A 57424-nucleotide genomic window follows, 5' to 3' on the forward strand; every position below is an offset into this window, starting at 1 on the left:
GTATGATTATACCATGGATTGTTTATTTTGTCAAAATTTTATATTATATCAATTGGTACAAAGTATTGTCAATAAAAAAAAACCATGTTTAGGGTAATTTTTCCCCTATTACTTTCCATATTCTTAATATATCCTCTATTTTTAGGCTTTATCTATTGTCCAATAGCTTAGAAGGGCATGATAAATGCAAGTGGCTATTTTAGCCCCATAGTCCTCTTGGCTAGAAAAATACCCTATATCTAAGATTAAAGTACTATTTTTACTTTCTCTGGTTAAAAACAAATCTCCTTCTATGATTTCCTGTACGTCCAGACCATTGTCCTTGAATTCACTGATAATGTTTTGTCCCAATCGGTAGGCTTCTTCATCTCCTGGGTAAATATAGATTTGATTCACCGTTGACTTTATGGCAGGATTATCATTGCCGTGAATGCTGAGCATAAAATGGGGATGTAGTTTATTGTTGATGGCTAAGCGTTGTCCCAAGGAAACATATTTATCCTCTGTGCGGGTGAGAACTACTGTACTGCCCGCTTCCTTTAGGATTTTTTCTAGGTGAAGGGCAATTTTTAGATTCCTATCCTTTTCTTGAACATTCTGTTTGAAAATCCCCTTATCTTTTCCACCATGTCCTGGATCAATTAGGATTATCTTGCCCTGTAATGGCATATTTATACTCCATTGTGGAATTCTCTCAATCTGTATGCCGGTAAAATAATATTTGAGAATTTCTTCTGCCTTCATCCCATCTAGGGCCAGTTTTTGCGCTCCATACTGGCACAATCCCAGTCCATGTCCTTTTCCTTGAACATAAAATCTAAATTTTGTAGGTTGCCAACCAAATCTTGAGGAAGGTAAGCCTAATTTTTGTTGAATTTCTGTTCCTTTCATCCATTTATCCCCTATTTTAATATTGACAATTCTCCCCTCTTGGTCTCTTTCCACCTGATCAATGATATTGGATACGGTGGCTCCCTGTAAGGGAGTGGATTTGGGAAATCTTACATTTAAAAGTTTCTCCATTTCTTCTATGGAGATATCCACGGTAGTTTGCCAATGGGGTGATGTATGTTTGCAATGATCGCACAATACCTTACGAGTATAGCGGATAGTATTGCCTAGAAAGTTTTCGGCATTTTGGGTAGCTCCACCACAGGTATGATGGTAATAAGGATGAATAAAACTGCCTCCAAAAGTGATCACCCTATGGGCAGTATCTTTTATGGCAGTTTCCAAGGGCTCTTTTATGTCCTTTGGTATATCCTTTGTCTCTATACATCCCATACAATGGTTGGGATCATTACATATATCCGCCTGGGGATGCAATGCACAACCTCTTCCATCAAATCGCCTCATTTTTTTAAAAAGATAGGTACGTATCATGATGGCGTGGGCTTTCAAAACTTCTATATGAAAATGTTCTTTTATGTCAAAGGCAAGTATATTTAAGATTTGTTCCTCTAAATTAGTGGAACAAATCTTCTTTTTCTCTCGGTAATATACATCTATTTTTATTTTTTCTTGTCCCATAGTCTTCTCTCCTTTGTCCCTTAGGCATAGAAACTTTGTAGTATATTATATGCGCAGACAAAGGTACATGTGAAAAGAGTAAGAAAGCACCCCTGGTGTAGGAGCACTTTCTTACTCTTTTATTTATTGCACACTTGGAGCTGGTCTTCTAAACATTTCTGTTAGTTGATCTATAAACCCAGAAATAGGTCTTCCATTTTCAACATCTCTCGCTACATCTTTCAATCTGGTTACCGTATCGGAGTCCGCAGATACATAAACCCTATTAATGGTAGCTTCTTTATCTTTGATGATATCGCCAACTCTTTCCTTTAATTGGTCGGTTGCATTGTCTTGGATATTGGCATTTATGTCTATCCCTACATAAGCTGTATTCCCATTCACTACTACTGTAGCATCCCTTACTCCATCCACATCTTTAGCCACATCGGCTACTCGCCTTGCTCTGGCTGTATCATCCCCTGAAACATTGTTTTCTGTAGTATTGTTTCTTGGGGTGTTGTTGGGCACAGTAGTGTTATCTCTTGGTGTTACATTGTCTTGATTATTGGGAATCATATTGTCGGGGTTAGCATTTCTTTGATTATTAGGTGCATTTTGTACATTGTTGTCAGGGTTTACTCTCCTGGCAGGTGCACAACCTACAATCAAACTACCAACCAATAGGAAAATAATACTTAAAAGAACTACTCTCTTCATATCTTTTTCCTCCTTTATCTAGTCACTAGATTATATCTAACCCAGCTAGTATTAGTGTGCTAAAGGGAGGAAGAAGTTATCCTATAAGTTTTTTCCATTTTTTAAAATCTACCCACTGGAGGCATAGTAGGTCGGTGAGGCACAGTTACTGCTCCTGTTCTAGCATCAATATATAATAGCCAATAGCCTAAGGCTCCTTGTTCCCTTTTATTTCCTTTTAAAGGATGCCAATATAAAAATCCTGTACTACCTTGAAAGGGTTGTTCTTGGATATAAAATCTTCCTAATATGCCATAGACATAGTATTGAAGTTTTTTCTCCCCACGATAGTCAGCATAGGTAACGCCGAATATCCAAGGATTGGGCTCTTTGATATATTTTTCTCCAACATTTCGGTATTGCATATAGGGATACATCAATGGAACAAAAGATCCATTATAAAATAAGTAATATACCTCTAGCTCTCTTTCATGACCAATAACTCTCCACCAACGATGGTCTTCTAATTCTGGTTCGAAGGGCTGAAAGGGTTTGATAATTTTATCTAATTTATCTAAATTTTCATTGGTAAAATGATAGGGTGAAGCAATATTGATTTTTTTGTCATCATCGTGGTACAGAGTACTCTGGGGTGAATTCTGTTCAAAGTCTACCCAATACTCATCCTCTAGTTTTGCTTGAGAGGATGCTTTTTCCTCTCCCTTTACTGGCTCTTCTTTGATGGAAGTATCTTTTTCCTCCTCTTTTTTTTCTTCCCATTCTATAGTTTCTTGAGGCTTTTCTTTTTTGTCTTCTACTTCCTTTGCCTCTTCTAAAATTTCTTCATGATCTTCCTTTACTTGTTCTATGTCTTGTTCTGGTTCTATATTTTCTTCTTGTTTAGGTTCCCCTATTTCTTTGTTTTTTATTTCCTCAGTTAAATCCCATTCTGCTTTTAATCCTTCATTAAGCTCTGCCTTTATCCAATCACTTTGTTCTTCCTCCGGTATTTTTTCTTTTTCTGGTATTCTTATATCTTCTATTTCTTCTTTAACTTCTCTTACTTCTTTTTCTTCTGCTTTTATGGATTCTACTATTTGTCTCTCTTGTTTTTTACTATTGATAAATTTTTTAAATTCAAATTTTTCTTTTTGTAACCAGCCCACTAGAGGTACAGTTGCTCTTTGGGTGCTTTCTGCGTCCTTCACCAAAATTACTCCAAAATCTTGAAGAGATAACCCTGTCCCCATTATATTGGGTGCAGCAGCTTTATATTGCCCCTGTGCCTTTCCTGTATCCTCTACCCTTAAATAACCTAGACTTGCAGGTATTCCCTGAATTGTTAGAAGTTGAATTTCATACTCCATTGGTTTTACATTGTCTACAAATACCTTGAAGTTAACCTGTTGTTGTCTTCTTTCTATTTCAATATGTCCTTTAAGTGGCTGACTAGGTGTCATGGCATAGTTTTTGTCTTCTGATGTGAGAAATATAAATTTTCTTTCATAGGATGAAGCCATTTTTTTCCCTCCCTCTAATACAACAGCATGAATTTAATCTATTGGGCTTATTAAAATCAGCGAGTACAATAGATTAGTTTAGTCTTTTTTATTGAAGACACAATGTTTCCCTGTATTACAATATATTCCTTTCATAGGTTTTTATGTTTATTTGAAGTCTTTAGAGATAAGAAATCCAAATAAAGGAGGGTTAGGCTTAAATGATTGCATTATTGGAGATAAATGCGTCGTAGACTGCCCTTCTTTTCATGATAGGAACAGCCGGATTAGTTAAATTCTGACTTGCTACGTTTGGGGTAAGAGTTTGTAAAATTTGCTTTCAGCAGCGTCAAAAACTCGCTTTGCTCAAACACTTGACTTAAAACGCTTCCAGCTACATTAACAAACTCTAAACCCCTACACTACGTCAAGTCTCCATTTAACTAATCCAGCTGAACTGTAAATAGTGCGTTATAAAAAGGCTTGTCATCCTGAGCGTTAGCGAAGGATCTTAGACCCAAAAGACAAACATAAGATGCTTCGTTTCCCTCAGCATGACAGCCACTTTTTACGACGCACTATTTATGTGTCAGCTGGGGGAGTTAAATGGAGATTTTGCTTTGTGAAGAGACTTAGAGTTTGTTAATGAAGCTAGATAGGCGCTTTAAGTCAAGTGTCTGAGCGTAGCGAGTTTTTGACGGTACCTATATAGCGAATTTACAAACTCTTGGGCTCAAACATGGGCAAATCGGAATTTAACTCCCCCAGCTGTTCCTATTCATAATAAGCGGTATATTCTAGGACGTATTTTTCTTAAATCACGTAATAAAAGAGGATTTCCTTAGAAATCCTCTTTCATACTTTCTACAATAATTTTATTGTTGATTCTCTTTAAGGGATATATGCCAGATAGCAAAGCAATAATGGCTGCCCCTACACAGGCGATAACGACATTTTCCCAGGGTAGTTTATACTGAAATTCGCTAATACCGATGACCAGTCTAAATAGGATGTAGGATAGTCCTACTCCTAGGGTGCCTCCAATGAGTGTAGCGTACAATCCATAAAATAGACTTTCAAAGGCCACCATCCGTTTTATGCCCCCTTGGGTCATACCCACCGCCTTAATCATGGCAATTTCTTTGGTTCTGAGGATGATGTTGGTACTGATGGTGTTGATGATGTTGATGGCACTAATGAGCGCAATAAGGGTGACAAAGCCATAGAGGAAGATGCTCATAATAATCGTCATAGTTCTAGCTTCTTTGGCATGTTCTAGATAATCTGTAAAATTAAATCCTGGCATGGTGTTCCCTAGCTCATTTAAATAGGTGGTGACGTTTTCCCTATTGCCTTTCCCGCTTAATTCTATATTCATGTTCACATATTGATCCTGTTGCTCGCCTAGAGAAGCATCTTTAACAATCTGTTCAAATACTTCCTCTGTAGTAATGATCGCTAGACTTGCATTATAATTATACTCCCTATCCAAAATGCCCTTTTCCAATACCCCTACTACGGTAAGATCTTGATAGTCTACCTCTTCCCCCTCGGCGTTATAGGAGGCAAAGGGGATTTTATCTCCTACCTTTACATGGTATCCTTCCAACAAGACTTGAGCATTGGAATTTTCCTTATAGCTATAGGTATTGTTAATAACCAATACGCCCTTTTCCTTATTTAAAAGATCCTTATCTATACTTCCTTTGTTTAATACCCCCTTTAGTACCTCAAGGTTATCATCCCCAATGGTATATATGTCTACATTAGGTACTTTTGTACGGTCACCTTTTTTCTCGGTAAAATTATGGGGATTTATCTCCTTTATCTTTTTATTGATTTGATTATCTTCCAGTAATGCACTACCGGATAGAGTAATCATCTTATATACTCTTTTTACTTCCTCCATATTCTTTAACTTGCTATAGATTTCATCTTCATTTCCCTTCATATAGCCAGCTACTGAAAAATCTCCGGTTTCCTCTCCTCCTACAGCCCCAATCTTAAACATGAAATCTGAAAAGGTAGAGAAGGTGATAAATAAGGCTATGCTAATGACCATGGAAAATACCGTAATGATAAATCTCTTTCTATTTCTTCTAAGATTTTTATGGGCAATTTCCCCTTCTACTCCTAAAATCTTTCGAATGAAAGGGAAACTTCGAACATTTTTGAGGTTCTCCTTTTTTAAATCTCCTGTATTTCTCACCGCTTCTAGAGGGGAAACCTTCCCTGCCTTTCTGGCCGGACCTATAGCAGATAAAAACACAGTGATTAAGCCCACAAAGGTACTGATCAAAAATACAGTTGCTGAAATAGTAATTTCCATATCGTTAATCAAGCGAATATCAGATTTTAAAAGGCCAATGATATAAAATACAATTTTCATAGCCAGCACCCCTGAAAATAGCCCTATGGGAATGCCAATAGCACTTAATATACCCGCTTCCTTTAGTACAATACCCCTGATTTGTTTCGGAGTAGCCCCAACAGAGCGAAGGAGTCCAAATTGAGATACTCTTTCTAAGACAGAAATGTTAAAAGCATTGTAGATCACTGCTACTGTAGATATCACGATTAAAGATACCACAAAGATTAATATGCCGATTATGGACTTATTAAAGGTGTCCACTACACTTTCTGCATAGAGTCTAAGTACCCGATTATTATAATCAATATTTTCAGGGTTTGTCCCTACATCTTTCCCAATGGATTCTATCTTTTCCTGCACATTTTTGATATCAGGCACTTGGACATAGGCGTTGTATCCTCCCTCTCGGGGAGTATTTTGATCTATCCCTGTAATGCCTTTGGTCACAAGCTCTTTCGGCCATACATAATTTGGCTTGATGAACCCTACCACTGTATATTCTTTTTCTCCTGTTTTTTCAAAGGTTTCTTCCGGCTCTCCCTCTTGACTTTCACGAATAGAGCTTCTTTTTCCCAAGGTTAGGTTAATTTTATCTCCTATTTTTACTTCTTTGTCAAAATAATCGGCTATCCAGTATTCTATGGCGATTTCATCGGAATGTATGGGAAACCTACCTTCCTTTAGATTAAAGGGAAGCATTTTCAGCGCTTCATTGTCATAACCTTGGAGGTCAATATATCTATAGGGCATATTTACCCCATAGTCCTCCCTTTCTCCTTGAGTAGTTTCTTTGACCACTCCAGCCCCTATGGCCTTACTTATCCCTACTTTTTCCACTCCTACATGGCTTTTGACTTTATCTAAGGATTCTTTTTGGAGATGTTCAATCTTGGCATGATAAGAGCCATTATCCCTTATGGCCTCTTTAATCAAGGCCCCCCTAGCAGATACAATAATGGTCCCCAGGGCAGAGATCATGGCCACCGATAAAATGATCCCTAAAATGGTCAGAAGGGTTCTATTCCTTTGCCCCTTTAGGTATCTATAGGTGATTTGTTTATAGTTTTTCACTATTGATCACCTCATCTTTTACTAATAGGCCATCCTCTATGGTAATCACCCGATCAGCCTGGGAAGCAATATTTAAATCATGGGTAATGAGGACCAAGGTTTGATTGTATTTTTTTACCGAAATTTTAAGTAAGTCTATGATTTCCTTACTATTTTTACTATCTAAATTCCCTGTAGGTTCATCGGCCAATAGGATAGATGGGTTGTAAGCCAGAGCCCTTCCTATGGACACCCTTTGTTGTTGTCCTCCGGACAATTGATTGGGAAGGTGTTTTCTTCTTTCTTCTAAGCCTAAAATACTTACCAATTCCTCAAACTTTTCTTTTTCTATCTTTTTTCCATCCAATAGCATAGGCAATTGCATATTCTCTTCTGCGGTAAGTACAGGCACTAGATTATAAAATTGAAAGATAAAGCCTACCTTTCGTCTTCTAAATAAAGCTAACTCTCTTTCCGAGAGGCCATAGATATCTATACCATCTATAAAGACCTTCCCGCTGGTAGGTTTATCTACTCCCCCTAATAAATGTAACAAAGTAGATTTTCCCGAACCGCTGGCCCCTACTATGGCTACAAACTCTCCTTCATTTATTGTGAGATTTATATTTTTTAGTGCCTCTACTTTTGTATTGCTCTTGCCATAACTTTTGGCTAAACCCTCTATTCTTACAACTTCCATTTCAAAACCTCCCGTTTCTATTGTATATTCATTGTACAGCATGAATCTTACAATAGGATGAACAAAATTCTTACAATTTAGTAAGATAAAATCAATACATAGAGACGGTTCTTTCGTGTCGTCTTATTTCGTCAAGCAAAGTAAAAGATTATTTTAGATAAAAAAGGGGATAATAAGTTCCGAGTAGTGGATAATTATTACATTACTGATATCGACTATAAACCAACAAAAGGAGTGAAATCATGGATACTGCAGCATTAATTCTGGTAATTATAGGGGCCCTAAATTGGGGATTGGTAGCACTTTTCCAATTTGACTTAGTAGCTAATTTGTTTGGGGGCACGGATGCCTTTCTAAGTAGAATCGTCTACGGCTTAGTGGCATTAGCAGGATTATATTGTATTAAGTTTTTAGTAGGCAAGGAAAGAGTAAGAGACTAAATAAAAAATAGGGCCTTGGCCCTATTTTTAAAAGTGGAGCTGATACTCCCTTATGTCGGCTTAACATGTTTCTAGTGTCTCTTTCCTCCCTTCAAAAAGGTCATTGTCATTTCCGTTCCTAGGGCTTTTTGGCTTTTTACCGATAGGGTACCTTCCTGGGATTCTACAATAATTTTTGCTAGGTTAAGACCTATTCCAATGCTTTCGGGTTTTACTTCACTGTCCACCCGGTAAAATTTTTTAAAGATATGGGGGAAATGCTTGGGATCTATTCCTTCTCCATTGTCCTTTACTGTAATACTAGTAAATAAAGGGGTGTCCTCCAGGAGGATTTGTATTTTCTCTCCCCCATGCTCTATAGAGTTTTTCAAAATATTAATAAGGGCTTCTCCTGTCCAGTTTTTATCCCCATAAAAGTAAGACTGCCTATTTCCTACTATCTCCAAGCTTTGATGCTTGATTTGGGTAGATAGGGCGTTTATGGCGATGTCTACGACTTCTTTTAATAACACCTTTTCCCTTTTAAACTCAATAGCACCTGCCTCTATTCTAGCTATTTTTAACAGATTAATGATCAACCATTCCATTCTATATAGTTGACTCTGGGACTTTTCCAAAAATGTAATCTGGGTAGCATAGTCTATATTTTTATCTTCCAATAAAATATCATTCAGCATAATTAATGAAGAAAGGGGAGTTTTTAATTGGTGAGAAATATCTGACAAGCTATCTTTTAAAAAGACTTTTTCTTTTTGCAAAACATCTAAACTATGTTCCAGTCTATTGGTCATCTGGTTGAATTGGTGATAGAGGATATTAAAATCTCCTTCTCCCCCCTCATGCAGATAAACCGTAAAATCCCCCTCCACGACTTTCTCAGCCGCATTGGATATGTCTGTAACTTTTCCATATAGTTTTTTATACTCTCCTATAATAATCAGAGCTAGGGGAATAAAAAATAAAAGAATGAGAAATGCAATGCTCCATTGAAAACCAGGTATGATATTCGTCAGCAAGGGTTGGTCGTCCTTTGAGGTTTGCAGACGATAACCATATTCTTTTAAAACAGCTTGTCCTTTTTCTTTATTTTCTTGGGGAATTTCCTTGGTGATGTAGGGGATGATTTCCTCCTCTAAATCGGGATGGGCGTAAAGGATATTTCCCACTAAGGTCATGTCCCTTTCTATTATTCTTTGATTGATGTTATTCATAACCATTTGTATAACAAAAAAGCCCGTTAGGGCAAAGATAAGTTGAAGTATAATGAGTTTTAAAATAATGGATTTAAATTCTTGGTTTCTAAATATGCTATTCACTTTATTCCCCCCTTACATCCTCATCCCATTTGTAGCCTATGCCCCTTTGGGTTTTTATATATACAGGCTGGGAGGGATCCTCTTCAATCTTTTCTCGCAATCTTCTTATATATACAGAAAGGGAATTATCGTCCACAAAGTTCCCCTCTATATCCCATAATAATTCTAGGATTCTGCTTCTGGATAATACTTGATGAGCATTTTGCATTAAAATAGTGAGAAGTTTGTATTCTACCGGGGTAAGTAGAACAGGTTGATTCTGAGCAAAAACCTTTGTCTCCAATAGGTTTATTTTGATATCTTTGGAAAGCAATTTCTCGCTCTTTGAGAATTTATCTGTTCTTCTTAGCACAGCTTTTATCCTAGAAACCAATTCTTTTATTCTGAAGGGTTTGGTAATATAGTCATCTCCCCCCATATCTAAGCCCATGACAATATTGACTTCCTCATCCTGAGCCGTCAGGAATATGACAGGAGTTGTTTTATCCCTTCGAATATATTGACATAGGTCAAAACCATTGCCATCGGGCAGTCCCACATCTAAAATAATGAGATTATATCTCCCATTATCCACCAGCCTTTTCCCTTGACTAAAGTTTTGGGCTTTATCTACGGAATATCCCTCATTTTTCAGGGAATATTCTATGCCCATGGCCAAGGTACTATCATCTTCTACCAAAAGTATTTTTTTCATCTTATCCCACCTATTTTTATCCTGAAATTGGCCTCTATGATGAAGACCCCTTTATCGGCTTTATCTCCTTCTATTATATCAACAATATATTTTATCACCAACATTCTATTCTTTTCCTTTGTGGAAACAGTTTATCCCTCCAGGGTTCAATTGTTTACACTAACAAATTAGGACGCCCCCATTCTTCCTTTAGATAGGCCCTGACTCCTTCCATTTCAAATGCAAAACTCTATTTTCCCAAATTAAAACTGCCCCCTTAGTTAGCGTAAAAATCTAACTAAAGGAGCAGTTCATAACTGCAAAGGAATCATTTCTTATTTTTATAAATCCATCGGTATTTTAGCCAATTCCTCCATAGAAAATTCCAAGGATATATACAATAATGGTAAGTCCACAGAATACATATTTAGACATAGGTTCAAACCATGGACCAATCTTTTTTTCTCTTCCCAGTTGAGCTTGCTCTCTAGCAAATTTAGATCCACATATCCAGAAGAAGAAAATTCCTGCCAATAATGCCCCCAAAGGAATGATATAAATGGACACAACATCCATCCAAAGTCCAAGAGTATCCGCACCTTCAATCATGATCCCTACTCCTGTTGCAACAACTGCTACAATTGCTACAGAAACCCCTCTAGAAAATCTAAATCTTTGTTGCAATGCCTCTATGGGTGTCTCAAATAGATTCATCAATGAACTCACCCCTGCAAACAATACAGCTATAAAGAATAAAACAGAAAATAATTGACCCATGGGCATCATCTTAAACACATCTGGCATAGTGATAAACATGAGAGGTGGTCCTGCTGCCGGATCCATATTAAAAGCAAATACAGAAGGTATGATGACCACAGCTGCTAGCATGGCTGCACAGGTATCAAAAAAGGCAACATATTTTGCAGAACTTACAATATCCTCATTCTTCTTCAAGTAACTGCCATATACAACTGTACCTGAACCAGCTAATGATAAGGAGAAGAATGCTTGCCCTAAAGCATATATCCATGTTTTAGGGTCCCCCAAAAATTCCCACTTAGGAAGCAATAAATATTTATATCCTTCTAATGCCCCTTCTAAGGTGACTACTCGAATGGCAAGAATCAGGAATAATGCGAAAAAAGCAGGCATCATAAACTTATTCACCTTTTCTATCCCCTTAGCTACCCCCATTAGCATAATTCCAAAGGTTAATGCTAAACCAGCTAAATGCCATCCAATACTTCCAAAATTGCCTGCAATCGCTCCAAAATAAGCTCCACTATCTGAAGCTGTTGTAACCGCTCCAGCAATAGCGCCTACAGTAAATCGGAGAATCCAACCAACAACAACTGCATAACCAATAGCAATGGCTAATGACCCTATTACTGGAATAAGACCTAATAAATCCCCATTCTTTTTGCCCCTTCTTTCAAAGGCTTTTTTGAATGCACCTAAAGGACCTGTTTCCATTGCTCGACCAAAGGACATTTCCCCTATAACTCCAGTAAAGCCAATAACAAGAACAAAAATGAAATAAGGAATTAGAAATGCCGCTCCACCAAATTGCCCTACTCGGTAAGGAAACATCCATATATTTCCCATTCCCACTGCTGAACCAATACAGGCTAAAATAAAGCCTGTTTTAGAATTAAAGGTGTCACGACCAGCTAATTCCTTCCCTTCTTTAATAAGGTTTACACTATTGTCTTGAGACATCATTTCACCCCTTTTACCTTATTTAGATTTTTTTAAGGCTATTTATGATAATGATAAAATTTTCTACAGAATCGCTGGAGATCAATTCTGTAGAAAATGAAGGTCCCTTTAATTACTCTTCTATTGGAGCAAGACTAGCTTGAAAATGCCTAAGAATAGGAGGTTCCCATGTAATCTTATATCCTTTTACTTCACTTGCTCTTTCTTTAATGGCAATAAGTGCATCTGCCATAATATCTATATGGGCCTGTGTATAAACACGACGGGGAATAGCCAAACGGGTAAACTCAAAACCTGCCCGTAATTGTTCTCCCGTATCAGGGTCATTTCCCAACATATAGGACCCAATATCACATGTACGAATACCAGCTTCTTTATAAAGTTCAATAGCTAGAGCTTGCCCTGGAAATTCATAATAAGGAATGTGGGGCAACATATCTTTTGCATCTACAAATATACCATGTCCTCCCGCTGGCGATTGATAAGCAATCCCTGCCTCATCAAGACGTCCTGCAAGATATTCTACTTGACCTATACGATATCGAAGATAGTTTTCATCCAATCCTTCTGTCAAACCAATTGCAAGGGCCTCAAGGTCACGTCCAGACAATCCTCCATATGTAGTAAACCCTTCAAAGGATATGGTACGATTTTTAACTTGTTGAAACAATTCTGCATCGTCTTTAATCGCAAGTAAACCACCCATATTTACAATAGTATCTTTTTTAGCACTCATTGTAAACATATCCCCATAGCTAAACATCTCTTTAATAATTTCCTGTATTGATTTATTTTCATAGCCTTTTTCTCTTTGCTTAACAAAATAAGCATTTTCTGCATAGCGAGCAGCATCAATACAGAAATGAATACCATATTTCTTACAGATTTCTGCTGTTTCCCTTATATTTTGAACGGATACCGGCTGACCTCCAGCGGAGTTATTTGTAATGGTCATAATTACTACACCAATTTTATCTGCACCTAATTCTTTAATTAAAGACTCTAATTTTTCAATATCCATATTTCCCTTAAAAGGTGCTCTCTTTGCTGGGTCTAAGGCTTCAGCCACCACACAATCAATAGCCCGCCCACCGACTAATTCTACATGGGCTCTCGTGGTATCAAAATGCATATTAGAAATAGAATATTGTCCTTCCTTTAACACTGCTCCAAAAAGAACCTTTTCTGCTGCACGGCCTTGGTGCACAGGTTGAATATGTTTGTAATCAAAAATTTCCTGGGCAGTTTTTATTAATTTTAAATAGCTTGATCCTCCTGCATAGGCTTCGTCCCCTCTCATCACACCTGACCATTGCTCTTGACTCATTGCATTTGTTCCACTATCTGTCAATAAGTCAATGTAAACGTCTTCGCTTTTGAGATTAAAAAGATTGTAATTTGCCTCTGCAATTTTTTGTTCTCTTTCTTCTGGCGAAAGCATTTTGATGGTTTCAACCATCTTAATTCTAAATGGTTCTGGTACGTATTTGATTCCCATAGTAAAGCCCCCCTATTTTAATATTCTCTCTTGCATTATGTAAATTTTCATCTAATAAGATGAACTTACATCTTCCAATACAACATTATCACCATTATAAATTATTGTCAACATTCAGATGAAAATCTATAGGTAACTCTAGGATTTTTATGCTATTTTAATCATTTAGTTGTTTTAATGGCCTTTTTTATCCATGTATATGCTATTCTTTCCCTTTTTATTTCATATAATTTATTATCACGATAATAAATTATATGAAATCCCCTTATATTTATTGCCTTTTTCCCTCTTCCATGGTAATCTTAGGTATAAATTATACTTTATATAATAAAACTTCTTTATAAAATATAAATGTAGGTGATAAAATGAATAAAGCCATGTTAAAGCAATATAGTATTCTGGTGGAATTTTTGGGAAAAGCCTTGGGGCCTAGTTATGAGATAACACTTCATGATATAGGCGATTATACTAATTCTGTGGTGGCAATCGCTAATGGTCATATCAGTGGCCGTACCATAGGTGCTCCATTAACCAATTTTTGTCTAAGTGTCATTGCTGACAAGAGTTATAAACATAGCAATTATAAACTTAACTATAATGGTGTATCAAAGGATGGGAAGATTTTAAGATCCTCTACTATATTTATCAAGGATGAAAATGAAGAATTGGTAGGAATGCTCTGTGTTAATTTTGACGATTCAAAATATGTGGATATTAGCAAACAACTCCTAAGTTTATGCCATCCTGATGAATTAATTGAACAAAAAACAACCTATGAGTCTGTCAATTCCATCTTAGATGATGGAGGAGAAAGTTTTTCTGAATCTGTGGCCGAAGTAACGGAAACCGTGTTAAATAGAGTATTAGCCAACAATAACATTCCCATAGAACGTCTCACCCACGAGGAACGCTTGTCAGTAGTAGATATTTTAAATCAAAAAGGAGTCTTTATGCTTAAAGGTGCTGTAAGTGAGGTGGCCAAGCAACTTCATTGTTCAGAGCCTAGTATTTATCGCTATCTTAGCAAGCTCACGAAAGATAAAGAAAATTCCTAAAAGAGAGTGCAAATAAATCTGTAGGATTATTTCTCCTAAACCTTGGCCCTTGTTGGCCCAACGCAAAAAGGAACGGCTATAGCCGTTCCTTTTTTACTGCTATCTTCTACTTAAATTCTATAAATCCGGTGTACTCATTGGAGCTTTACGATAGTGAGTAGCTTGTTCAAATCCATAGGCAATTTCTACTAATGTAGGTTCATCAAATTGTCTACCTAGAATTTCTATTCCCACAGGCACACCCATGGGTGCTGTTTTCTTTGGCTTGGTAAAGCCAGCGGGCAAAGAGAAAGCTGGGAAGCCAGTTACCGCACCTAAAACACCATTTCTATCCGCTTGGGGTTCTCCTGTGGGCACTACCAAACGTTTTTGGTGAGGGTAGGCTATGGCATCTAAATCAAGTTTTGCCATTAGATCCATTACCTTAGTTTGTAAAGTTGTTCTTTTTACCAGTCTTTGATTGTATTCAGGTGTACCTACATCCAAAGTTTGGGCATATTTAATATTTTCCTCAATACCCTCATGATATTTACCAGAGGCAATGACCTCCTCTAGAGAATGTACTTGGGATAGTTCTCCTAAATTCTTTAGGTACACTCCTAGGTGGGTTTTTAAATCATGAAGATGAACACTAACATTTTTGATAAGGTCATCTGCATCTATATTTTCTTCAATATCTACCAAAGTAGCCCCTTGTTTCTCCATCTCTTTTAGACTGTTTAGAACAAGTTCATTGACTTCTTGATGGTGCTGCTCTTTTCCAAAGAAGCTCTTTAATACTCCAATTCTTTTTCCCTTTAAGCCATCGACTTTTAAGTACTCTGTATAGGATTTAGGTATACGTCCCATGGACCAAGCCGTGGCTGAATCAGCCTGGTCATAGCCAGCAATAACGTCCAATACTTTTGCCGCATCCTCTACTGTTCTGGCAATAGGTCCTGCTGTATCCTGGGTAAAGGAATAAGGAACAATGCCATCTCCACTGACTAATCCCACAGTAGGTCTAAAACCTACTAGATTACAGGCTGAAGCCGGTGAGCGAATAGAGTTAATGGTATCTGTCCCAATACCTACCAACCCAAAGTTGGCTGCAATGGCTGCTCCTGTACCACCACTAGATCCTCCAGGAGTCCTGGTGAGATCATAGGGGTTTAAGCTTTGACCTAAAATAGAGCTTACGGTTTCACCCCATACAGCAAATTCATGAAGATTCACCTTTGCTAAAATAAGAGCTCCTGCTTCTTTAAATTTACGGGTGATAAAAGCATCATCTTCTGGAGTAACTCCCTCTAAACTTAAAGAGCCTGCAGTAGTGGGCATATCTCCTGTATCTACATTATCCTTTAATAACACAGGGATACCATGAAGTGGTCCGGTAAAGCCGGATTCTTTAAACTTCTTGTCCATCTCATCTGCAATTTCTAAGGCCTTAGGATTTACTAGAATAACAGAGTTAATAGCAGGTCCCTTTTGATCATAGGCGTCTATTCTCTCTATATACATTTCTACTAATTGTCTGCAAGTTAATTTGCCATCTTCCATGGCCTTATGTACACTGGCTATGGTAGCTTCTTGTAAGGTAAAACCGTCAATCTTGTTGTTCATTACTACACCTTCCTTTCATTATGGTTCTATGTTTTTCCCCCTACTGTAGATTTTATCCATATTGTCTAAGGATATTCTATCAGTATTGTCTATAAAACTGGGTGCTTATGTCTATTATATCAAGAATAAATCTCTCCATGTTTTGTGTACTGTCTACAAAAATTGATGGGTGAATTTATAAATTGAATTCTCTGGCTAATCTCTTTAACTAACCTAAGAGATGAATATAATTGACCAATAATGCAAAAGTGTTTTCTATTCCTTCTCTATGGGTTCTCTCATAGCCATGGGAGGCATATACACCTGGGCCTAATAATCCATGTTTGATATCAAAGCCTGCGGATAGGGTAGCCTCTACATCAGAACCATAACGGGGGTAGATATCCACTGCATAATTGAGTTTTTGTTCTTGGGCAATGTCTATTAGTCTAGTGGTCACATCATAATCGTAAGGCCCCCCAGAATCCTTGGCACAAATAGAGACCTTGTGCTCGTCAGTTTCTAAATCATCTCCTACTGCTCCCATATCTACTGAAATCATCTCGGTAATATCTTGGGGAACACCTGCAGCCCCACCATGACCTACTTCCTCGTAAGTAGTGAATAGGAGATATATCTTACGGTTTAGGGGAATATTTTCTTCTTTGATCATTTTGGCTAAGGCTAATAAAATACCCGCACTAGCCTTATCGTCTAGATGTCTACTTTTTATATAGCCCCTTTCTGTAACTATGGTGCGAGGATCGAAGCTGATAAAATCCCCTACCCTAATGCCTAATTCCATAACCTCTTCCTTGGAAGCCACTTTTTCATCAATGACTACTTCCACAGTAGAATCATCTCGTTTTAGCTCCCCAACATCACTGTACACATGTACACTGGCATTGGTCAATTGGATGGTAGCGCTATATTCTTTGTCCTTACGGGTGTGAATAATACAATTTTCCCCCTCAATATTGTTTTCAGGAAATCCTCCAATTTTGGTAAGTCTTAATCTTCCATTGGATTTAATAGAGCGTACCATGGCTCCTAGGGTATCGATATGGGCGGCTAACACCAATCCATCACCCTGTCCTCCTAGCTCTACCAACACTGAGCCCTTGGTGGTACTCATAGGTTGATAGCCCATTCTACTCAATTCTTCTATTAAGTATTTTTCTGCTTTTCTCGTGAATCCTGTTGGGCTAGGCGTCGTGCAGAGATTAACGATTTGCGCTATGGAATAATCTATATATTTTTTAACATTATTCATTCTTTTCTCTCCTTCTCTGTGTCTTCTTCTAATAATTCTTTTTTCCAAAAATAGATATATTCACTAATCTTGGCTAAGTCTTTTCTTTCCACCAATACCTCTGTATCCTTTAGATGTTGAATATCCTCTTCTTTATATTGAGCTAATTCTTTATTTTTCATTTTTTCTATTTCCTCTATACTTTTTTCCACAAATTTTATCTTGGCTAATTTTGCTACAATGATATTGAGCAATAGTATCCATGTAATGAAAAATACGCCCCCTAGTATATACACCCATACTTTCCCTTTGTAAATATCTTTTACATTTCCTATTATTTTGTCAATAGGCATAACACTAGCAGTATACCAGTTTAGAGGTCCTAAGGGAGCTACCCCTACAGCATAGGATTTTCCTTTTATCTTTATTTCCTTTACTTTATAAAAGGTTTCCTCTTGAATAAAACCTTGAATTAATTGTTCATCTATAGGGTACTCTGACGGAATAATAAAGGAATGATGACTATTGTCGTATACGCTTAGCTCTTCAGGTAGACCTAGTAACATATCTTGATATACATCATTCATGCTTTGGGTGTTTATAATACTCACTAAATAGCCTACGCTTTTATCTGTTTCCAATCCACCTATGGCCTGGAGAGTAAAAAACATTTTTTCATGGGGCCCTTTCACAAAAAATGATGGTGGTGCTTCATAGGACCACAAGACTTCATCTTCTTTGTTTTCTAAGCTTTTAAAATAGGGACTTTTAAAAAACTCTTGGCTATCTATACTATAGGTGTCCTCATCATTAAGTACTTCTCCACTTTGGGTAATCAGAAATAATTGTTGAATATAGGGATTTTTATCCTTGGCAATTTGGAATTGTCCTTGGACGAATTGATCAATTTTCTCCCTTAGGGGTATCTCCAAATCCCCATAATCTTGTATAGCTTTTCTAATCCCATTATGAGTAGCTATCTCCTCAGTGGTTTGGTGGATATCCCCTAAAAACAATCTAAGGGTTTGGCTAGATCGAATAAGAATTTGTTCTGAATTTTTAATTCTGTCCTCTTTCACGGTCTGCAATGTGTTTTGAAGAATAAACATGGTGTAAAATAGGATGGAAGCAGATATTAGCACAATGGCTATTGCCCATAGCTGCCCCCTACTTTTAATTCTTTCTGCGCATTTTCTCAAAAAAGAGTTTATTTTTTCCCCCTTGTACATCAAGAACCCTCTCCCCGTGCATTAGTTTTTACGCTTTGCTATCCTTTATTTTACAACAAAAGTGTCTATTTTCCAAACACTTGACTCTTCTCCAGGAGAAAGCAGCTATCGCCGCTCTGATGCCATAGAAAAATTTGACCTTTTGCTAACAAAACCAACTTTTCTATAGCATAGAAGAAAAAGAGACTATGGGTTTGCCGATCTCTCCTCCTACAAAAAACAGAGAGATTGCTCTATAGAACAATCTCTCCACTATGCTATACTATCTGAAATCCTCCATAAACTTTTCTGCATCCTTCGGTGCCCATTGTCTATCCACCAAGGCTGGACCTTCCTGTAGGTGAGGAATTCTTTCTATGAAGGTGGGTTTCTCTTCTTTGTAAAGTACACCTATAGGAATCTTCTCTCCCCACTCTAGGGCCTTTTCAAAGGCAGCTACCTTATTGGTAGGGTCATAGTTTTCATCTAGCTTATATACTCTTTGTTTATACCAGGCAAAGGTGTTGACATGATTAAAAGAAACACAGGGTTGGAATATATCCACTAGAGCATATCCCTTATGGGTAATGGCCTCTTTCATGATGGATACCAAATGCTCCTTATCTCCCGAAAAACTTCTTGCTACAAAACTACATCCTAGACTTATGGCCAATGCCATGGGGTTTAATGGATCATTGGTCATACCCTCTTTCTTTAGATGGGTCTTATGTCCTCGATCAGTCGTGGGAGATCCTTGCCCTTTGGTCAGTCCATAAATTTGATTATCATGTACAAATTGAGTAATATCAATATTTCTCCTGATGTTGTGAATAAGGTGATTGCCCCCCTCTCCATAGCTGTCCCCGTCTCCTGAATGATGGGTCACCACTAAGTTTTTGTTGGCCATTTTAGCCGCTACAGCTCCAGATAGACCTCTACCGTGAAGGCCATTATAATTATTGGCGTTAATATAATAGGGGGTCTTACCAGCCTGACCTATGCCAGAGGCTACCAATACTTCATGGGGCTTTAGCCCTAGCTCTGCCAAGGCTTGTTTTAAAGCAGCTAATATGCTAAAATCACCACAGCCTGGGCACCATGCAATTTCATCTGGTGAATCGAATTGTTTAACATTGATCTCTGTCATTTACAGCACCTCCCCTTTTAGTTGGTCATAAATATGCTTGTAGTGCATCTGTCTTCCATCATATTTTAAAATACTCTTGTTACAAGCGATCCCAGTCTCTTGCCTAATGAGTTTTCCTAATTGCCCCGTATAGTTTTGTTCTATATTAATAATATTTTTGGCTTTAGCTGCATACTTTTCTAATAATTTCGTAGGCAGGGGATAGATATCTCCAAATACCAAGGCCCCTACTGAGTATCCTTCCTCCTGCAGTAATGCAATAGCCTCTCTTAAAGGTCCATGCATGGATCCCCAAGCAAGAATTAAATGTTCTGGCTCCTCTACACCAAAGTAATCTGGCTCTAAAAGATCATCTTTTAAAAGTTCTAGCTTTTTCATACGCTTATTCATCATAGCTGTGCGAACCTCGGCAGATTCGGTAATACGCCCCTCTTCATTATGTTCCTCACTACCAGAGATCACAATTTGCCCTGGCACTTTTCCTGGTATCATTCTTGGGGAAATTCCATTTTCTGTGATCTTATACCGCTTATATTCCCCCTCTTTCAGTCCTTCTCCATTAAATAAATGTCTATCTATGGTAAGTTTATCAAAATCAAAGGGCGCAATGGTCTGTGTCCCATCTGCGAGATATTGATCTCCTAAAATAATCACCAGCATTTGGTATTTGTCAGCAATATTTAAAGCTCTAACCGTTTGATAAAAGGCATCCTCTGGATGGCGAACGGCAATAACCATTCTTGGGAATTCTCCGTGGGAGGCCGTGAGGACAAAGCTCAAGTCACTTTGTTCTGTCCTGGTAGGCAGTCCTGTTGCAGGGGAAGGCCTTTGGACATCCACCACTACCAAGGGAGTTTCTTGTACCCCGGCCAGTCCTAAAGCTTCTACCATGAGGGAAAAACCTCCTCCAGAAGTCCCCGTCATAGATCTCACTCCGGCATAGGATGCCCCAATGGCCATATTAATAGCTGCAATTTCATCTTCCGCTTGCTCCACTAGGATACCTGCTTGCTCTTGTTTTTCAGCCAGATAGGTCATGATACTGGTCCCTGGCGTCATAGGATAGGCAGAATAGTAACACACTCCTCCTGCTAAAGCTCCTAAGGCAATGGCTTGATTACTATTGATGATGATATGTTTATCCTCTGTCCCCTCCTGTAGGTCAAAGTGTTTTTCTGTAATTTCATAGCCTCTTTTGTAAGCTTCAAAGTTTAACAATCCAATTTTGTCATTAAATCTTTCTTTAAAAACATCCTCTACTTCTGTATTGGTCATGCCAAATAGTTTCACCAGTGCTCCTATGGCTACTGAACCAAATACTTTAGGATTTTTAAGTTCCTTTGCAATGCCTTTCATAGGAATATGTATGACTCTAGAATCCTCCACCTGAATATCTTCATCACAGAGAATTACTCCATTGTCTCCTAATCGTTCTGTATGAAAATCAACAGTATTTTTATCTAAGGCAATAATTACATCTAATTTTGTTTCGTGGCCGTACAATGGCTTTGTGCCAAATCGTATTTGGGTAAAATTATGGCCACCTCTCACCCGGGACATATAATCCTTATTTAAGAAAATATAATAGCCCTTTCTTTTGATTATTTTTTCCAAGATTACACTTAAGGTGTCCATGCCTTGTCCGGCAGCACCGCCAATCAATATATTGTAATCCAAAATTAACACCCCTTTGCTATATTTTTAATTTTTTATAGATTCCCTTGGATTAAGACCGCCCTTACAGGAGATGCTTCCCCCCCTTTGATTTTTAAAGGTAGGGCAATGAGTGTGTATTCTCCTTCCTCCACATCCTTTAAAACCAGCCCTTCTATGATGAGAATATCTGCCTTCATTAGGGTGTGGTGAGTATCATGATTGGATTGAGCTCTTTCTATACCCAGAGCATCAATGCCCACCCCTATAACTTCCTTTTCTTTAAGGTATTGGGCCCCCTCTTTATCCAGATAGATGAACTCTACATTAAAGACATCTTCAAAGGAGTTACGGGTTTTGAGAAGGATAAAATCTCCTTTTTGGATATCCTTATTTTCAAGATGCTTTTTAGACACACTCTTTTGGGCTTTAGTAACATCTAATACCTTGCATTTCACAATGGTCTTGGACAAATCCTGACGGTCAATGGTATCTCCTCCCTGCATCATGTGAAGAGGGGCATCCATATGGGTACCCGTGTGTAAATCCATGGTAATAATTGATTCATAAACACTGCCCGTGGTAAAATCCCGGCTTGTTTTTAGATGGGGTCTCTTTTCCTCCCTATTTTTATAGACCATCATGTCGTGGGTTATTTCCATAGAAATATCATAAATTTTCATTGATTAACCTCCTAAAATATTCCACCACTTTCTGTTATCCCTTTGTAATAATTCCATTGCTCCCTGGGGTCCTCTTTCTCCTGCTGGATATAGGAGAATTTCTTCTGCCTTCCTTCGCCACGCCCTTTCAATATTGTCCACAATCTTCCAGGAATATTCCACTTCGTCCCAACGGGTAAACAAGGTAGACTCTCCCCTCATGACATCATAGATCAATCTTTCATAAGCTTCCGGTGAGTTTTGTTCTACTTGGCAGTTTTGACAATAATCCATTTCCACGGGAATGATTTCCTTTATGGTCCCTGGCTTTTTGGCATTAAAACGCAGAAAGGCCCCTTCCTTGGGCTGAATACCAATGACGAGCAAATTGGGCTGCAAGTTTTTATACTCCTTAAAATATAATACCTCTGGCGGCCTTTTAAACTCTACGACAATTTCGGTAGACTTCACCGGCATTCTCTTGCCTGTACGAATATAAAAGGGTACCCCTACCCATCGATAGTTTTCTACCGCCATCTTCATGGCCACAAAGGTTTCGGTAGTAGAGGCCGGATTTACACCCTCCTCTTCCCTATACCCTTTCACTGGTTTTCCATCTATTCTTCCTGCACTATATTGTCCTCGCACAATGTTTTCAAATACCGTTTTCTGGGAAAGCTCTTCTAAGGATCGTAGGACTCGTATTTTTTCATCTCGAATGGATTGGTTATCCAACCTTATAGGGGGCTCCATAGCGGTAAGGGTAAGGAGCTGCATCATATGATTTTGAATCATATCCCTTAGGGCTCCTGATTGATCATAATACTCTCCTCGGGTGCCTACTCCCAATTGTTCGCTAGAGGAAATTTGAATGTTATCAATATATTGGCTATTCCATATAGGTTCAAAAAATGCGTTGGTAAAGCGAATAACCATGATATTTTGTAACATTTCTTTTCCTAGGTAGTGATCAATTCTATAGATATTTTTCTCTTCAAATACTTCGGTAATGATTTGATTAAGCTTTCTGGCAGAATTTAAATCCTTGCCAAAGGGCTTTTCTATAACCACCCTTCGCCAACTATTTTCCTTTCTATCCATGTCATGGACTTTAAGCTGCTGCACAATAAGCCCAAAGTATTCTGGAGCAACGGCCAAATAATATATACGATTGCCCTGGGTTTGATAGATATTTTCTAGGACAGCCAAAAACTCCTTTAGCCTTTCATAGCCTGCAGGATCATCAAAATGAAAGGGGAGATAATAAATTCTTTGACTTAAGGCCTCCCATGCTTCTTTGTCTATGGTAAAGTCTGCTTCTTTCTCCATGAAGGAATAAATATATTCTCTATATTGCTGATGGTTTTTCTGTCTTCTTCCTACTGCAACCAGGGCAAAGCCCTGGGGTAAATCTCCTCCTTTTTGGAGATGGTAAAGGGCAGGGAAAATTTTTCTCTTGGCTAAATCCCCTGTTCCTCCAAATAAAACCGTAATGTTGGAAAGATTAGATTTATTCATGTTTTACAACTCCATGTCCTCCAAACTCATCCCGCAGGGCCGCTACTACTTTCCCAGAAAAACTTTCCTGCTGCTCTGATCCGTAACGAGTAAATAGAGATTGGGTAATTACTGGTGCAGGTACTTTTAACTCCAACGCCTCCTGTACCGTCCATAGTCCCTCTCCTGAGGAACGGATAACTCCAGTAATGTCTTCCAATTGGGGACGCTTTTTAAAAGCACTTTCGGTTAGTTCCATCAACCAGCTTCTTACTACTGAGCCATGATTCCACACCTGAGCTACTTTTTCCAAGTTGAGGTCAAAACTACTGGTATGAAGTATTTCAAAACCCTCTCCTATGGCCTGCATCATTCCATATTCAATCCCATTATGGATCATCTTTACAAAATGGCCTGTTCCGTTTTCTCCTGTATGAAGATAGCCCTTTTCTACACAGATGTCTTTAAATATAGGCTCTAGATACTGAAAAACATCATCCTCTGCCCCTATCATGGTACAGGCTCCCCATCGTGCTCCCGATGTTCCACCGCTAGTGCCCACATCTACAAAGTCAATGTTTTTCCCCTTTAATTCTTGATATCTTCTTAAGGTATCTTTATAATGAGAATTTCCTGCATCAATGACAATATCTCCTTCATTTAGATGGGGAACTAGTTTCTCTATCATTTCATCCACTGGGCTTCCTGCTGGTACCATAATCCAAATGGCTTTCCTACCACTGAATTTCTCAGTAAGTTCTTGTATGCTATAGGCTCCCTCTACTCCCTCTTTTTCTATAGCTTTTACCTTTTCTAGAGAGCGATTGTAGGCTACAACCCTATGGCCTTTTTCCTTCATATTCAATGCAATATTGTACCCCATCTTTCCCAATCCGATTAATCCAATCTCCATTTATTTCACTCCTTTTTAAGCTCCTATGACTACATTATTTACCCTAAATCCTGTAATATAACCATTTTTTATTATTTCCCAATAATAAAAAAAGATGCCTAAGGCATCTCTATCGCTCTATGTTTGTCTTTATTTTTTAAAATCCCAGGGCCTTATCTGTATCCTCCTTAGCAGGATCCTCATATTGTATGCCCTCAATGACAATGGAATAATTTCTATATAAATCTATGATATCATCTCTAGCATATTGATCATTTTCCAAAATTACCTTTACCACTGGCCGTAGAGGTAGATGGTGATTGATTTCCACTACCACTGCTACACACCCATTGCTTAATTTAATCAATGTTCCTACAGGATAGGGGATGATTTTCCTTATGAAGGTTCTTACCATAGTGTAGTCAAATTCCTTATCCACTGCCCCCATGATATATTCCATGGCTTCATTGGGAGGCATACCTCTTCGATAAGGTCTATCCGAAGTTAAGGCATCATATACGTCCGCAATAGCCACCAATTTGGCATAGGGATGAATTTTCTCACTCTTTAACCCTCTAGGATAGCCGGTACCATCCACTTTTTCATGATGTTGAAGAACGATGGCCCTAGATAGGGAACTAATTTCATAAATGTCCTTTAAGTATTCATAGCCCTGCCTAGGATGCTCTTGAATTAGTTCAAACTCCTTATCATCTAACTTCCCTTTTTTATTGAGCACTTCCTTAGGAACAAATATCTTTCCCACATCATGAAGCATAGCTCCCACTGCAAGATCTATCAATTGCTTTCTATTGTATCCTAATTCAATGCCCATAACCAGGGATAAAATAGCCACATTGACACAATGGGCGTAGGTATAATTGTCCATGCTTTTTATATCCACTAGATTAATCATGATGCTTCTTTGTTCTAATATTTCCTCTACAATATTTTCTGCAATTTCCCTTAGGGATTGCAAATATTCCCTTTGTTTCACCTGCTCATCTTGTTTTTCCTCTTTTATCCCCACCTCTAAAGGATAATTAAAAAAACCAAAATAATTTTTTACGGAAAATATAGCTTTTTGCCTTAATTCCGGTCTGATGACATCTTCAATTTCCTCTTGACTATATTCATCTTGAATATAAAGGGACAAAAAACCATGACACTGCACCCTTTGTAAAATTAAAGAAGTTAAAGGAACGCCCTTTGCTAAGAGTACCCTTCCCTTGGCATCATAAATAGATTTTGATAAATAACTTCCCGGCTTAATACAGTTAATAGGGACTAATCTCACATTTACTCTCCCCTTTTGGTCTTATCATATATTTATTCGACATAATCTTCCATTTTTATAGTCTTATTTTGTATTTTATCATAAATATTTAAAGAGGATTTAATCAAATAGTCCCAATCTTACTCGGATAAAGCTAAAAATCTCCTCAGGGATATTAATATCATAACAAGCCTCCATGGCCTTAAAGCCTGGGGAAGAATTTGCTTCACAGATTTTAAAATGTTCTCCATCAAATAAGAGATCTATGCCCGCTACTTCTAAATTTAAAATCCGGGAGGTTTCGGTAGCTATCCATTCAATCTCTGAAGTTAACTCCACCTGCCGCATGGTACCCCCTTGGGCAATGTTGGCTTTAAAATTCCCATCTTGAGAAATTCTTTCCATACAAGCCAAAGCCCTACCTCCTACAGTAAATACCCTTAGATCTCTGCCTGCACTATCGGCTACAAATTCTTGCACAATAATATTGGCTTTGTGGTTGGTGGCGTTAATTAAATCCATTAAATCCTTAAATTTGGACTTGCTTTCTGATAAAAACACCCCTGTTCCTTGGGCACCGGATAAGGTCTTTACAATCACGGGAAAACCAAATTGTTTTTCCACCATATCAATATTAATAGGGTATTTTGCCAACATGGTTTTTGGTACAGGCATGTTCATGGAAGCCAATATTTGCTGACTATAAAGCTTGTCCTTCACAGCCTCTATGCTTTCAGAGGAATTTATGGTATATACGCCCAATCTCTCTAGGTGCCTGATTACCGCCAAAGCAAAATAGGTGGTGGAAGCCCCTAGTCTGGGTAATAAAAAGTCCGGCAAGGGCACCACTTCTCCATCTACTATGACACTTTTTCGATCATCCCGAGTGACGATTAAGTCAAATTGTTCAGGTGCAACTATTCTTAGCTCTATATTTTGCTTTTCAGCCTCTTGTATAAACCGTTCAATTTCATGCCTTTCCTTCTTTAACCCTGCATCATATTCCTGATATAATATCCAACCCCTCATCACAAATTCCTCCTTGCTCTCCTCTTTGTTTTTCTTTTTATTCTTTCCTTTATCTACTCTCCTGCAATGCTATTAGCAATATGGGCAAATTCTTCTAGCGACAAGGTTTCTCCCCTTCTTGTGGCATCTATATTGGCTGTTTTTAATACCTCTTTGATCTTCCCCTTCTCTATTTCCAATTGACTAGAGCTTAGGGCATTTAATAAAGTTTTTCTTCTTTTTCCAAAGGCAGCCTTTACTACCGCAAAAAATAGCTTTTTATCCTTCACCAACACCCTAGGTTCCTTTAAAATGTCTAGACTTATAATGGTAGACTCTACCTTTGGAGCCGGTATAAATACACTAGGGGGCACATTGCCAATAATGCGGGGCTGTGCATAAAATTGTACTGCCACCGAAAGAGCTCCATAGTCTTTTCCTCCTGGGCTGGCCTGCATTCTTTCGGCTACTTCCTTTTGAATAAGTATAGTGATGCTCTCTAGGGGTAAATCCTCCTCCAATAACTTCATGACGATGGATGTGGTCACATAGTAGGGAAGGTTAGCCACTACCTTGATGGGTCTATCCCCAAAATAATCTCTAAGATGTTCTTTCAATGGCAATTTTAATACATCTCCATGTAGCACCTGGACATTGGTATACTCCCCCAAAGTCTCCCGGAGAATAGGCAAAAGGGCACGGTCTATCTCTATGGCCAACACATTATGGGCATGCTGGGCTAACTTTTGGGTCATGGTGCCAATTCCTGGACCGATTTCCAATACTCCATAATCCTTATGTATTCCTGCACCATCTATAATCTTGTCCAGTATATTGCTATCAATGAGGAAATTTTGGCCTAGACTCTTACTAAAGCGAAAGCCGTACTTTTCTATGATCTCCCTGGTCACTTTGGGAGAGGCTAAATTTTTCATTTACTGACCCCCACTCCTTTCCAACCACTCTAATGCTTCTTGAAATTCCTCTAGGGAAATAGAATAGTGATTGAGTCTTTTTAAAAATTGTTTTGCATTGGCGTATCCTATTCCTAAATGATCCCCTAACTTTTCCCTTCTTATTCTCGATGAATCCCCCATGACTAGTCCAGCATCTATCATATGTTCCAATGTGAAAAGCTGTCTGTTTTCCCCTTGAGTCTTTACTCTTTCCAGTGCCTCTCTGATATGCTCTGGGGTAGCATTTTCCACTCCTACATCATTATCTTTAATGCTATACTTTTTAGGCAAATAGGCATGCTTACACCCTGGGACTCTCTCTGAGATAATTTTTCTAATTTTCTCCCCTGGAAAATCTGGGTCTGTAAGAATTATAACACCTGTCTTTTGCTGTGCATAGCGAATTCTTTCAATGGTTTTTTCTTCTATGCCCAGGCCGCTAGTAATAATGACCTCTGCGTCTACCGCCCTCTTTACCGCTGCCTCATCGTCTCTTCCTTCCACTACAATAACTTCTCGAATCATGTCTTTCCTCCTTTTCTTTATTTTACCAAAAAAGCAAGCAGGCAGCTATCGCTGCCCTATCTCCCTAATAAATAAATTTTTACTTTTCTTCGTCCATAGCGCAATGCCTCTGCCCTTGAACCCATGGCCAAATCTATGCGGTTTCCCTTAATGGCCCCTCCAGTATCTAAGGCCTGGCCAAAACCATAACCCGGCACATATAATCGAGTGTAATAAGGGATGACCCTGGGATCTACAGCAATTACTCCCCTTTTTAGTGGAGCCCCTACACTGGTGGTATTTCCTACTCCGGCATCACCTTGGCTATAGGCCGTGGCGGTTACTGTCATTGTTTTTTCAAAACGAGTAGCCCCCCTAGAGGTGTTTATGGTGCTTAGCATCCCTACCTGTATCACTTCATCCTTTGGTTCGATGACCACCTCTTCTTTAAGGGTTTCCCTCTGGGACTCTTCTCCATCCTCATAGGTTATTTTTATTTGATTTTTCTTTAACCCTTTCTGGCCTTTTTGTACAACCTTTGTCTTCCCTTTTTCTAAATGGTTGTCTGGTTTTTTCTGGGTAGTAAAATCTATATTTTCTTCTTCGGTAATGATTTTCTCGGTGACTCTGACAATATGAATTTCTCTTTCTTCCTCTATTTCAGCCTCTTTATCAGGGGCCACCCGATCAAGAGGATTTATCCTAATCCCTGCTTCTTCTATGATTTCTCCTACCTGAGTCAATGCAGTGGTAACTTGATAATTTTTCCCATCCACTAAAATATGCAGGGGTACTGCTCTTTTTATCTGTATTTCAATACCGTCCTCTAAGGGGGTATCCAGTGCCGGTTCTACGATATCTTTGTCCTGAAGAGAAATATTCTTTTCTTTTAATACCTGTTCTACAGTTTTACTTCTAGTGGTTAATTTGATTTCTTCTTTAACATCTATTATGGTGATATCTTTTTGGGTTAAATGGTAGAACCCTACTGCTGTAATTATACCTACAGTCAGTAGCATCAGAAGGATTGGATGCTTGTAATTTCCTATCAGCTCCCTTACCTTCTGCCTATGATTTTCCATTTTGATTACCTCCTAATTTTTGGTCTTTGGGAGACTAAAACATGGTATACCAACCTTATTTATTTGTCAAATTTATCCTTTAGAATTATTCCCTTCTTTTTTAATTTTATACAATAGGTAAAGATTAGTGACACATGAACTGGATTTAATCATAAAACTGTCTTACACATAAAAATATAAAAAGCATAGAACCTCTTCTGCTTAGAAGTCCTACGCTCTTTGTAAATAAATCATTATTTTGTATTGATTATCTTTTCATGTACTTTTTTAAATATCGTAATCTTCTTCCATATCCTCCATCATAGGATAGTTTTCTGCTGGCATTGCTGGCATCATTCCCCAATTGGAGTCCATACAGGGATGATGAGGGTTAGGCATTGCTGGCATCGTTGGATAGCCCATGCATGGATCTTGGGGGGGCATTGGCATTGCTGGTGGCATCATTCCAGGACAGTTATGCATGGAACAGGGTACGGGTACACAATAGCAATGCATTGTCATTCCAGGCATCATTCCGGGATGCATTCCAGGCATCATGTCTGGGCACATTCCTGGGTACATTCCATGGTGCATATCAGGCATCATGGGATAGTCCATTTCGGGCATTTTGGGATATTCTTCTCTATGCTTTCTTTTTCCCACAAAAATTCCTCCTTACTAACATTTTAAATATCACAACTAGGGTATTTTCTATGTTATTTCCTCCTAGTTCAATATTAGTATATGAGGTAAAATCACTTTGGTGACAAATGACGATTTCCCATTGCCCTCAACTCTATTCTATCTACTCAATCCTTAAAGACTACTTTTGCGTTTTTCCATCTACTTTCTATATCTTTCATTTAATCAATTCTAAAAAGTTCCTTGGCATTTCTAGTGGTTTGCTGCGCCACTTCTTCCACGGTTATATTTTTTATTTCTGCAATTTTTTGGGCTACATATTTTACTAATGCGGGATGGTTTTTCTTGCCCCTAAAGGGCAGTGGTGTTAGGTAAGGGCTATCGGTTTCAATTAATAACTTGTCCAAAGGAACTTTCTCCACTACTTCTACTGCCTTCCGGGCATTTTTGAAAGTAACCGGTCCAGAAATGGATAAATATAAGCCTAGCGCTATAAATTGTTGGGCCATTTCTACACTGCCGCTATAGCTATGCATGACTCCACCATTATTTTTTCTGAAATGCTGCTCTAGAATATGATAGGTATCCTCATGGGCATCTCGATTGTGTATGATAATAGGTAGGTCTAACTTGGATGCCAGCTTTATCTGCCTTTGAAACACCTGTTTTTGAACTTCCCTGGGGGAATTGTCATAATAATAATCCAATCCTATTTCTCCAATAGCCTTTACCTTAGGATGCCTAGCTAATTCTTCCAATTGTTTGTAGCTGTCCTCTTCTACAGTCTTTGCATCATGGGGGTGAACCCCCACAGCGGCATAGATAAAATCATGTTTTTCTGCCAACATCACCGCTTCTTTAGAAGAAGGTAAGTCTGCCCCGGGATTTAAAATATAAGATATATTTTCCTGTATTGCCTCTTGTATGAGCTGCTTTCTATCTTCATGAAATCTTTCGTCATTTAGGTGGGCATGACTATCAAAATACATGGGTTTCCTCTCCTTTATTCACTTACTCTATTGTGCCCGTTGATAAAACATTACAAATAGAAATCAACGGGCACAACAGGTTACCTGACTTGAGTACCACTATCAATATCCTCATCTACTGTTACAATGGTAAGTTGTTTTCCCTTAGAGGCTGCCAGAATCATCCCTTGGGATTCTTCTCCCCTTAGTTTAACAGGTTTTAGATTGGCTACTACCACAACTGTCTTCCCTATTAGCTCTTCAGGAGTATAGTGTTGGGCAATTCCTGATACTACCTGTCTTTTTTCTTCGCCCATTTGTAATTGAAGCTTTAATAGCTTATCGGCTCCCTTTACCTTTTCAACCTCTAGTACCTTTGCTGTTCTAAAATCTATTTTTCCAAAGTCATCTATGGTAATAAATTCTTCTTTATCCTCTGATTTCTCTTCAACTTTTTCTTCTTTTTTCTTTTTTGGCTGTTCCTTAGGTTGGGGTTCTACCTTTTCCTTTTCCTCTTCAATTCTTGGGAAAATGACTTTTCCTTTTTGTACCTTTGCCTCGCTAGGATAATTGCCAAATTCTTTTAAGCTTTCCCAGGTAGTTATTTCTTCTTCTGTAATGCCCAATTGTTCTCTTATCAATTTAGGTGTATTAGGCATAAAGGGACTGATTAATACAGAAATAAATCTCAAGCTCTCTACGAGATTGTAAAGTACCGCCGCTAGTCTTGCTTTTCTCTCCTCGTCCTTGGCCAATACCCAAGGCATAGTCTCATCAATATATTTATTGCTTCTAGATACCAGCTTCCAAATATCTGCTAGGGCATTGCTGTATTGTAGCTTATCCATATGCTCCTCTACCTTTGCTGGTGTTTCTAGGGCAAGTTTTATTAAGTCATCATCATAGTCTCCAGATTCTTGTTTTCCAGGGAGCTGCCCTGCAAAATATTTATCTACCATAGCCACCGTTCTGCTGAGGAGATTTCCTAAATCATTGGCTAAATCTGCATTGATTCTATTGACCAATATGTCCTCAGAATATACGCCATCAGAGCCAAAGGGTAGCTCTCTCAGTACATAGTACCTGATGGCATCCACTCCATATTTGTCCGCTAAAATCACTGGATCTACTACATTGCCTTTAGACTTAGACATTTTTCCTCCCTGTAGAAGTATCCAGCCATGACCAAAGACTTTTTCTGGCAAAGGTAAGTCTAAAGCCATGAGCATAGCTGGCCAAATAATGGTATGGAACCTGGCAATATCCTTCCCTACTAATTGAACATTGGCAGGCCAGTATTTTTTAAACTCTTGATCCTGATCGGTAAGATAGCCTAAGGCAGTAATGTAGTTGGATAGGGCATCTACCCATACATAAACCACATGCCCTGGATCAAAGGTAACCGGGATGCCCCAGCTAAAGGAGGTTCTAGATACGCATAAATCCTCTAATCCTGGTTTTAGGAAGTTATTAATCATCTCATGCTTAATGGATTCGGGCTGTACAAATTCCGGATGATTTTCAATATGCTCAAGAATTCTGTCTTGGTATTTGGACATTTTAAAGAAGTAGGCCTCTTCTTTGGTCAATTCTACCTCTCTTTCACAATCAGGACACTTTCCATCATGTAATTGTCCTTGGGTCCAGAAGGATTCACAGGGTGTGCAATACCATCCCTCATAATGGGATTTGTAAATATCCCCTTGTTCATATAGCTTTTTAAATATTTTCTGAACGATTTCTCTATGGTCCTCGTCAGTGGTTCTGATAAATTGGTCATTGGAAATATCTAAGGTTTCCCAAAGTTTTTTAATCCCTGCCACAATTTCATCCACATAGGCCTTTGGGGTTTTCCCTTGCTTCTCTGCTACTCTTTGAATCTTCTGGCCATGCTCATCTGTACCTGTTAGAAACTTTACATCATATCCCGTAAGGCGTTTGAAACGGGCTGCAGCATCAGCAGCTACTGTAGTATAGGAGTGTCCTATATGCAGCTTATCACTGGGATAATAGATAGGGGTTGTAATATAAAAGGTTTTTTTCGTCATGGTTATTCATCCTTTCTTTTTTAAAATATTTATATATCAATGAATTAACTTGCTGTACTCGTTAAATGAAGAATTTGTTTTGTGTAGAGGTTTAGAGAATGCTCATGAAGCTAGATAGACGCTTTACATCAAGTGTTTGAGCAAAGCGAGTTTTTGACACTGCCTATCGCAAATTTACAAAATCTTAACCGAAGAACATGGACAAATCGGAATTTAACTAATACAACAGATTTATTGAAATAATAATATAAATACAAAAAACCCCCATCCCTATTGAAAGGGACGAGAGTTAACTTCGTCGTACCACCCTTTTTCGTCAAAACCTCACGATTTTGACCTCTTTAAGTGAGCGTGACCATTATCACTCTGTTTCATAACGTAAACAACTCCGTTATTATCTAAAATCCTCTGGATTCTCGATAATACAGTTCCAGGACCATTTCTATAGAGGAATGCACAACTGGCTTTCACCTACCCCAGCTCTCTTTATGTGATGCCTTCCATAGTCTTCCCTTCATCACCTTTGTCTTTCAATATATCTTTCCTAATTAGAATCATTATATACATAATATAAAGAAAATTCAAGGGAAATCCCAGCTCTTTGCTTCTTTGTTTTATCCTATAAAAATAGTATAATAATGGTGAATGGCTGAAACCATAAAAAACTATCAATCTCCCAAGAAGGGAATTGCTTTTCTGAAGAAAAGCAGTTGATATTATCTTTGGAGGGATTATGAAAAATTCATCAAGAAAATTAGTTCTATCTGGTTTTTTTATGGCTCTTGGCCTTGTATTGCCTTTTTTTACAGGTCAAATTCCTAGCATAGGAAATAAGTTATTGCCTATGCATATTCCGGTTTTACTATGCGGTTTTATTTGTGGAGGAAGATATGGATTGGCTGTAGGATTTATTGTACCTCTATTTAGGAGTGTTCTTTTTGGTATGCCCCCCATGTTCCCCACTGCTTTAGCTATGGCTTTTGAATTGGCTACCTATGGATTGATATCAGGGTTGTTATACAAAGTCCTACCCAAAAATAAGGTAAACCTGTTTGCCTCTTTGATGACCGCAATGATTAGTGGGAGGATTGTATGGGGAATAGTCAGTTATTTTCTATATGGCATTCATGGCACTACCTTTAGTATAGAAGTTTTCACAGCAGGGGCCTTTCTCAATGCTATACCAGGAATTATCATCCAACTTATTCTCATCCCCTTAATTATTTCATCCCTTGAAAGGACAAAGGTTATAGAAAATGCTTGAAGCGATTAGATTGTATCCGAAGATGCAAATGCAAAAGATAATAGATCAAATGGATTCTCTACTTAGATCCAAGGATTTGGTTATAATGGCTATTGATGGAAAAAGTGGCTCTGGCAAAAGCACATTGGCTGACCTATTGGCCCAATACTATGATTGTAATGTCTTTCATATGGATGACTTTTTTCTAAGACCTGAGCTCAAGACAGAAGAAAGACTTAAAGAGGTTGGGGGAAATGTGGATTATGTTCGATTTAAAGAAGAAGTAATCCATGGTCTTCTGTCCTCTACTCCGTTTCAATACCGCATATATGATTGCCAAACCCTGTCCTTTTCAGAGCATATATCCGTTGCTCCAAAGAAGTTAAACATCATAGAGGGTAGTTATAGTCTGCATCCCACCCTAATCCATTATTATGATCTTAAAATATTTTTAACCACTGATGACAAAACCCAGAGTAGACGCATACTCAAAAGAAATGGCCCAATCATGCATAAAAGATTTCTCCATGAATGGATTCCCAAAGAAAATCAGTATTTCGAGGAAATGAGAATAAAAGAAAAAAGTGATATCATCATAGAAGTACAAGGAAAGTAATTAAAAAAATCTTTTTCCCATTTCCACTGAAAATCAAGTATCTTAGACCCTAGATTCTTTAATACACCTAAAATGACAAAGTATATTCGGGCTTAACAAAATATCAATTTTTGCGTTGTCACAAAGCTTAAAATTTATTTTTGCATTCGAAATGAGGTTGGGCACTAATTTTGGGTACCTAACCTCTTATTTTGATGTGTAAAACCGATTTGCCCTTGACCTCATTATCTAAAAAATACTTCTATCTCTCCCATGCTAATATAGACTCTGGATATTTCTGGATATATATGGATATATATGGTATGCTATAGAGAATAGGAGGCGATCGTTTGAAATCTCTAAGATCATCAAAATCATTGGATAGAATCATTCTTTTAATCTTTACATTATTGCTTGTATATGATTATTTCCCTAATATTTTCTTCGTCAATATACTTCCCAAAAGCATTTTGATCATTTTCATTTTGGGGATCTGTTTATTTAGTTTATTATTCAAAAAACACCATACTATGAGTAATAAACCGATACTAAAATGGCAAATACTTCTAACTATATATCCTCTTTTTTTAATCGGCCTTCTTACTCTCTTAGGTGGGAAATCCTCTGTAGGATTGTCCTTCCATAGCATTGGTTTATGGATTGCATTCCTTCTGTCCGTGTTAGAAATGCTCCGACAATGGAAAAAAATTAAACAGGTGGATAAATATTTATAGGTAAACAGGATAAACAACTGAATACTATTGTTTATCCTGTTTATTTGCAATGATGATCTCAATATACTTTAATAAACATAGGGAAAATTCACGGACCAAATACCCAACTACAAATCACTACCGAGGCCACAATAGCGGCGAAATCTGCCATCAAAGCCGCAGGCAGAGTATGCCTGTAATCCTTAATGCCTATAGACCCAAAATATACTGCCAAAGTATAAAAAATAGTTTCAGAAGAACCCATCATGGTGGAAGCTACTCTGCCGATAAAGGAATCCGGATGGAAATTTTCTAAAATATCTGCCAAAATGGCCAGTCCTCCTGAGCCAGACAAAGGACGCATCAAAGCTAAGGGCAATACTTCCTTGGGTACCCCAATCAAACCAAATACAGGGGCCAATGCCTTAATAAGATAATCTAAAGCTCCCGATGCTCTAAATATTCCTATGGCTACTAGCATAGTCAATAAATAAGGAAAGACCCGAGCGGCGGTGCTGATTCCATCCTTTGCCCCCTCTACAAAACACTCATAAACTTTTACCCTTTTTATAAAACCAAAAGTAAGAATAGTCAAAAGAAAAAGAGGGATAATAGCCGAAGATATCCATTTGATCATGCCTTATTTCCCCCTTTTTCTAAAATCTTTACACTGATCAAGCCAAACAATGTAGATATCGTGGTGGCGATTAAAGCTGTTCCTATAATCTCGGTGGGGTTGGTTGAACCCGCTGACATTCTTAGGGCAATGACTGTGGTGGGGATGACCTGAATGGAGGAAGTATTGATGACCAAAAATGTGCACATGGCATTACTGGCCCTAGTTTTAAATTCATTTAATTTTTGTAGTTCCTTCATGGCCTTTAATCCCAAAGGAGTAGCCGCATTGCCCAAACCCATCATATTGGCTGCCATATTCATCACCATGGCCCCTATCGCGGGATGGTTTTTAGGTACCTGGGGAAAAATCAGCTTCATTATAGGGGATAATAGTTTGGCTATTCCCTGAATAAAACCTGATTTTTCAGCTACTTTCATTAGTCCTAACCACAATGCCCATACACCTATAAATCCTATACACATTTGTACTGCCAACCCAGCTGAATCCATAGCTGCCTGGGTAACCTGTTCTATTCTTCCATTGAGAAATCCCACCACAATTCCAATGCTAATCATCAAAAACCATAGGATATTAATCATAAAAAATCTCTCCTATCTACTGCCCCTAATTTTTACTAGAGTAAATCATTCAATCTCATGTACTGGCAGGATACAGATTTACATTATAATTAATCTATATAGTGATATAATAGGAAATATGATATAATAAGTCTGAATTTTTTTAGGGAGGTTTACCATGTCTACAAATAAAACCAACGATGAGATAAGTACCATTGATGAGGAAATTAATAAGGCCATTTCTACTATTTCTGAATTAGAAGAATGGATCAAGGAGCTTTCTAATGATGAGGGGATTATTCGTATAGAAAAGGAAAGTCCTATAAAGAGCAAATTCAGTCAGTTGCATATGGAAGTACAATCCTTAACGAAGTCCTTAACGGAATTAGGGATTTTAGACGGGGAAGATCTATAGATAAATACGTCGTAGACTGTCCCTACCCATTAATCTCAGCCGCTGGGGGAGTTAAATTCCAATTTGCTCATGTTTGAGCCCAAGAGTTTGTAAATTCGCTATATAGGACACGCCTATAACTCGCTACGCTCAGACACTTGACTTAAAGCCCCTATATAGCTTCATTAACAAACTCTAAGTCTCTTCACAAAGCAAAATCTCCATTTAACTCCCCCAGCTGACACATAAATAGTGCGTCGTAAAAAGTGACTGTCGTGCTGAAGGAAACAAAGCATCTTATGTTTGTCTTTTGGGTCTAAGATCCTTCGTTAACGTTCAGGATGACAAGCCTTTTTATAACGCACTGTTTGCAGGTCAGCTGGATTAGTTAAATGGAGACTTGACGTAGTGTAAGGGTTTAGAGTTTGTTAATGTAGCTGGAAGCGTTTTAAGTCAAGTGTTTGAGCAAAGCGAGTTTTTGACGCTGCTGAAAGCAAATTTTACAAACTCTTACCCCAAACGTAGCAAGTCGGAATTTAACTAATCCAGCTGTTCCTATCATGAAAAGAAGGGCAGTCTACGACGTATTTTTCTCCTGATATGACGCTTAATTCTTATATCCCCTACAAAACAATATCTCCCAATACCTTTCCAATGCTTTCGTTAATAATTAGATTGGCGCGACTGTCGTAAGATGTTTGAGATTTATTGATAAGCACCAATTTGTCCCCAGTATAATACTCCACTAAACCGGCCGCCGGATATACAGCTAGGGAAGTCCCTCCTATGATGAGCATATCTGCCTGGGCTATGTAAGATACTGCCTTTTGTATAATTTCATTGTCTAAACCTTCTTCATATAAAACCACATGGGGTTTAATGTTCCCCCCACAGCTCTTACATTTTGGTACAATCTCTGGACTTTCCAATATATCTTCTAATCCATAATCCTTATAGCAATCCATGCAATAATTTCTAAAAACAGATCCATGAAGTTCCAATACTTCTTTACTTCCTGCCATTTGATGTAAATTATCTATGTTTTGGGTAATGACAGCCTTCAGTTTACCTTCTTGTTCCAGTTTAGCCAAGGCAAAGTGGGCTGGATTGGGCTTAGCATCTTTGTAAATCATTACATTTCTATAAAAGTCGTAAAACTCTTCTCGGTGACTCATAAAAAAGCTATGGCTGAGTATAATTTCTGGTGGGTATCCATATTGGGTTTTTGCTTTAAATATTCCCTCTTCACTTCTAAAATCTGGGATATTGCTTTCAGTGGATACACCGGCACCACCGAAGAATACGATATTGGAACTCTCATCGATCATCTCTTTTAATCTTGCTTTTGTCATTCTTATCACCTTTCTTTATTTGTCTAATTCTTGTAAAATATCTCCAAAATCTTTAAAGGGATGAAAATCTATATTTTCCTGCTGACAATACTCTGCCAGCACTCCTTTAGCAAATATAAGATCGGTTTTTGGGGCTACGCAGGCATCAGAATAACCATCTCCTATAAACACTACTTGTCTGTTCTTAGGATATTGCCCTTTAATATTTTCCATTACTTTGCACTTACAAGTGCCGTAGGTACATCCCTTTAGTCTCTCCTGGGATACAGATACCTTTATTTCCTCCCCACTAAAGGAGATTTTATTGCTAAAGAAGGGGATATCCTCCAATCCATGTTGTTTTAAAATACGCTTGATGCTAAAATCTATGCCATCACTAATAATATAGATAGATTCTCTCCGTTTTTCCACCCATTGTACAAAGTCTTTAAAACCAGGATCAATAGGAAGAGATGTAAAAAATTCATCTAATTCATCCTCAGTAGCAGCCACCATGGATAATATTTGTTCCATAGCATCCTTAGTAGGGATTTCTCCCCTATTCCACTTATCATCTATTTCCCTCCACTCTTTGGGAGCAAAGGTATCTGCCATGGCGTCATTGGTATCTTTTTGGGTGATAGTGCCATCAAAATCTACAAGATAAATTCTTTTCATTTTTTCTTTCCTTTCTACTTTTGTATTTTATCATAAAAGGACAGGTCCATTGGCCTATCCACTTATTCCTGCCTCTTCAAGAATTAGTTTTTCATTCACTATAGAGGCTTGACAACCCAATGGCAAGGTAGCCTTATACCTTCCATGACCGCATTTTACTCCCCAAAGGGTGGGCTTTTTCAGGGGTACAAAAAATTCCTCTAGGATTTCTTCTAAGGGATATTGGGCATCCTCTGGACAGTTTGTAAATTCTCCTAGGATAAAACCAAGGGCATCCTCTAGTTTACCAGCTAAGTTCAATTGACTGAGCATTCTATGGATTTTATAATTAGCCTCTCCTACCTCTTCTAGGATGAGAATTTTATTTTTACAATCTATTTCAAAGGGTGTACCTAAGGTTGCGCATATCACGCTTAGGTTTCCCCCTATTAGTCTTCCTGTGGCTCTCCCTGGATATATAGTTTTCAGTCCTAGGCTATCTTTAGGAAAAGTGATTTCTCCCAGGGGTTTCTTCTCCATTAATGCCTTCTTCAGCATAGCTTTGTTGTCGCTAGGAACATCTTCTCCTAACTCAGCTACCATGGGACCATGAAAAGTAATTAATCCAGTCCTCTGACCTATGGCTAGATGAAGAGCTGTAATATCACTATAGCCTACAAATACCTTCGGATTGTTCTTTATCCCATCATAATCAATATGGGGCAAAAGGGGCAAAGTACCATATCCCCCTCTAATACATAGAATACCCTTCACTTCCGGGTCTTCAAACATTTGATGCAAATCATATACTCTCTGTTGAATGCTACCTGCTAAAAAACCTTTTTTCTCCTGTATGAACTTCCCTTTTTTTATTTTGAATCCCTGACCCTCTAGCCAGTCTATTCCTCCCTTTAAAAAACTTAGCTCCATTCCACTGGCTGGAGAAATTAAACCTATACAATCCCCTGGCCTTATGGCTGTTGGTTTTATCATGATCCATCACCCTTATAAGTATTTATTTCCTCTGGTACTTTTTATGATGACTACCTGACAATTATGTATGAAGAAAAATTATGGAAAATCTTTTCTCCTTTGATTGACTTTTTATGGAAAACTTGTTATTATTTAAGTAGCTCCAAATGTCGAAAAATGTAGAAAGGGGGGTAGATCAATGAAATCCACTGGCATTGTTAGAAAGGTCGATGAATTAGGCAGGATTGTTATTCCTGTGGAATTACGTCGTACTCTAGATATTCACATAAAAGATTCCTTAGAAATCTTTGTTGATGATCAATATATTATGCTAAAAAAATATGAACCTGCTTGTGTTTTCTGTGGACAGGCTAAAGATATTATGACTTTCAAAAATAAAAATATTTGTCCTGATTGTCTTGAGGAATTAAAATAATCATACTTATTGCCAAAATCTCCTACTTTCTAATAGGAGATTTTGTTTATTATTGGATGATTTAGGTATATATATTATAAGGCTTTTCCCAATATGAAGACAATATAGCCAATGGATTTATACTTTTTGACAATAGTTCAGAGACAATTTTGTTTCATCTAAGGCTTATAATAAGAAATAGATCACAATGTATAGTAAAAGGGGGAGACTATCATGTTAGATGAGTTGTTAAATTTCTTTATTGATCACCGTTGGTCATTCTTTATTCTTTGCTCGTCCTTGAGTTTCGTGCTTATTTTTACTGGTCCCCTAATTGGCTTTACTTTTTATTTTTCCAGTATGATCTTTTTAGCTAATCTAGAAAATATACAAAACTTTTATAGGAGCAAAGAATGAGATGAATTTATCGCCTTTGGAGATTTCCATGGGTATTTTTTTGTGCTTTTTTATTTTTCTTTATTTTCTATAGTATATTGATAAATCTCTCTTTTGGATAATCCCCTATCCTTGGCCACGATTTTCATGGCATCTTTTTTATTATTTCCCTGTTCCATATAATATTCTAAATGCTCCACTATGGACCATTTTTCCCATTGTTCTCTTTTCTCCTCCTCTAAAGCCTCTTGGGATAGTCCCTTGACCACCAGTACAAATTCTCCCCTAGGCTTTCTGGTTTGAAATTCTTCTAGAGCTTCTTCAATAGGACCTCTCCAGATCTCCTCGTATTGTTTTGTCAATTCCCGACCCAGGGCAATGGATCTATTTCCCAAATGTTCTCTTAGTATCTTTAATGTATTGAGAATGCGGTGGGGACTTTCATAAAAGATCATGGTGCGGGTTTCCTTTTCCGCTCTTTCCAATTGTATGCTTCGCTCATTTTTATCCCTAGATAAAAATCCTTCAAATACAAAATATCTTGTGGGAAGTCCCGATAATACTAAAGCAGTCAAGGCCGCATTTGCCCCCGGCAATAAAGTAAAGGGAAGATCTTCTTCAATGCATCTTTGAACTAATTCTTCTCCTGGATCTGAAATACCCGGCATTCCCGCGTCAGACACCACAGCTATGTTTTTCCCTTGCTTTAAAAGGTCAATAAGTTCATCTGCCTTGGACTTTTCATTGTGTTGATGATAACTTGTGAGGGGAACCCGTAATTCAAAATGGTTTAATAGTTTAACGGTATGGCGAGTATCCTCGGCTGCTATTAAATCCACTTTCTTTAAGGTATTCAATACCCTTAGGGTAATGTCCTCTAAATTCCCTATGGGGGTGGAACAAAAATACATGGTACCTATTTTTTCTTCATTCATGGTTATTTCTCCTTTTGCCATTGGTAAATATCATATATTTCTTGGGTATAATCTCCATTATCTTCATAAACATACAGAGGGGACTCTATAGTGACTTCAGGTTTGCTTCCCTTTATTCCTTGGATCAATACTAGGTTGGGAGCCTTTTCCCTAGTGGGTTGAATAAATCTTATTCTTTTGGGCTCTATATGCAATTCCCTCATGAGGGACAAAATATCCACTAGGCGGTGACTTCTATGGATCATATAAAATTTGCCTCGGGGTTTTAAGAGTCTTTTAGAAGTCCTCAGGACATCCTCTAGGCTACATAAAATTTCATGCCTGGAAATGGCTTTGGATTGTTCAGGGTTTTGAAGACCACTTATATTTTTCATGTAGGGGGGATTGGTCACAATAGCATCATAGGTATTGGGATAAATCTCCTTTGGCGGATTTTTAATATCTCCCTGAAGTATCTCTATAGTATCTTCTAATCCATTAAGTAAGACACTTCTTTTGGCCATCTCCGCCATTTGCTCTTGTATTTCTAATGCAATAATTTTTTTAGGCTGAGCCTTTGCCCATAGAAGCAAGGGAATAATTCCTGTGCCTGTGCCTAAATCTAGGACCAAATTCTTTTTCTTGATCTCTTGGGCTGCAAAATTAGCCAAAAGTACGGCATCCATACCAAAGCAAAATTTCTCTGTATTTTGGATAATTTTTAAGTTATTTATTTGCAAATCATCTATTCTTTCTTTTTTCTTTAAAGGAATATTTTTCATCATTTTTACCACCATTTTATATATTTTGTGGACAAGGCTATGGTTACCCACAAAACATTGTGGGTTATCCACATTTTGTGGGTAACCACAGTATACCACAGTCTCTATTTTTATGGAGTATTCAATATTTTCTTGTTCAATAGCTTAGTATGTCTCTGAATAGTATATTCCATTACATTATCTCCATTGGTTAATCTCGTTAAAATCACCAGTAGTCTTAGCCCATTGATAAATTTCCTACACAAAAAGAAAATTGTCCATCTTCACCCCATGCATCATTACACCTTTCCAGCAAAGTAAAGGGAAATTGAAAAAAAAGACCCCATAGGGATCTCTTTTGTGCGATAGAAAAATTTGTCTTGCCTGCAAGGAAACAAACTTTTCTATCGCATTAGAGCGAACATAGTCGCTTTCTTATGAATAAAACTTTATTCTGGCTGTGGGGCATCTACTGGACAAACGTCTGCACAAGCGCCGCAATCAATGCATCCATCTTGATCAATTACGTATTTGTCGTCTCCCTCACTAATAACACCTACTGGACATTCTGGCTCACATGCACCACAACTGATGCAATCGTCAGTGATAAAATATGCCATCACTGGTCACCTCCTCGAAAAGTAATAACCTCTTCCTTTCTTATTTAACCACAATATGGCCAAGTTGGAAAGGGGAAAATGCAATATTTTAATATTTTTTTAACTAAGAATGGGAAGGGCAATTTTTATCATTCCCCTGGGAGGTTGCACAACAGCATCCCCCTTCTTGCTCTTTGTTGGCTGCACAGCAACCATGATTTTTTTTCTTTCCTGGCCAGTTTATTTCTGCTTCTGAAAACTCCAAAAATGTGGGTTCATCTACCCCAAGCAATTTTACTTTCACTGTTTCCTTTAAAAGATTCACTCTCACCACCACGGCCATACCTTCTGGGGTCTCTACCTTTTCTCCCTCAGGAGGCAAGATAGCTTTTGCACTTTCATAGGCTTCTTGTTCATATTTCAAACAACATAACAATCGCCCGCAAATCCCTGAGATTTTATTTGGATTTAGGGACAGACTCTGCTCCTTAGCCATTTTTATAGAAACAGGTTCAAAATCGCCCAGCCACGTAGAACAGCATAGGGTAACGCCACAGGAGCCTATACCCCCTAGCATCTTGGCCTCATCCCGCACACCGATCTGTCTTAATTCTATTCTGGTTTTAAACACCGAAGCCAAATCCTTCACTAGCTCTCTGAAATCTACTCTACCCTCAGCCGTAAAGTAAAAAATCACCTTATTATTATCAAAGGTATATTCTACATCAATAAGTTTCATTTCCATATTGTGTTTTTCTATTTTTTCCTGGCAGATGAGCATAGCCTCTTCTTCTTTTATTCGGTTTTCCCGGGCCCTTTCATGGTCCTCCTCAGCGGCTTTTCTAATCACCGGCTTTATGGGAGGTACAATTTCTTCCTCAGGTACATCCTTGGGGCCTACGACCACCTCTCCATATTCTACTCCCCGTGCCGTTTCTACTATAGAAAAATCCCCTGCTTGGATTTCTATATCTAAAGGATCAAAATAATAAATTTTTCCTGCCTTTTTGAAACGTATTCCCACTACCTTTACCATATTATTCCTCCTGCATTTTTAGTAGCATTGCCTCCATATTTAACTGAAGGTTTACATTTGCCTTCAAATTATTTTTACTATTGTCTATCTCTTCTATTATAGCATGTATTTGCTCATCTGATAAATAGGTTGAGAATTCCTTCAATAATTCTTTATACTCCCTATGCACCACCCAAGGGTTGTCCCCTAATTCTCTATAGAGAGTGATATCTCTAAACCAAAGGATTAGAAAATCCAACCACTCATTTATCTGTTCTTTACGATCCTTCAGCCACACCGCAGTGGAGAAAGCACAAACCATATCTCCCCTAATAATTTTCAAAAGATATTGTAAAAGCTCTTGTCTTTCGGTGAAAAGACCCTCTTGGTCTATGCTCTCTATAGCTTTGCCTATGCTGCCATTGGAGAGAATGGCAATCTCTTTTGCTTTATCTTCATCCATTCCCTTTTGCTCCATAAGATATTTTTCAATCTGCTGTTGGGCTATCCTGTTAAATTGCAATACTTGACTTCTAGAAATTATGGTGGGCAAAAGGCCTTGTAAATTGGTTGTCAATAGAATAATAACAGCGTAGGAAGGCGGTTCTTCTAGGGTTTTAAGCAATGCATTTTGTGCTGCAGTCCCCATAGTATCTGCATTGTGTATAATATAAATTTTATAGGAACTTTCATAGGGTTTTATAGAAATATTTTGTCGTAGTTCCCTTATTTGTTGAATACGTAAATGAAGACCCTGGGGGAAAATTTCCACGAGATCAGGGTGATTGTTTTCCTGCATTTTTTCACAGGGGACACAATGATGGCAAGGGGGATTGTCCTGGGTACAAAATAGAGCCTTTGCTAGATTATGGGCCATCTCTGATTTTTGTGTCCCCTGGGGTCCAGTGAAAATATAGGAGTGGGATACCTGAGATTTTTTTATGGCTTGAACTAATATTTCTTTGACCTTTTCTTGTCCGATAATTTCTTCAAACAATACTTTTCCTCTTTTCTAAAATTTTAAGAATTGTTCTACATCCACCACAAACACAGTTGCCCCTCCTACTTGTACTGAAACAGGATAGGATGAATACATCCCTGTCCCATAGGCAGAGGGTGTGGTCGTGGTAATAATTTGTTCTCTATTTTTCCCAAATTCCTTGATGATCTCTAAAACACCTTCCACCTTTTCATCTTCTACCCCAATCAATAGGGTGGTGTTTCCCACCTTGAGAAAACCTCCAGTGGTGGCAAGCTTAGTTACACTAAAATCTTTGTCCATTAAAGCATCAATTAATAAGTGAGCATCTTCATTCTGCACAATGGCAATAATCATTTTCATTTTTATTCCTCCCTTATTTTTGATAAAAAATTTATATTTTATATTTTTACCTCAATTTGTGATCATTTTTTCCCTAAAGATTTGGTATATTTCCTCATGAATCTCTTCAATACTTTTTAATTGATGGTTTTCTACACAGGAAATTTTTGTCCAATGGTATTTATCCACCAATGAAAGAGCATTTTTATAGGATTGTATTAAATGTTCTTTATCCTTTTCATGGATATCTTGCTCCATTTCTCCAGAGAATTTATTTTTTCTCCCCTCCATTAGTTTTTGGTTGGTTTCTACGGGAATATCTAGAAAAAATACTAGATCAGGGATGGGCAGACCATATAAATTAAATTCATAATCCCACAACCAATGTAAAAACTTCTCCCTTTCTACCGGATCTACAATCTTTCCTGCCTGGTGTACCATATTGGAGGTAGTATATCTATCGGCAATCACTATACCCCCTTGATGATAAAACTCTCCATAGTCCTGCTTGTAGGAGGCATATCTATCTATGGCATAAAAGGTGGAAGCAATATAAGGGCCTACATCCTCAGGTTTTTCCCCAAACTCTCCCTTGAGATACATTTTGACCATAGCAGAAGAGGGTTCATGGTATCTGGGATAAGCAACTCTTTTTATATTTATACCTTCTTTCTCTAGCCTCTCAAACAATTTTTTTGTCTGGGTTTCTTTTCCACTGCCATCTACACCTTCTATAACAATAAGTTTTCCTTTGTTTTCTGTCATGATATTATCCTCTTTTCGTTAATTTTCATTTACTATTTTAACTGATCCGTGTAACAAATTGTTTTCAGATGATTGTATAACACTTTTGTCCATGCCTGTTATTTCTATTATATGATAATTTCCCCATCATTTTACCTATATCTTATAATTTTTTCTAAAAATCTCTCCTGGGGGATTTCCCTCGATACAATATAAGGAATAGCCCATAGAGCTATTCCTTATATTGTATTCTTCACTCTTTCCACACCAATTCAAAGACATTATTGGGACACATACTAACACATAGCCCACACCCTGTACATTTTTCTTGATTAACCTGTAGTCTACTCCCTTGTTTTTCAATGGCCTGATAGATACATACCTTTGCACATTGTTCAAAGCATTGCTTATTACATTCATTCTTTACCCGAGATACATAGGGTTCTACCTTTATTTCTTCAAAGGATTTTAAAGATGCCAATGCTATACCCCTAATCTCTTGGAAACTTTTATGCTGATGTTGGTCCATCCATTCTTCCAGATCCTTTATTATTTTCCCTATATGCTCATGTCCCTTTAACATAATGGAGGTACATATTTGAACTGTAGAAGCTCCCAACATCATATACTCTAAAACATTTTGGGCACTGTCTATTCCCCCTATACCACAGACAGGAATGTTTATGGCCTGGGATATGGAGGCTATAGCTGCCAATCCTAGGGGGCGTATGGCAGGACCAGAATACCCACCATAGGTAGGTAGTAGGGTTTTTCCCCTTTCAATGTCTACCCCTGCTATGGACCTTACGGTATCTATACCACTAATAGCGGAAGCTCCTCCCTCTTCGGCTGCTTTGGCCAATTTAACGATATTGGATACATTGGAGGATAGTTTTACCATCACAGGGATATCCACCCGTTTGACTACTTCCTTTGTAAGATTGTATAGCTCAGTAGGTTCAGAAACTACTCCTTCTAGCCCCTCCCCATGGGGGCAAGAAACTCCCAATTCAAGGGCATCGGCTCCAAAGCCTTCTACAGTCCTAGCGATATAGGCGATTTCTGAAGGGGTATGCCCCAGTATATTGGCAATAACCACCGCTCCATAGCTTTTGGCATAGGCAATCTCATTTTCCCATTCTTCTAAGCTAAAATCACTATATAGCTCAATATTTTGTATTCCTCCCTTTCCTTTCACCAGACGAGGTCTCACATTGGGTCTAATCTCATTGGCAATGGTCTTGGTCACCACCGCTCCAACTCCAGCTTCCACCGCTTTTCTCATCATTTCCCCACTACCGGTCAAAGGCCCTGCTGATATAATGATAGGATTTTTTAAGGATAAACCTATGAAATTTACTGATAAATCCATATATTCTCTCCCCCTTAATTGAAAATTTCCCGCACTCTATCTTCATGTCCACAGGATTTTCTAACCATCAACTTAGGTTGCAAAAAAATCTTCTGATTAAACTCCTCTTCATTATGCTTGCTTTCAATGCTTTCAAATAAAAGACGAGCTGCAATTAATCCCATCTTATAAACAGGTTGAGATATGGTCGTAAGCTTGGGCTCTACTAAGGAGGCCATTTTAATATCGTCAAAGCCCACAATAGCTATATCCCCAGGAATAGTTAGCCCATTACTTTTGATGGCATCTATTGCTCCAATAGCCATAAGATCATTGGCTGCAAAAATGGCTTGGGGTGGTTCTTTTAATCTTAATAATTTTTTTGCCCCCAGATATCCCCCTTCAATCTCATTATCTCCCTCTATAATCCAATTGTTTTTCAAGGATATGCCTGCTTCCTGGATTGCCCTTTCATAGCCCCTTAACTTTTCCTTACTCTCCTCCTGGCATTTAAGTCCTGTAATATGAGCTATTTCTCTATAGCCTATCTCTATTAAGTGTTGAGTCATTTGATAGGCCCCCATATAGTAATCGGTAAATACCATATTGGCTTCCATATTTTCTATATTTCTTCCGATTAAAACTAAGGGGATATTCTGATTTTTTATTTTCTGGATGTCTTTTTCCTTTAACTGACTGGCCGTTAAGATGATGCCATCTACCCTTTTTTCCAATAGCATCTCTACATAATCTTGTTCCTTATCTTGCTTTTCTTCGGTATTACACAAAAGAATATTATACCCCTTTTGATGAGCTACATCCTCTATCCCTTTTGCCACTTGAGGATACAAGGGGTTTAAGATATTGGGAATAAGTAGGGCTATGGTACTGCTGCGGTTTAAAGCAAGGCTTCTAGCCAATCCATTGGGGGTGTATTGCATTTTTTCCATAGTGGCTAGCACTAGCTCCATGGTGGGAGAAGACACGGTATGGGGATGATTTAACACCCTTGAAACAGTGGCCACAGAAACTCCAGCCTTCTTCGCTACCTCTCTTATATTTGCCATGATGTCACCTCACATATTGTAACCCGTTACATGATGAGTTTATTATATCATTGTTATTTCGAGAAGAGAAGACAAAAAAACAAATGAAAAGGACGACCCATGGCCGTCCTTGTAATCAAGCTTCTTAGAATAAAGCTTCTTTTTTAGCTGGTGCTGTCTCTGCGATTAACTTGCCCTTGGTGAAGTTGTAGAGTACTTCTTTTTTCTCATTTAAGGCATTATAGAAGTTATCCGAATTTAATACAATAAAGCTGGCTGGATTCCCTTCTTTAATGGCATAGCTCTCTCCTAGATGTAGGGTTCTGGCTGCATTATGGGTAATTAATTTATAGGAGTTTAGAATTTCTTCATAACCCATCATTTGGCATACATGTAATCCCATATGCACTACATCTCTCATATTTCCATCTCCTAGGGGATACCAGGGATCAAAAATATCATCATGGCCAAAGGATACGTTGATTCCTGCTGCCAGTAATTCTTTTACTCTAGTTACTCCTCTTCTCTTTGGATAAGTATCAAAGCGTCCTTGAAGATGGGTATTGACCAATGGATTGGACACAAAATTCATTTTGCTCATGCCTAGAAGTCTAAATAATCTTGATGCATAGGCATTGTTATAGGAGTGCATTGCTGTGGTATGGCTGGCGGTAACTTTTTCTCCCCATCCTGATTCATAGGCTCTGGCCGCTAACGTTTCCACAAATCTAGATTGCTCATCATCTATTTCATCACAATGCACATCTACCAATAAATCATATTTTTCTGCTAATTTCATGGTATAGTTTAAACTTTCTACCCCATATTCCCGTGTAAATTCAAAATGAGGAATGGCTCCTAATACGTCTACTCCCATTTTTGCTGCATTTTCCATTAATTGTTCCCCGTTGGGATAACTCATAATCCCTTCTTGAGGAAAAGCAACGATTTGAATATTGACAATATCCTTTAATTCCTCTCGTAATTCCAGCATAGCCTCTGCCCCAATAAGGGTAGGATCAGTAACATCTACATGGGTACGGACATGGCCGATACCGTTGGCAGCTTGCTTTCTGATGGCCTCTGTGGCTCTATGCTTTACATCTTCCTTAGTAAGTTTTTCTTTTCTTTCAGACCAGCAGGCTATTCCTTCAAATAAAGTCCCCGATAAATTCCACCGAGGATCTCCAGCCGTTAGAGCAGAATCTAAATGAACGTGGGATTCTATAAATTGGGGTAATACCATACATTCATTGCAGTCGATCACTTCTACCCCTTCTGGTGCTGTAATATTGGGCCCTATTTTTGCAAACTTTCCGTCTCGAATTAAAATATCTGTTTTTTCAGTACCATTTTCTAAAAATACATTTTTAATAAGCATGTTGACATTCCCCTTTCAAATAGTTATTAGACTTATTGTACTCAGTAAATAGAGATTTTGTTTTGCCTAGAGGCTTAGGGTTTGTTAATGAAGCAATCCAGGTGTTTCAAGTTAAGTGTTTGAGCACCAACAAGTTGCAGGCGTGTCCTGGCATGAATTTACAAACACTTCGCCTCAGAGCATTGACAAATTGAATTTTAATGAATATAACAACTTATTTATTATTGATTAACTCAAATGCATAATAGACTACAGCGGATACCACTAAGGAGTTTACTGGAGCAATTCCCCATTTTACAAATACTCCTACTAAAGAACCTGCTACCACAGCCAAAATGGCCCCTGTATTAATTGATTTTTTCTCATAAGCTTCATTTTCATAATTCTTTCTATTCATAAAGTAGTCAATGATAATGACTACGCCAACTGGTGGAATCATGCCTCCAAGTAAGCTTAGATAGGTTACGAAATTATTATATAGCCATAGAGCTGCCACTGTACCAATGGCGCCTCCAATAAGAACCATAGGCTGCATTTTAATTTTAGTGATATTGGCAAGACCTAGTCCTGAGGTATATAGAGCATTATTATTGGTGGTCCAAATATTTAATCCTAATACCACAATTGCTGGTATCATCAGTCCTTGGGAAATTAGGATGTCAAAGATATCAGGACTTCCCGTAACAGCTCCCCCTACCGCTCCAAAGATGAACATTATGCTATTTCCGATAAAGAAGGCGATTACAGTAGCCCATACCGAAATCTTAGGGGTCTTAGAAAAACGAGTAAAGTTAGGCGTACCTGTTCCTCCACTGACAAAGCTACCGATAACGATGGAAAGAGCTGCTGCCATGGTCAAGGGTGCTGCAGGAACTTCTGCAAAGACATTTTGAAAGCCATTTACTTGGTTAATTCCAAAATTGACAGAATATATTCCTAAAATAGCAATTAGTGGAACAGCCACTGAACCTAAAACTGCAAGAGCTTTAATTCCTTTATAGGCTGTTGCCGTCATTAAAATACCGGTTACTACAATCAAAAGTGTGGTATTGATGTTAAATAAAGTTCCCACAGGTAGAGCAAACATGGCTACCCCTACACCAAACCAGCCAATTTGTGTAAAACTGATTAATGCTGAAGGCAAATAGGATCCCTTTTCTCCAAAGGAATATCTAGCCAATAAATCCAAAGTAAGTCCTGTTTTTTGACCAATATAGGCCAAAGCTCCAGTATACAATCCTAAAAATGCATTTCCCAAAATCATAGCCACAAAGAAGTCTCTCATGTTCAGGCCAATGCCTAGATTTCCCCCTGCTGTCATGCTAGGAGAAAAAAAAGTAAAACCTACCATTACTACAAGTACTGCCCAAAAACCTTGTCTACTGCCTTGATCAACTGCTGATAGTGAATGTTCACTATCTATTGATTTTTTAGTTGTTGCATCTGCCATGTTAATCCCCCTTTACATTTTGATGTAACCAGTTACATTTTGTTTTAAAAAAATATCGCAAAATTAATAATTCCTTTAGGACTATATTGTATATAACAGTCTGTAAGCGGTTACATTTTTATACTAATATATATTCGCTACTTTCTTAAAAATTCCTTCTTTATTTTTTAAATATTTTATTTTTTCTAAAAATGGACAATATATTCTCTATCTCTCCTACTATAAAGCGGCTATCCTCCCTATAGAAATATCAGAAAATTTACTTCCGAAGGGCATGACCAACTTTTTTATAAAAAAAATGCGTGTAACTACCACGCATTTTTCTTGAGTTCACTATTTTTTATTGACTAAACAATGACTTTTCCAAGCATTTTTTACTTTGTTTACGTTGTCTTCATAATCAGGATCCTCTGAACTAGATTGTAAGAGTTTTTCCTCGCACTCACTACACATCCACTGACTTAGGACGTATAAACCTTTTATGCGCATACTCCCACAAAAACCACAGGTTTTCATTTTTTTCATATCCATCACCCATTTAAGTTTTTTATTATCTTGATTATTACCACTTTTTAAAAGTTTCATTCCATTGGCTCCTAATATTATTTTATTTTGAATATTTGTCTATTATTAACGATTAATCTAGGGACATGGATTATATTAAATTTTTATCACTTCAAAAATTGAAGTTAATGCATAATATGTATTGAAACTTTATCAAAATATGTTATGATAAAGTTAAAGGAATATGGGTAATAATATTAAAGATATGATGAAAGGAGAATGTTATCATGGCTAATGAAAAAGTTGTTATCATAACCCAGGATAATTTTGAACAAGAGGTAGAAAAAAGTGATCAACCTGTATTGGTGGACTTCTGGGCTGAGTGGTGTGGACCATGTCAAATGGTAGGACCTATTATCGATGATTTAGCAGGAGAATATGATGGTAAAGCCAAAGTAGCAAAGCTAAATGTTGATGAACAAAAAGACTTAGCACGAAAATTCAGGGTAATGAGTATTCCTTCTGTTTTATTCTTTAAGGATGGAAAAGAAGTTGATCGTTTGGTAGGTGCCCAGGATAAAAGCCAATATGCTTCTAAGTTGGATAGCTTATTATAAGAATAACAGCAAAGCAGCTCTAGAAAAATAGAAAAGCTTAGTCCCAAAGGGACATGACCAACTTTCTTACTTCATAAAAAAAGACCCTAGGGTCTTTTTTTATTGAAATAAAATCTTATCTTTAAGAATACACCCCGGGATGTATTTTAAGTCCAATTGGTTTTATCTTATTATTCTTTCTTCCCCTAATTCCTTTACCAATGCTTCTATCATTTTGTCACTGGGTTGGAATAGGAAGGTATGGAATTTATTATTCGCTTTAAAATAACCTCTATAGTAGCTCCTATCTTGAACTTTTCCTATTTCAAATTTATATCTTTTTGCTGCCTTTTTTTTAAGACAGTTATCCTTCTTTAATCGAGGTAAAGCGATTATAGAGTGAATATCTTCTAGAGGTACCTGTATGACCTCCCTTGTACGTTTTCCCAAGCTCCTATTAAAGCTTAATTTATTATGACTTAAAGTATATTCATAGGTAGTTAAATAGTGATTGATTAATTTTATATTGATTAAAATGGTTATTCCTATAATTCCAATACTCACATATCCCGCCAATCTGGCATTGGACAAATGGTTAAGCATATTGATACTGGCATTGATCATCAATATAAATATTAAAATTCCCACCATCCATTTCCAGGGAGATATTTCTCTTCTTTTTACTTCTTGGCTACACCGTAAGGCCATATTGTTTTGTCTCCTCTTTTTCTAATAGTAATAATATCCATCGCTCATAAACATACTAAAGACTGAAAAACCAATGATAGGTAAGACAATCAGCCAGATTATTCCCCAAACCACTGTAAATATAAGCAACCCTTTCCCAAATCTCTTCTTTTCTTCCATAGGATCATTTAGATAGATCAATCCTATAATAATGCCCACCAATGGCATAGCTATCGTTAGCAAGTAAAATAATACCTTTAAACCCGTGCTCATTGGTTCAGAGTAGTCTGAAGGCATAGGACTATGATATTCATGTACTGGTGGTCTATATTCATTCACCGGGGGTTTATTATGCAATGCTACCCCACAACTTGAACAGAAGTTGGCCTTATCTTCAGTGGCTGCCCCACAATTTTTGCAATATTTCATTTTTCTCACCTCTAGATTTTAATAATATCTTCATTTATCCTTCTTATCTATGTGTTTCTACACATCATTATAATGGGATTGTAAAAATTCTTCCAGGTCAGATTGTCTAATTCTCCACTCTTTCCCTAATTTTATTCCCCTTAGTTTATTGGTTCTAAGCCATCTATATATTGTGACTGTGTTTAATCGTAGCATATCCGCCACTTCCTCCACCATCAGCCATTCATATTCCATATTATTCCTCCGAAACGTTATCTTATATGTTCATAATAACACATAGAAATACTCCACACAATATAATAGTATTATAAATTAATATACAATACTATAATGTGCTATATTATGTCATATATTATCATAAAGTATTATATATTGTAATATTATACACTATTATGTAGTATAGTTTTATATATTTCATCTATGTTAGGTATTGTATTATAAAGTCTCTTATAATATACTATGAGTAACAACAAAAAAGGTGGTATTTCCATGAATCAAATGAAAAAATTACAGGAAAACCGTGAAATGCTCTATCATTTAATTTCTAATAGCCCCTTAAAAAATGAAGAAGTTTATAAGCAGAGTTGTGTTTTAGATGAGCTAATTGTCCAATATATGAAAAAGCAGATCTCAGCTCAAAAAATATAAAAGCCAGTTAGATTATTTATAATCTAACTGGCTTTTATATTTTTCTCATCCTACCAACAAAAAAGCGCCTAGCACCGCTTCTCGTAATATAGGAAAGTTAGTCTTGTTCGCAAGGAAATAAACTTTCCTATATCAAAATAAAAGCAGCTAGGAATATTTCCTAACTGCCCTAATGCCAATACTCATTTTAATGATTATGTAATGGATAAAATTAATCTATAGGTTGAAACATATCCTTTCCCACTCCACATAGTGGGCATACCCAATCTTCTGGTACATCTTCCCAAGTAGTTCCTGGTGCAACTCCATTGTCTGGGTCTCCTAATTCTGGATCATAAATGTAGCCACATGCAAGACATTCATATTTTTGCATTCTTTTCTCCTCCTTGTTTAAATAATTTATTTCATAAAACAACTATATCATACATTTATATTCATTATGTGTGATATCAATAGTTTTTATACCCTCCTATTTTATTATCAATCACATTTTTGTAAGGGTTATGATAATTTTTAGGAATGAATAATCCTCTTTAATTTCTTTACATCCTCAATGTAGATCTCCTTTAATTGTCGACGATATATGATGGACGCAGGATGGTAAAGAGGGTAAATATTCAAGGGTTTTTGGTATTGAGGTAAATGAATGGTCATAGGACTTCCGTGGACATCTCCTATTTTTATTTCTTGATCTTCACTTATGGCTTTTAAAGGCGTATTCCCTAAGGTCACGATTATTTTTGGCTCTATAATCTCTATCTCTTTTTCTAAATAGGGCTTACAAAGACTAATTTCTTCTTGGGTGGGAGGTCTATTGACCTGCCGATTGGTCTTGGGATTTATTTTAAAGGGTCTAAACTTAACTACATTACCGATATAGATATCTCTACGATCTATTTGAAGGATTTCTATAAACTCATCTAAGTTTTTACCGGCAGCCCCCACAAAGGGTTTTCTTTGCTCTATCTCTTGCCTTCCGGGGGCTTCTCCGATGAGCATAATCGCTGCATCTAAATCACCCGCTCCAAATACAATATCTTTTCTTGTATCCTGAAAGTTCTTTTCAAAAAAGTTTGTACATTCTTCCTTTAGAGCCAACCATTTTTCTCCCTTATCCATAATTCTTCACCCCACTAATCTCCTAATATTGTGTCCCAATTCCTAATATATATTATAAGAAAAAAGAAACAAAATATTATAAAGCTTATCATAAACAAAAGAGATATTTCTTGAGAAAACCACCTTTTTAAATAAAAGAAGCTTTCTTAGAATCTTCCCAAGGGATAACTGATATCTCCATGACCCATAAGGCTTTCTCTGACTGCTCCATCCACTAAAAACTGCACCTTGTCTATATTCCCTAATTCTGTTAGAGAATAAATGATTTGCTGAGTAATTCCTATCTCTTGTATACTTGCCCCGTATAAATTCTCACTAGAAAGATCTACATAAGCAATTCCATCTTTGACAGTAACACTACGAGTAGTAAGATCTTTTGTGAACATGCTTTGGGCATTGGCAACTCTTGGTCCTTTTTTTAATTCTTCTAGGATGATTTGCTCAATGGCTCTTCCATCTTTCTTTACACTTCGTACCTCAGTTACCATATCATTATAATCTCCATTACCTGTCTCTACAATATATTGATTCATAAAATAAAGCTTAATATCTACCTGATTACTAGATTGTGTTTTATTAGGCTCTGACGTTGATTTTGATTCTTTATTTTGGCTAGAATCATTTTCTTCTTTAGTATTTTCTTTAATATCTTCTGGATTTTGCTCGTCCAATTCAACATCTTTATTGGGAAGAGTATTGTTTATTTCCTCAATAGAGATGCTATTTTCATCATTGAAATCTGGAATATCAATATCTAGTTTTTGATTAATATCCCATGATTTTTGATGGATATTTACTGAAAGATTTGTAGTTTGCTGTGTCTCAGAGTCTAAAATACTTATAGCAACAACAGTATTTGCCCCTCTAATATAGTTTTTGTTGTCTAAAATAAAACTCATTTTAAGATCTACTTCCATATTAGAAGCCTTCAAGAACTTATTAATTGCCTCACTAGAATTATTTTTTATCTCTTCTTGGGTAAGATTTATATCCCTTGAGGTTGCTTGTTGCATTAAAAGTTCTATGGTCATATCTTTTGTTATATCATTGTTTAGGCTATCTAAAAGGATTTGTTTTACAAAGCTACTGGCTTTATCCTTTGGAAGGGTAATGACATACTCTGTTCCCTTTACTACCTCATTGGGAGTTTCTAACTCTACCCCTTTATTGATTACAATTTGTTTTTCATCAATTTGATCTATTAGAGCTTTTCTTGATAGTTTATTAAACTCTATCATCTGCTCATCCTGTATCATTTGCATCTCATTATTTTGCTCTGGGGATACATCCTTTGTATTATATAGAATGTATCGATCCCCTATCCCCCATAGATTGTTGATAAAAGGATATTTCATCGCTACTTTATCGCCATCGGTATATGTAACTCCTTCCACTGTGATAAATCCTGCCATGGATAGTTTCATATTTGATTGGCTTTTTTCACCTTCTACCTTTGTATCCACCTTTACACTGGAATTTTGCAATAATCCTGCCATCATTTGTGTTTCAAGATTATCTGATGAAATATCATCCATATTAAATTTCATTTCTACGGACGTCTGCTGTGACTGGATTTTCTCTGTTTTTGTAAGGGCCTCCTCTAAAACTGTTTTGGAAGATTGTGCACAGCCACTAATCATAAATAATAGAAGAACAATAGCAATAAAAAATAAAGTTCCTTTTTTCATAAAATTCAGCTCCTTTCCTGGGACATTTTATCCTGTGCCTACCACCCAATCATTATAACATTGTACCCCCTAGATAGGCAAAAAGCCCTATAGGAAAACACACCTTAAAAATAAACAAAAGACACAAGGGGGCAGTCCCTTATGTCTTTTCAAAAAATAAAAAAAATCCCGCAACGACCTACTCTCCCAGGACGTCACCGTCCAAGTACCATCAGCGCTGGAGGGCTTAACTTCTGTGTTCGGCATGGGAACAGGTGTGACCCCTCCGCTATTGTCACGGAATCTTTCTTAGAGTTTATGCTCTTTGAAATCTACACAAGGAAAATTCTTTTAGGTCAAGCCCTCGACCGATTAGTATCAGTCAGCTCCAT

At 37.5% G+C, this 57424-nt stretch carries 56 protein-coding genes, 1 rRNA gene and 1 other annotated feature; of the genes, 8 read left to right on the forward strand and 49 right to left on the reverse strand.

Going from position 1 to position 57424, the window contains the following annotated elements:
- Nucleotides 1-141: 141 nt before the first annotated feature.
- The 5 genes from NSA47_RS10940 to NSA47_RS10960 all read right to left on the reverse strand — a co-directional run bounded on the left by NSA47_RS10940 (nucleotide 142) and on the right by NSA47_RS10960 (nucleotide 7828).
- A complete protein-coding gene (locus NSA47_RS10940; RefSeq protein ID WP_257531929.1) occupies nucleotides 142-1530 on the reverse strand; it encodes an N-acetylmuramoyl-L-alanine amidase in 1389 nt (462 codons plus the stop codon).
- A 123-nt stretch (nucleotides 1531-1653) separates the two neighbouring features.
- On the reverse strand, nucleotides 1654-2229 hold the full coding sequence (locus NSA47_RS10945; RefSeq protein ID WP_257531931.1) for a YhcN/YlaJ family sporulation lipoprotein: 576 nt from the start codon (nucleotides 2227-2229) through the stop codon (nucleotides 1654-1656).
- 101 nt (nucleotides 2230-2330) lie between these two features.
- Nucleotides 2331-3728, reverse strand: coding sequence for a hypothetical protein (locus tag NSA47_RS10950; protein ID WP_257531935.1), 1398 nt, complete (start codon nucleotides 3726-3728; stop codon nucleotides 2331-2333).
- 820 nt (nucleotides 3729-4548) lie between these two features.
- The gene (locus NSA47_RS10955) at nucleotides 4549-7149 is read right to left on the reverse strand and encodes an ABC transporter permease (protein WP_257531937.1); all 2601 of its coding nucleotides are present in this window, start codon (nucleotides 7147-7149) and stop codon (nucleotides 4549-4551) included.
- Complete coding sequence (locus NSA47_RS10960; protein WP_257531939.1) at nucleotides 7136-7828, reverse strand: ABC transporter ATP-binding protein; 693 nt, start codon at nucleotides 7826-7828, stop codon at nucleotides 7136-7138. The genes NSA47_RS10955 and NSA47_RS10960 overlap by 14 nt, the downstream gene beginning before the upstream one ends.
- A gap of 242 nt (nucleotides 7829-8070) precedes the next feature.
- On the opposite strand from NSA47_RS10960, the gene NSA47_RS10965 reads away from it, so the two are divergent.
- Nucleotides 8071-8268, forward strand: a complete 198-nt coding sequence (locus tag NSA47_RS10965; RefSeq protein ID WP_257531941.1) for a DUF378 domain-containing protein — start codon at nucleotides 8071-8073, stop codon at nucleotides 8266-8268.
- Nucleotides 8269-8339: 71 nt separating this feature from the next.
- Here the strand turns inward: NSA47_RS10965 and NSA47_RS10970 are convergent, their stop codons facing one another.
- From NSA47_RS10970 to NSA47_RS10985, 4 genes are all read right to left on the reverse strand, one after another.
- Nucleotides 8340-9584 carry a HAMP domain-containing sensor histidine kinase gene (locus NSA47_RS10970; protein ID WP_257531943.1) on the reverse strand — a complete coding sequence of 415 codons (1245 nt, stop codon included), beginning with the start codon at nucleotides 9582-9584 and terminating at the stop codon, nucleotides 8340-8342.
- Between the two features lies 1 nt (nucleotide 9585).
- Nucleotides 9586-10278 carry a response regulator transcription factor gene (locus tag NSA47_RS10975; protein ID WP_257531945.1) on the reverse strand — a complete coding sequence of 231 codons (693 nt, stop codon included), beginning with the start codon at nucleotides 10276-10278 and terminating at the stop codon, nucleotides 9586-9588.
- 339 nt (nucleotides 10279-10617) lie between these two features.
- Entirely contained in the window at nucleotides 10618-11976 is a 1359-nt protein-coding gene (locus tag NSA47_RS10980; RefSeq protein WP_257531947.1) for a sodium-dependent transporter, read from the reverse strand.
- A gap of 112 nt (nucleotides 11977-12088) precedes the next feature.
- Entirely contained in the window at nucleotides 12089-13474 is a 1386-nt protein-coding gene (locus NSA47_RS10985) for a tryptophanase (RefSeq protein WP_257531949.1), read from the reverse strand.
- 365 nt (nucleotides 13475-13839) lie between these two features.
- Here NSA47_RS10985 and NSA47_RS10990 point away from each other — a divergent pair, with 365 nt between their 5' ends.
- Nucleotides 13840-14529, forward strand: coding sequence for a helix-turn-helix transcriptional regulator (locus NSA47_RS10990; RefSeq protein ID WP_257531950.1), 690 nt, complete (start codon nucleotides 13840-13842; stop codon nucleotides 14527-14529).
- A gap of 117 nt (nucleotides 14530-14646) precedes the next feature.
- Here NSA47_RS10990 and NSA47_RS10995 read toward each other — a convergent pair whose 3' ends face one another.
- The 16 genes from NSA47_RS10995 to metG form a co-directional block, all read right to left on the reverse strand.
- Nucleotides 14647-16134, reverse strand: coding sequence for an amidase family protein (locus tag NSA47_RS10995; RefSeq protein WP_257531953.1), 1488 nt, complete (start codon nucleotides 16132-16134; stop codon nucleotides 14647-14649).
- Between the two features lie 208 nt (nucleotides 16135-16342).
- Nucleotides 16343-17386 (reverse strand): M42 family metallopeptidase, encoded by a 1044-nt coding sequence (locus tag NSA47_RS11000; RefSeq protein WP_257531955.1) that lies wholly within the window; start codon nucleotides 17384-17386, stop codon nucleotides 16343-16345.
- Complete coding sequence (locus NSA47_RS11005; RefSeq protein WP_257531957.1) at nucleotides 17383-18594, reverse strand: cache domain-containing protein; 1212 nt, start codon at nucleotides 18592-18594, stop codon at nucleotides 17383-17385. Before NSA47_RS11005 ends, NSA47_RS11000 begins: the two co-directional genes overlap by 4 nt.
- A 262-nt stretch (nucleotides 18595-18856) precedes the next feature.
- Nucleotides 18857-19720, reverse strand: coding sequence for a 2-oxoacid:ferredoxin oxidoreductase subunit beta (locus tag NSA47_RS11010; RefSeq protein ID WP_257531959.1), 864 nt, complete (start codon nucleotides 19718-19720; stop codon nucleotides 18857-18859).
- Nucleotides 19721-21397, reverse strand: a complete 1677-nt coding sequence (locus NSA47_RS11015) for a 2-oxoacid:acceptor oxidoreductase subunit alpha (protein WP_257531960.1) — start codon at nucleotides 21395-21397, stop codon at nucleotides 19721-19723.
- A gap of 32 nt (nucleotides 21398-21429) precedes the next feature.
- The gene (locus NSA47_RS11020; RefSeq protein WP_257531962.1) at nucleotides 21430-22056 is read right to left on the reverse strand and encodes a cyclase family protein; all 627 of its coding nucleotides are present in this window, start codon (nucleotides 22054-22056) and stop codon (nucleotides 21430-21432) included.
- A 3-nt stretch (nucleotides 22057-22059) separates the two neighbouring features.
- The gene (gene zwf, locus NSA47_RS11025) at nucleotides 22060-23553 is read right to left on the reverse strand and encodes a glucose-6-phosphate dehydrogenase (RefSeq protein WP_257531964.1); all 1494 of its coding nucleotides are present in this window, start codon (nucleotides 23551-23553) and stop codon (nucleotides 22060-22062) included.
- Entirely contained in the window at nucleotides 23546-24445 is a 900-nt protein-coding gene (gnd, locus tag NSA47_RS11030) for a phosphogluconate dehydrogenase (NAD(+)-dependent, decarboxylating) (protein ID WP_257531966.1), read from the reverse strand. The genes zwf and gnd overlap by 8 nt, the downstream gene beginning before the upstream one ends.
- 136 nt (nucleotides 24446-24581) lie before the next feature.
- A complete protein-coding gene (locus tag NSA47_RS11035; protein WP_257531968.1) occupies nucleotides 24582-25721 on the reverse strand; it encodes an HD-GYP domain-containing protein in 1140 nt (379 codons plus the stop codon).
- Nucleotides 25722-25820: 99 nt separating this feature from the next.
- A complete protein-coding gene (locus NSA47_RS11040) occupies nucleotides 25821-26729 on the reverse strand; it encodes an ATP-grasp domain-containing protein (protein ID WP_257531969.1) in 909 nt (302 codons plus the stop codon).
- Nucleotides 26730-26782: 53 nt separating this feature from the next.
- Nucleotides 26783-27643 (reverse strand): 16S rRNA (adenine(1518)-N(6)/adenine(1519)-N(6))-dimethyltransferase RsmA, encoded by an 861-nt coding sequence (gene rsmA, locus NSA47_RS11045; RefSeq protein WP_257531971.1) that lies wholly within the window; start codon nucleotides 27641-27643, stop codon nucleotides 26783-26785.
- Nucleotides 27644-28189, reverse strand: a complete 546-nt coding sequence (gene rnmV / locus NSA47_RS11050; protein WP_257531974.1) for a ribonuclease M5 — start codon at nucleotides 28187-28189, stop codon at nucleotides 27644-27646.
- A 56-nt stretch (nucleotides 28190-28245) separates the two neighbouring features.
- A complete protein-coding gene (locus NSA47_RS11055) occupies nucleotides 28246-29250 on the reverse strand; it encodes a resuscitation-promoting factor (RefSeq protein ID WP_257531976.1) in 1005 nt (334 codons plus the stop codon).
- 267 nt (nucleotides 29251-29517) lie between these two features.
- On the reverse strand, nucleotides 29518-29892 hold the full coding sequence (locus NSA47_RS11060; RefSeq protein ID WP_257531978.1) for a hypothetical protein: 375 nt from the start codon (nucleotides 29890-29892) through the stop codon (nucleotides 29518-29520).
- 200 nt (nucleotides 29893-30092) lie between these two features.
- Entirely contained in the window at nucleotides 30093-30860 is a 768-nt protein-coding gene (locus NSA47_RS11065) for a TatD family hydrolase (protein WP_257531979.1), read from the reverse strand.
- Between the two features lie 80 nt (nucleotides 30861-30940).
- The gene (metG, locus tag NSA47_RS11070; protein WP_257531982.1) at nucleotides 30941-32887 is read right to left on the reverse strand and encodes a methionine--tRNA ligase; all 1947 of its coding nucleotides are present in this window, start codon (nucleotides 32885-32887) and stop codon (nucleotides 30941-30943) included.
- A gap of 275 nt (nucleotides 32888-33162) precedes the next feature.
- Nucleotides 33163-33414: a binding site (T-box leader), on the reverse strand.
- 206 nt (nucleotides 33415-33620) lie between these two features.
- On the opposite strand from metG, the gene NSA47_RS11075 reads away from it, so the two are divergent.
- Together NSA47_RS11075 and NSA47_RS11080 are read left to right on the forward strand one after the other, a co-directional pair.
- Nucleotides 33621-34151, forward strand: coding sequence for an ECF transporter S component (locus NSA47_RS11075; RefSeq protein ID WP_257531984.1), 531 nt, complete (start codon nucleotides 33621-33623; stop codon nucleotides 34149-34151).
- Nucleotides 34152-34179: 28 nt separating this feature from the next.
- Nucleotides 34180-34746, forward strand: coding sequence for a uridine kinase family protein (locus NSA47_RS11080; RefSeq protein ID WP_257531986.1), 567 nt, complete (start codon nucleotides 34180-34182; stop codon nucleotides 34744-34746).
- Between the two features lie 801 nt (nucleotides 34747-35547).
- On the opposite strand, the gene NSA47_RS11085 is transcribed toward NSA47_RS11080, so the two are convergent.
- Together NSA47_RS11085 and NSA47_RS11090 are read right to left on the reverse strand one after the other, a co-directional pair.
- Nucleotides 35548-36072, reverse strand: a complete 525-nt coding sequence (locus NSA47_RS11085; RefSeq protein ID WP_308934008.1) for a spore maturation protein — start codon at nucleotides 36070-36072, stop codon at nucleotides 35548-35550.
- Nucleotides 36072-36656 (reverse strand): nucleoside recognition domain-containing protein, encoded by a 585-nt coding sequence (locus tag NSA47_RS11090; RefSeq protein ID WP_257531990.1) that lies wholly within the window; start codon nucleotides 36654-36656, stop codon nucleotides 36072-36074. The genes NSA47_RS11085 and NSA47_RS11090 overlap by 1 nt, the downstream gene beginning before the upstream one ends.
- Nucleotides 36657-36813: 157 nt before the next feature.
- Here NSA47_RS11090 and NSA47_RS11095 point away from each other — a divergent pair, with 157 nt between their 5' ends.
- The gene (locus NSA47_RS11095; RefSeq protein WP_257531992.1) at nucleotides 36814-37050 is read left to right on the forward strand and encodes a hypothetical protein; all 237 of its coding nucleotides are present in this window, start codon (nucleotides 36814-36816) and stop codon (nucleotides 37048-37050) included.
- A gap of 602 nt (nucleotides 37051-37652) precedes the next feature.
- Here NSA47_RS11095 and NSA47_RS11100 read toward each other — a convergent pair.
- From NSA47_RS11100 to NSA47_RS11110, 3 genes are read right to left on the reverse strand one after another with little or no spacing between them, the layout of a single operon-like run.
- Nucleotides 37653-38381: an NAD-dependent protein deacylase gene (locus NSA47_RS11100; RefSeq protein WP_257531993.1), complete on the reverse strand. Its 729-nt coding sequence runs from the start codon at nucleotides 38379-38381 to the stop codon at nucleotides 37653-37655.
- A gap of 15 nt (nucleotides 38382-38396) precedes the next feature.
- On the reverse strand, nucleotides 38397-39038 hold the full coding sequence (locus tag NSA47_RS11105; protein WP_257531995.1) for an MtnX-like HAD-IB family phosphatase: 642 nt from the start codon (nucleotides 39036-39038) through the stop codon (nucleotides 38397-38399).
- Nucleotides 39039-39092: 54 nt separating this feature from the next.
- Nucleotides 39093-40010: a S66 peptidase family protein gene (locus tag NSA47_RS11110; RefSeq protein ID WP_257531997.1), complete on the reverse strand. Its 918-nt coding sequence runs from the start codon at nucleotides 40008-40010 to the stop codon at nucleotides 39093-39095.
- A gap of 178 nt (nucleotides 40011-40188) precedes the next feature.
- Here NSA47_RS11110 and NSA47_RS11115 point away from each other — a divergent pair, with 178 nt between their 5' ends.
- Entirely contained in the window at nucleotides 40189-40425 is a 237-nt protein-coding gene (locus tag NSA47_RS11115; protein WP_257531999.1) for an AbrB/MazE/SpoVT family DNA-binding domain-containing protein, read from the forward strand.
- Nucleotides 40426-40871: 446 nt separating this feature from the next.
- Here NSA47_RS11115 and rsmI read toward each other — a convergent pair whose 3' ends face one another.
- The 12 genes from rsmI to NSA47_RS11175 form a co-directional block, all read right to left on the reverse strand.
- Nucleotides 40872-41735, reverse strand: a complete 864-nt coding sequence (rsmI, locus tag NSA47_RS11120; RefSeq protein ID WP_257532001.1) for a 16S rRNA (cytidine(1402)-2'-O)-methyltransferase — start codon at nucleotides 41733-41735, stop codon at nucleotides 40872-40874.
- A gap of 2 nt (nucleotides 41736-41737) precedes the next feature.
- Complete coding sequence (locus NSA47_RS11125) at nucleotides 41738-42496, reverse strand: tRNA1(Val) (adenine(37)-N6)-methyltransferase (protein ID WP_257532003.1); 759 nt, start codon at nucleotides 42494-42496, stop codon at nucleotides 41738-41740.
- A gap of 428 nt (nucleotides 42497-42924) precedes the next feature.
- Complete coding sequence (fdxA, locus tag NSA47_RS11130; protein WP_257532005.1) at nucleotides 42925-43095, reverse strand: 4Fe-4S ferredoxin; 171 nt, start codon at nucleotides 43093-43095, stop codon at nucleotides 42925-42927.
- A 103-nt stretch (nucleotides 43096-43198) separates the two neighbouring features.
- Nucleotides 43199-44110: a PSP1 domain-containing protein gene (locus tag NSA47_RS11135; protein ID WP_257532007.1), complete on the reverse strand. Its 912-nt coding sequence runs from the start codon at nucleotides 44108-44110 to the stop codon at nucleotides 43199-43201.
- 1 nt (nucleotide 44111) lies between these two features.
- Complete coding sequence (holB, locus tag NSA47_RS11140; protein WP_257532008.1) at nucleotides 44112-45086, reverse strand: DNA polymerase III subunit delta'; 975 nt, start codon at nucleotides 45084-45086, stop codon at nucleotides 44112-44114.
- Nucleotides 45087-45101: 15 nt separating this feature from the next.
- Nucleotides 45102-45431, reverse strand: coding sequence for a cyclic di-AMP receptor DarA (gene darA, locus NSA47_RS11145; protein WP_257532010.1), 330 nt, complete (start codon nucleotides 45429-45431; stop codon nucleotides 45102-45104).
- 51 nt (nucleotides 45432-45482) lie between these two features.
- A complete protein-coding gene (locus NSA47_RS11150; RefSeq protein WP_257532012.1) occupies nucleotides 45483-46175 on the reverse strand; it encodes a dTMP kinase in 693 nt (230 codons plus the stop codon).
- 232 nt (nucleotides 46176-46407) lie between these two features.
- A complete protein-coding gene (locus NSA47_RS11155) occupies nucleotides 46408-47526 on the reverse strand; it encodes a 4Fe-4S binding protein (protein WP_257532014.1) in 1119 nt (372 codons plus the stop codon).
- 14 nt (nucleotides 47527-47540) lie between these two features.
- Nucleotides 47541-48572: a LacI family DNA-binding transcriptional regulator gene (locus tag NSA47_RS11160; RefSeq protein ID WP_257532016.1), complete on the reverse strand. Its 1032-nt coding sequence runs from the start codon at nucleotides 48570-48572 to the stop codon at nucleotides 47541-47543.
- Between the two features lie 124 nt (nucleotides 48573-48696).
- A complete protein-coding gene (gene codA, locus NSA47_RS11165; protein WP_257532018.1) occupies nucleotides 48697-49932 on the reverse strand; it encodes a cytosine deaminase in 1236 nt (411 codons plus the stop codon).
- 214 nt (nucleotides 49933-50146) lie between these two features.
- Nucleotides 50147-51382, reverse strand: a complete 1236-nt coding sequence (gene codB, locus NSA47_RS11170) for a cytosine permease (RefSeq protein WP_257532020.1) — start codon at nucleotides 51380-51382, stop codon at nucleotides 50147-50149.
- 333 nt (nucleotides 51383-51715) lie between these two features.
- On the reverse strand, nucleotides 51716-51967 hold the full coding sequence (locus tag NSA47_RS11175) for a sigma factor G inhibitor Gin (protein WP_257532022.1): 252 nt from the start codon (nucleotides 51965-51967) through the stop codon (nucleotides 51716-51718).
- 206 nt (nucleotides 51968-52173) lie between these two features.
- On the opposite strand from NSA47_RS11175, the gene trxA reads away from it, so the two are divergent.
- Nucleotides 52174-52503: a thioredoxin gene (gene trxA, locus NSA47_RS11180; protein ID WP_257532023.1), complete on the forward strand. Its 330-nt coding sequence runs from the start codon at nucleotides 52174-52176 to the stop codon at nucleotides 52501-52503.
- Nucleotides 52504-52665: 162 nt separating this feature from the next.
- Here the strand turns inward: trxA and NSA47_RS11185 are convergent, their stop codons facing one another.
- The 3 genes from NSA47_RS11185 to NSA47_RS11195 are packed head-to-tail and all read right to left on the reverse strand — an operon-like array spanning nucleotide 52666 to nucleotide 53832.
- Nucleotides 52666-53190, reverse strand: coding sequence for a DUF6106 family protein (locus tag NSA47_RS11185; protein ID WP_257532025.1), 525 nt, complete (start codon nucleotides 53188-53190; stop codon nucleotides 52666-52668).
- A gap of 21 nt (nucleotides 53191-53211) precedes the next feature.
- Nucleotides 53212-53598 carry a zinc-ribbon domain-containing protein gene (locus NSA47_RS11190; RefSeq protein ID WP_257532027.1) on the reverse strand — a complete coding sequence of 129 codons (387 nt, stop codon included), beginning with the start codon at nucleotides 53596-53598 and terminating at the stop codon, nucleotides 53212-53214.
- 57 nt (nucleotides 53599-53655) lie between these two features.
- Nucleotides 53656-53832, reverse strand: a complete 177-nt coding sequence (locus NSA47_RS11195) for a helix-turn-helix domain-containing protein (protein ID WP_257532029.1) — start codon at nucleotides 53830-53832, stop codon at nucleotides 53656-53658.
- 255 nt (nucleotides 53833-54087) lie between these two features.
- On the opposite strand from NSA47_RS11195, the gene NSA47_RS11200 reads away from it, so the two are divergent.
- Entirely contained in the window at nucleotides 54088-54246 is a 159-nt protein-coding gene (locus NSA47_RS11200) for an aspartyl-phosphate phosphatase Spo0E family protein (RefSeq protein ID WP_257532031.1), read from the forward strand.
- Between the two features lie 211 nt (nucleotides 54247-54457).
- On the opposite strand, the gene rd is transcribed toward NSA47_RS11200, so the two are convergent.
- The 4 genes from rd to rrf form a co-directional block, all read right to left on the reverse strand.
- Nucleotides 54458-54619 carry a rubredoxin gene (gene rd / locus NSA47_RS11205; RefSeq protein WP_257532033.1) on the reverse strand — a complete coding sequence of 54 codons (162 nt, stop codon included), beginning with the start codon at nucleotides 54617-54619 and terminating at the stop codon, nucleotides 54458-54460.
- Between the two features lie 140 nt (nucleotides 54620-54759).
- Nucleotides 54760-55365, reverse strand: coding sequence for a uracil-DNA glycosylase (locus tag NSA47_RS11210; protein ID WP_257532035.1), 606 nt, complete (start codon nucleotides 55363-55365; stop codon nucleotides 54760-54762).
- Nucleotides 55366-55511: 146 nt separating this feature from the next.
- Complete coding sequence (locus tag NSA47_RS11215; RefSeq protein ID WP_257532036.1) at nucleotides 55512-57053, reverse strand: GerMN domain-containing protein; 1542 nt, start codon at nucleotides 57051-57053, stop codon at nucleotides 55512-55514.
- Nucleotides 57054-57218: 165 nt separating this feature from the next.
- Nucleotides 57219-57335: ribosomal RNA gene (rrf, locus tag NSA47_RS11220) — 5S ribosomal RNA — on the reverse strand.
- Nucleotides 57336-57424 lie beyond the last annotated feature (89 nt).

Origin of the sequence: Irregularibacter muris (genome assembly GCF_024622505.1) — a bacterium.
Classification (GTDB): domain Bacteria; phylum Bacillota; class Clostridia; order Eubacteriales; family Garciellaceae; genus Irregularibacter; species Irregularibacter muris.

Bases quoted from the DNA above. Each gene is read 5' to 3' on its own strand.
- NSA47_RS10940 (WP_257531929.1), bottom strand. From the start codon at position 1,530: ATGGGACAAGAAAAAATAAAAATAGATGTATATTACCGAGAGAAAAAG.
- NSA47_RS10945 (WP_257531931.1), bottom strand. From the start codon at position 2,229: ATGAAGAGAGTAGTTCTTTTAAGTATTATTTTCCTATTGGTTGGTAGT.
- NSA47_RS10950 (WP_257531935.1), bottom strand. From the start codon at position 3,728: ATGGCTTCATCCTATGAAAGAAAATTTATATTTCTCACATCAGAAGAC.
- NSA47_RS10960 (WP_257531939.1), bottom strand. From the start codon at position 7,828: ATGGAAGTTGTAAGAATAGAGGGTTTAGCCAAAAGTTATGGCAAGAGC.
- NSA47_RS10965 (WP_257531941.1), top strand. From the start codon at position 8,071: ATGGATACTGCAGCATTAATTCTGGTAATTATAGGGGCCCTAAATTGG.
- NSA47_RS10975 (WP_257531945.1), bottom strand. From the start codon at position 10,278: ATGAAAAAAATACTTTTGGTAGAAGATGATAGTACCTTGGCCATGGGC.
- NSA47_RS10980 (WP_257531947.1), bottom strand. From the start codon at position 11,976: ATGTCTCAAGACAATAGTGTAAACCTTATTAAAGAAGGGAAGGAATTA.
- NSA47_RS10985 (WP_257531949.1), bottom strand. From the start codon at position 13,474: ATGGGAATCAAATACGTACCAGAACCATTTAGAATTAAGATGGTTGAA.
- NSA47_RS10990 (WP_257531950.1), top strand. From the start codon at position 13,840: ATGAATAAAGCCATGTTAAAGCAATATAGTATTCTGGTGGAATTTTTG.
- NSA47_RS10995 (WP_257531953.1), bottom strand. From the start codon at position 16,134: ATGAACAACAAGATTGACGGTTTTACCTTACAAGAAGCTACCATAGCC.
- NSA47_RS11000 (WP_257531955.1), bottom strand. From the start codon at position 17,386: ATGAATAATGTTAAAAAATATATAGATTATTCCATAGCGCAAATCGTT.
- NSA47_RS11005 (WP_257531957.1), bottom strand. From the start codon at position 18,594: ATGTACAAGGGGGAAAAAATAAACTCTTTTTTGAGAAAATGCGCAGAA.
- NSA47_RS11010 (WP_257531959.1), bottom strand. From the start codon at position 19,720: ATGACAGAGATCAATGTTAAACAATTCGATTCACCAGATGAAATTGCA.
- NSA47_RS11020 (WP_257531962.1), bottom strand. From the start codon at position 22,056: ATGAAAATTTATGATATTTCTATGGAAATAACCCACGACATGATGGTC.
- zwf (WP_257531964.1), bottom strand. From the start codon at position 23,553: ATGAATAAATCTAATCTTTCCAACATTACGGTTTTATTTGGAGGAACA.
- gnd (WP_257531966.1), bottom strand. From the start codon at position 24,445: ATGGAGATTGGATTAATCGGATTGGGAAAGATGGGGTACAATATTGCA.
- NSA47_RS11040 (WP_257531969.1), bottom strand. From the start codon at position 26,729: ATGAGGGGTTGGATATTATATCAGGAATATGATGCAGGGTTAAAGAAG.
- rsmA (WP_257531971.1), bottom strand. From the start codon at position 27,643: ATGAAAAATTTAGCCTCTCCCAAAGTGACCAGGGAGATCATAGAAAAG.
- rnmV (WP_257531974.1), bottom strand. From the start codon at position 28,189: ATGATTCGAGAAGTTATTGTAGTGGAAGGAAGAGACGATGAGGCAGCG.
- NSA47_RS11055 (WP_257531976.1), bottom strand. From the start codon at position 29,250: ATGGAAAATCATAGGCAGAAGGTAAGGGAGCTGATAGGAAATTACAAG.
- NSA47_RS11065 (WP_257531979.1), bottom strand. From the start codon at position 30,860: ATGTATTTTGATAGTCATGCCCACCTAAATGACGAAAGATTTCATGAA.
- metG (WP_257531982.1), bottom strand. From the start codon at position 32,887: ATGACGAAAAAAACCTTTTATATTACAACCCCTATCTATTATCCCAGT.
- NSA47_RS11075 (WP_257531984.1), top strand. From the start codon at position 33,621: ATGAAAAATTCATCAAGAAAATTAGTTCTATCTGGTTTTTTTATGGCT.
- NSA47_RS11080 (WP_257531986.1), top strand. From the start codon at position 34,180: ATGCAAAAGATAATAGATCAAATGGATTCTCTACTTAGATCCAAGGAT.
- NSA47_RS11090 (WP_257531990.1), bottom strand. From the start codon at position 36,656: ATGATTAATATCCTATGGTTTTTGATGATTAGCATTGGAATTGTGGTG.
- NSA47_RS11095 (WP_257531992.1), top strand. From the start codon at position 36,814: ATGTCTACAAATAAAACCAACGATGAGATAAGTACCATTGATGAGGAA.
- NSA47_RS11100 (WP_257531993.1), bottom strand. From the start codon at position 38,381: ATGACAAAAGCAAGATTAAAAGAGATGATCGATGAGAGTTCCAATATC.
- NSA47_RS11105 (WP_257531995.1), bottom strand. From the start codon at position 39,038: ATGAAAAGAATTTATCTTGTAGATTTTGATGGCACTATCACCCAAAAA.
- NSA47_RS11110 (WP_257531997.1), bottom strand. From the start codon at position 40,010: ATGATAAAACCAACAGCCATAAGGCCAGGGGATTGTATAGGTTTAATT.
- NSA47_RS11115 (WP_257531999.1), top strand. From the start codon at position 40,189: ATGAAATCCACTGGCATTGTTAGAAAGGTCGATGAATTAGGCAGGATT.
- rsmI (WP_257532001.1), bottom strand. From the start codon at position 41,735: ATGAATGAAGAAAAAATAGGTACCATGTATTTTTGTTCCACCCCCATA.
- NSA47_RS11125 (WP_257532003.1), bottom strand. From the start codon at position 42,496: ATGAAAAATATTCCTTTAAAGAAAAAAGAAAGAATAGATGATTTGCAA.
- fdxA (WP_257532005.1), bottom strand. From the start codon at position 43,095: ATGGCATATTTTATCACTGACGATTGCATCAGTTGTGGTGCATGTGAG.
- NSA47_RS11135 (WP_257532007.1), bottom strand. From the start codon at position 44,110: ATGGTAAAGGTAGTGGGAATACGTTTCAAAAAGGCAGGAAAAATTTAT.
- darA (WP_257532010.1), bottom strand. From the start codon at position 45,431: ATGAAAATGATTATTGCCATTGTGCAGAATGAAGATGCTCACTTATTA.
- NSA47_RS11150 (WP_257532012.1), bottom strand. From the start codon at position 46,175: ATGACAGAAAACAAAGGAAAACTTATTGTTATAGAAGGTGTAGATGGC.
- NSA47_RS11155 (WP_257532014.1), bottom strand. From the start codon at position 47,526: ATGGATTTATCAGTAAATTTCATAGGTTTATCCTTAAAAAATCCTATC.
- NSA47_RS11160 (WP_257532016.1), bottom strand. From the start codon at position 48,572: ATGGCAAATATAAGAGAGGTAGCGAAGAAGGCTGGAGTTTCTGTGGCC.
- codA (WP_257532018.1), bottom strand. From the start codon at position 49,932: ATGCTTATTAAAAATGTATTTTTAGAAAATGGTACTGAAAAAACAGAT.
- codB (WP_257532020.1), bottom strand. From the start codon at position 51,382: ATGGCAGATGCAACAACTAAAAAATCAATAGATAGTGAACATTCACTA.
- NSA47_RS11175 (WP_257532022.1), bottom strand. From the start codon at position 51,967: ATGAAACTTTTAAAAAGTGGTAATAATCAAGATAATAAAAAACTTAAA.
- trxA (WP_257532023.1), top strand. From the start codon at position 52,174: ATGGCTAATGAAAAAGTTGTTATCATAACCCAGGATAATTTTGAACAA.
- NSA47_RS11185 (WP_257532025.1), bottom strand. From the start codon at position 53,190: ATGGCCTTACGGTGTAGCCAAGAAGTAAAAAGAAGAGAAATATCTCCC.
- NSA47_RS11190 (WP_257532027.1), bottom strand. From the start codon at position 53,598: ATGAAATATTGCAAAAATTGTGGGGCAGCCACTGAAGATAAGGCCAAC.
- NSA47_RS11195 (WP_257532029.1), bottom strand. From the start codon at position 53,832: ATGGAATATGAATGGCTGATGGTGGAGGAAGTGGCGGATATGCTACGA.
- NSA47_RS11200 (WP_257532031.1), top strand. From the start codon at position 54,088: ATGAATCAAATGAAAAAATTACAGGAAAACCGTGAAATGCTCTATCAT.
- rd (WP_257532033.1), bottom strand. From the start codon at position 54,619: ATGCAAAAATATGAATGTCTTGCATGTGGCTACATTTATGATCCAGAA.
- NSA47_RS11210 (WP_257532035.1), bottom strand. From the start codon at position 55,365: ATGGATAAGGGAGAAAAATGGTTGGCTCTAAAGGAAGAATGTACAAAC.
- NSA47_RS11215 (WP_257532036.1), bottom strand. From the start codon at position 57,053: ATGAAAAAAGGAACTTTATTTTTTATTGCTATTGTTCTTCTATTATTT.